Annotated in this window: 54 protein-coding genes and 4 tRNA genes (1 of these 58 only partly in view); 15 read left to right on the plus strand and 43 right to left on the minus strand. The window is 56.6% G+C overall.

Annotation, left to right across the window (positions count from 1 at the left end; genetic code table 11):
- Positions 1-213 (plus strand): hypothetical protein (locus ABR39_RS26065; RefSeq protein WP_131701696.1); only part of this gene is annotated, 213 nt, incomplete at its 5' end.
- A 70-nt stretch (positions 214-283) separates the two neighbouring features.
- Here ABR39_RS26065 and hemG read toward each other — a convergent pair.
- From hemG to pepQ, 4 genes are read right to left on the minus strand one after another with little or no spacing between them, the layout of a single operon-like run.
- The gene (gene hemG, locus ABR39_RS01120) at positions 284-829 is read right to left on the minus strand and encodes a menaquinone-dependent protoporphyrinogen IX dehydrogenase (RefSeq protein ID WP_047345430.1); all 546 of its coding nucleotides are present in this window, start codon (positions 827-829) and stop codon (positions 284-286) included.
- A 10-nt stretch (positions 830-839) separates the two neighbouring features.
- Positions 840-2,291 (minus strand): Trk system potassium transporter TrkH, encoded by a 1,452-nt coding sequence (gene trkH, locus ABR39_RS01125; RefSeq protein ID WP_023309600.1) that lies wholly within the window; start codon positions 2,289-2,291, stop codon positions 840-842.
- A gap of 39 nt (positions 2,292-2,330) precedes the next feature.
- The gene (locus ABR39_RS01130; RefSeq protein ID WP_047345431.1) at positions 2,331-2,945 is read right to left on the minus strand and encodes an IMPACT family protein; all 615 of its coding nucleotides are present in this window, start codon (positions 2,943-2,945) and stop codon (positions 2,331-2,333) included.
- Positions 2,945-4,276 (minus strand): Xaa-Pro dipeptidase, encoded by a 1,332-nt coding sequence (pepQ, locus tag ABR39_RS01135; RefSeq protein WP_047345432.1) that lies wholly within the window; start codon positions 4,274-4,276, stop codon positions 2,945-2,947. The genes ABR39_RS01130 and pepQ overlap by 1 nt, the downstream gene beginning before the upstream one ends.
- A 190-nt stretch (positions 4,277-4,466) precedes the next feature.
- Here pepQ and fadB point away from each other — a divergent pair, with 190 nt between their 5' ends.
- Entirely contained in the window at positions 4,467-6,656 is a 2,190-nt protein-coding gene (gene fadB / locus ABR39_RS01140) for a fatty acid oxidation complex subunit alpha FadB (protein ID WP_047345433.1), read from the plus strand.
- 9 nt (positions 6,657-6,665) lie between these two features.
- Complete coding sequence (gene fadA / locus ABR39_RS01145; RefSeq protein ID WP_047345434.1) at positions 6,666-7,829, plus strand: acetyl-CoA C-acyltransferase FadA; 1,164 nt, start codon at positions 6,666-6,668, stop codon at positions 7,827-7,829.
- A gap of 161 nt (positions 7,830-7,990) precedes the next feature.
- Here fadA and fre read toward each other — a convergent pair whose 3' ends face one another.
- Positions 7,991-8,692: an NAD(P)H-flavin reductase gene (gene fre / locus ABR39_RS01150; protein WP_032675626.1), complete on the minus strand. Its 702-nt coding sequence runs from the start codon at positions 8,690-8,692 to the stop codon at positions 7,991-7,993.
- A gap of 30 nt (positions 8,693-8,722) precedes the next feature.
- Positions 8,723-10,228, minus strand: a complete 1,506-nt coding sequence (gene ubiD / locus ABR39_RS01155; protein ID WP_047345435.1) for a 4-hydroxy-3-polyprenylbenzoate decarboxylase — start codon at positions 10,226-10,228, stop codon at positions 8,723-8,725.
- A gap of 170 nt (positions 10,229-10,398) precedes the next feature.
- On the opposite strand from ubiD, the gene rfaH reads away from it, so the two are divergent.
- Entirely contained in the window at positions 10,399-10,890 is a 492-nt protein-coding gene (rfaH, locus tag ABR39_RS01160; protein ID WP_047345436.1) for a transcription/translation regulatory transformer protein RfaH, read from the plus strand.
- Here rfaH and tatD read toward each other — a convergent pair.
- From tatD to udp, 9 genes are all read right to left on the minus strand, one after another.
- Complete coding sequence (tatD, locus tag ABR39_RS01165) at positions 10,887-11,669, minus strand: 3'-5' ssDNA/RNA exonuclease TatD (protein WP_047345437.1); 783 nt, start codon at positions 11,667-11,669, stop codon at positions 10,887-10,889. The genes rfaH and tatD overlap by 4 nt on opposite strands.
- Positions 11,670-11,710: 41 nt before the next feature.
- Positions 11,711-12,481, minus strand: coding sequence for a Sec-independent protein translocase subunit TatC (gene tatC / locus ABR39_RS01170; RefSeq protein ID WP_047345438.1), 771 nt, complete (start codon positions 12,479-12,481; stop codon positions 11,711-11,713).
- A 2-nt stretch (positions 12,482-12,483) separates the two neighbouring features.
- Entirely contained in the window at positions 12,484-13,026 is a 543-nt protein-coding gene (gene tatB / locus ABR39_RS01175; RefSeq protein WP_047345439.1) for a Sec-independent protein translocase protein TatB, read from the minus strand.
- Positions 13,027-13,029: 3 nt separating this feature from the next.
- Complete coding sequence (gene tatA, locus ABR39_RS01180; protein ID WP_047345440.1) at positions 13,030-13,284, minus strand: Sec-independent protein translocase subunit TatA; 255 nt, start codon at positions 13,282-13,284, stop codon at positions 13,030-13,032.
- Between the two features lie 74 nt (positions 13,285-13,358).
- Entirely contained in the window at positions 13,359-14,999 is a 1,641-nt protein-coding gene (gene ubiB / locus ABR39_RS01185; protein ID WP_047345441.1) for a ubiquinone biosynthesis regulatory protein kinase UbiB, read from the minus strand.
- A complete protein-coding gene (gene ubiJ / locus ABR39_RS01190) occupies positions 14,996-15,601 on the minus strand; it encodes a ubiquinone biosynthesis protein UbiJ (protein ID WP_047345442.1) in 606 nt (201 codons plus the stop codon). Before ubiJ ends, ubiB begins: the two co-directional genes overlap by 4 nt.
- A gap of 13 nt (positions 15,602-15,614) precedes the next feature.
- Complete coding sequence (ubiE, locus tag ABR39_RS01195; protein WP_008501525.1) at positions 15,615-16,370, minus strand: bifunctional demethylmenaquinone methyltransferase/2-methoxy-6-polyprenyl-1,4-benzoquinol methylase UbiE; 756 nt, start codon at positions 16,368-16,370, stop codon at positions 15,615-15,617.
- A 66-nt stretch (positions 16,371-16,436) separates the two neighbouring features.
- Positions 16,437-17,894 carry a DNA recombination protein RmuC gene (rmuC, locus tag ABR39_RS01200; RefSeq protein WP_047345443.1) on the minus strand — a complete coding sequence of 486 codons (1,458 nt, stop codon included), beginning with the start codon at positions 17,892-17,894 and terminating at the stop codon, positions 16,437-16,439.
- Between the two features lie 140 nt (positions 17,895-18,034).
- Positions 18,035-18,796, minus strand: coding sequence for a uridine phosphorylase (gene udp / locus ABR39_RS01205; protein WP_003860792.1), 762 nt, complete (start codon positions 18,794-18,796; stop codon positions 18,035-18,037).
- A 256-nt stretch (positions 18,797-19,052) separates the two neighbouring features.
- On the opposite strand from udp, the gene ABR39_RS01210 reads away from it, so the two are divergent.
- Complete coding sequence (locus tag ABR39_RS01210) at positions 19,053-19,859, plus strand: dienelactone hydrolase family protein (protein ID WP_047345444.1); 807 nt, start codon at positions 19,053-19,055, stop codon at positions 19,857-19,859.
- Between the two features lie 82 nt (positions 19,860-19,941).
- Here the strand turns inward: ABR39_RS01210 and metE are convergent, their stop codons facing one another.
- Positions 19,942-22,203: a 5-methyltetrahydropteroyltriglutamate--homocysteine S-methyltransferase gene (gene metE / locus ABR39_RS01215; RefSeq protein WP_047345445.1), complete on the minus strand. Its 2,262-nt coding sequence runs from the start codon at positions 22,201-22,203 to the stop codon at positions 19,942-19,944.
- Between the two features lie 115 nt (positions 22,204-22,318).
- Between metE and metR the strand changes: the two genes are divergently transcribed.
- The gene (gene metR / locus ABR39_RS24020; RefSeq protein WP_048339012.1) at positions 22,319-23,272 is read left to right on the plus strand and encodes an HTH-type transcriptional regulator MetR; all 954 of its coding nucleotides are present in this window, start codon (positions 22,319-22,321) and stop codon (positions 23,270-23,272) included.
- Here the strand turns inward: metR and ABR39_RS01230 are convergent.
- From ABR39_RS01230 to pldB, 3 genes are all read right to left on the minus strand, one after another.
- Positions 23,160-24,059 (minus strand): carboxylate/amino acid/amine transporter, encoded by a 900-nt coding sequence (locus ABR39_RS01230; protein ID WP_047345448.1) that lies wholly within the window; start codon positions 24,057-24,059, stop codon positions 23,160-23,162. The genes metR and ABR39_RS01230 overlap by 113 nt on opposite strands.
- Positions 24,060-24,141: 82 nt before the next feature.
- Positions 24,142-24,942, minus strand: a complete 801-nt coding sequence (gene yigL, locus ABR39_RS01235) for a sugar/pyridoxal phosphate phosphatase YigL (protein WP_047345449.1) — start codon at positions 24,940-24,942, stop codon at positions 24,142-24,144.
- A 25-nt stretch (positions 24,943-24,967) separates the two neighbouring features.
- Entirely contained in the window at positions 24,968-25,960 is a 993-nt protein-coding gene (gene pldB / locus ABR39_RS01240) for a lysophospholipase L2 (protein ID WP_047345450.1), read from the minus strand.
- Between the two features lie 109 nt (positions 25,961-26,069).
- Here pldB and rhtB point away from each other — a divergent pair, with 109 nt between their 5' ends.
- Positions 26,070-26,690 carry a homoserine/homoserine lactone efflux protein gene (gene rhtB / locus ABR39_RS01245; RefSeq protein ID WP_047345451.1) on the plus strand — a complete coding sequence of 207 codons (621 nt, stop codon included), beginning with the start codon at positions 26,070-26,072 and terminating at the stop codon, positions 26,688-26,690.
- Here the strand turns inward: rhtB and rhtC are convergent.
- The 3 genes from rhtC to pldA all read right to left on the minus strand — a co-directional run bounded on the left by rhtC (position 26,687) and on the right by pldA (position 30,158).
- Entirely contained in the window at positions 26,687-27,307 is a 621-nt protein-coding gene (rhtC, locus tag ABR39_RS01250; protein WP_006179256.1) for a threonine export protein RhtC, read from the minus strand. The two genes, rhtB and rhtC, sit on opposite strands and share 4 nt — an antisense overlap.
- 61 nt (positions 27,308-27,368) lie before the next feature.
- Positions 27,369-29,198, minus strand: a complete 1,830-nt coding sequence (recQ, locus tag ABR39_RS01255; protein WP_047345452.1) for an ATP-dependent DNA helicase RecQ — start codon at positions 29,196-29,198, stop codon at positions 27,369-27,371.
- A gap of 90 nt (positions 29,199-29,288) precedes the next feature.
- A complete protein-coding gene (gene pldA, locus ABR39_RS01260; RefSeq protein ID WP_047345453.1) occupies positions 29,289-30,158 on the minus strand; it encodes a phospholipase A in 870 nt (289 codons plus the stop codon).
- A gap of 163 nt (positions 30,159-30,321) precedes the next feature.
- Here pldA and yigI point away from each other — a divergent pair, with 163 nt between their 5' ends.
- Together yigI and rarD are read left to right on the plus strand one after the other, a co-directional pair.
- Positions 30,322-30,789 (plus strand): acyl-CoA thioesterase YigI, encoded by a 468-nt coding sequence (gene yigI / locus ABR39_RS01265; protein WP_008501538.1) that lies wholly within the window; start codon positions 30,322-30,324, stop codon positions 30,787-30,789.
- Positions 30,790-30,840: 51 nt separating this feature from the next.
- Positions 30,841-31,737 carry an EamA family transporter RarD gene (gene rarD / locus ABR39_RS01270; protein ID WP_047345454.1) on the plus strand — a complete coding sequence of 299 codons (897 nt, stop codon included), beginning with the start codon at positions 30,841-30,843 and terminating at the stop codon, positions 31,735-31,737.
- Positions 31,738-31,780: 43 nt separating this feature from the next.
- Here rarD and corA read toward each other — a convergent pair whose 3' ends face one another.
- From corA to lptM, 8 genes are all read right to left on the minus strand, one after another.
- Positions 31,781-32,731: a magnesium/cobalt transporter CorA gene (gene corA, locus ABR39_RS01275; protein WP_008501540.1), complete on the minus strand. Its 951-nt coding sequence runs from the start codon at positions 32,729-32,731 to the stop codon at positions 31,781-31,783.
- 151 nt (positions 32,732-32,882) lie between these two features.
- Positions 32,883-32,939: a YsgD/CorL family protein gene (gene ysgD / locus ABR39_RS26150; RefSeq protein ID WP_212743980.1), complete on the minus strand. Its 57-nt coding sequence runs from the start codon at positions 32,937-32,939 to the stop codon at positions 32,883-32,885.
- A gap of 149 nt (positions 32,940-33,088) precedes the next feature.
- Complete coding sequence (gene uvrD, locus ABR39_RS01280; RefSeq protein WP_047345455.1) at positions 33,089-35,251, minus strand: DNA helicase II; 2,163 nt, start codon at positions 35,249-35,251, stop codon at positions 33,089-33,091.
- Positions 35,252-35,327: 76 nt separating this feature from the next.
- A complete protein-coding gene (yigB, locus tag ABR39_RS01285) occupies positions 35,328-36,044 on the minus strand; it encodes a 5-amino-6-(5-phospho-D-ribitylamino)uracil phosphatase YigB (protein ID WP_047345456.1) in 717 nt (238 codons plus the stop codon).
- Positions 36,044-36,946, minus strand: coding sequence for a tyrosine recombinase XerC (gene xerC / locus ABR39_RS01290; protein WP_047345457.1), 903 nt, complete (start codon positions 36,944-36,946; stop codon positions 36,044-36,046). Before xerC ends, yigB begins: the two co-directional genes overlap by 1 nt.
- On the minus strand, positions 36,943-37,650 hold the full coding sequence (locus tag ABR39_RS01295) for a DUF484 domain-containing protein (protein ID WP_047345458.1): 708 nt from the start codon (positions 37,648-37,650) through the stop codon (positions 36,943-36,945). The genes xerC and ABR39_RS01295 overlap by 4 nt, the downstream gene beginning before the upstream one ends.
- Complete coding sequence (gene dapF / locus ABR39_RS01300) at positions 37,647-38,471, minus strand: diaminopimelate epimerase (RefSeq protein WP_008501545.1); 825 nt, start codon at positions 38,469-38,471, stop codon at positions 37,647-37,649. The genes ABR39_RS01295 and dapF overlap by 4 nt, the downstream gene beginning before the upstream one ends.
- 35 nt (positions 38,472-38,506) lie before the next feature.
- Positions 38,507-38,710, minus strand: a complete 204-nt coding sequence (gene lptM, locus ABR39_RS24025; protein ID WP_013099260.1) for an LPS translocon maturation chaperone LptM — start codon at positions 38,708-38,710, stop codon at positions 38,507-38,509.
- 135 nt (positions 38,711-38,845) lie between these two features.
- Between lptM and cyaY the strand changes: the two genes are divergently transcribed.
- Complete coding sequence (gene cyaY / locus ABR39_RS01305) at positions 38,846-39,166, plus strand: iron donor protein CyaY (protein ID WP_047345459.1); 321 nt, start codon at positions 38,846-38,848, stop codon at positions 39,164-39,166.
- Between the two features lie 91 nt (positions 39,167-39,257).
- Here the strand turns inward: cyaY and cyaA are convergent, their stop codons facing one another.
- Positions 39,258-41,801, minus strand: a complete 2,544-nt coding sequence (cyaA, locus tag ABR39_RS01310; RefSeq protein ID WP_047345460.1) for a class I adenylate cyclase — start codon at positions 41,799-41,801, stop codon at positions 39,258-39,260.
- A gap of 349 nt (positions 41,802-42,150) precedes the next feature.
- On the opposite strand from cyaA, the gene hemC reads away from it, so the two are divergent.
- From hemC to ABR39_RS01335, 5 genes are all read left to right on the plus strand, one after another.
- Entirely contained in the window at positions 42,151-43,092 is a 942-nt protein-coding gene (gene hemC, locus ABR39_RS01315; protein ID WP_047345461.1) for a hydroxymethylbilane synthase, read from the plus strand.
- A complete protein-coding gene (gene hemD, locus ABR39_RS01320; protein ID WP_047345462.1) occupies positions 43,089-43,829 on the plus strand; it encodes a uroporphyrinogen-III synthase in 741 nt (246 codons plus the stop codon). The genes hemC and hemD overlap by 4 nt, the downstream gene beginning before the upstream one ends.
- A 20-nt stretch (positions 43,830-43,849) precedes the next feature.
- The gene (gene hemX / locus ABR39_RS01325) at positions 43,850-45,052 is read left to right on the plus strand and encodes a uroporphyrinogen-III C-methyltransferase (RefSeq protein WP_047345463.1); all 1,203 of its coding nucleotides are present in this window, start codon (positions 43,850-43,852) and stop codon (positions 45,050-45,052) included.
- 2 nt (positions 45,053-45,054) lie between these two features.
- Positions 45,055-46,254 (plus strand): protoheme IX biogenesis protein HemY, encoded by a 1,200-nt coding sequence (hemY, locus tag ABR39_RS01330; protein ID WP_047345464.1) that lies wholly within the window; start codon positions 45,055-45,057, stop codon positions 46,252-46,254.
- A 172-nt stretch (positions 46,255-46,426) separates the two neighbouring features.
- Positions 46,427-47,638 (plus strand): MFS transporter, encoded by a 1,212-nt coding sequence (locus ABR39_RS01335; RefSeq protein WP_047345465.1) that lies wholly within the window; start codon positions 46,427-46,429, stop codon positions 47,636-47,638.
- 507 nt (positions 47,639-48,145) lie between these two features.
- Here the strand turns inward: ABR39_RS01335 and ABR39_RS01340 are convergent.
- The 12 genes from ABR39_RS01340 to wecC all read right to left on the minus strand — a co-directional run.
- Positions 48,146-48,222: transfer RNA gene (locus ABR39_RS01340), tRNA-Pro, on the minus strand.
- Positions 48,223-48,268: 46 nt separating this feature from the next.
- Positions 48,269-48,354: transfer RNA gene (locus ABR39_RS01345), tRNA-Leu, on the minus strand.
- A 22-nt stretch (positions 48,355-48,376) separates the two neighbouring features.
- Positions 48,377-48,452, minus strand: a tRNA-His gene (locus ABR39_RS01350).
- A 64-nt stretch (positions 48,453-48,516) separates the two neighbouring features.
- Positions 48,517-48,593 (minus strand) — tRNA-Arg (locus ABR39_RS01355).
- 102 nt (positions 48,594-48,695) lie between these two features.
- Positions 48,696-50,081 (minus strand): bifunctional threonine/serine APC transporter ThrP, encoded by a 1,386-nt coding sequence (gene thrP, locus ABR39_RS01360; protein WP_047345466.1) that lies wholly within the window; start codon positions 50,079-50,081, stop codon positions 48,696-48,698.
- A gap of 197 nt (positions 50,082-50,278) precedes the next feature.
- Positions 50,279-51,019, minus strand: coding sequence for a lipopolysaccharide N-acetylmannosaminouronosyltransferase (wecG, locus tag ABR39_RS01365; RefSeq protein WP_047345467.1), 741 nt, complete (start codon positions 51,017-51,019; stop codon positions 50,279-50,281).
- 12 nt (positions 51,020-51,031) lie between these two features.
- Positions 51,032-52,384, minus strand: coding sequence for an ECA oligosaccharide polymerase (gene wzyE / locus ABR39_RS01370; protein ID WP_047345468.1), 1,353 nt, complete (start codon positions 52,382-52,384; stop codon positions 51,032-51,034).
- Positions 52,381-53,460: a TDP-N-acetylfucosamine:lipid II N-acetylfucosaminyltransferase gene (locus tag ABR39_RS01375; protein WP_047345469.1), complete on the minus strand. Its 1,080-nt coding sequence runs from the start codon at positions 53,458-53,460 to the stop codon at positions 52,381-52,383. Before ABR39_RS01375 ends, wzyE begins: the two co-directional genes overlap by 4 nt.
- On the minus strand, positions 53,457-54,707 hold the full coding sequence (gene wzxE, locus ABR39_RS01380) for a lipid III flippase WzxE (RefSeq protein ID WP_047345470.1): 1,251 nt from the start codon (positions 54,705-54,707) through the stop codon (positions 53,457-53,459). Before wzxE ends, ABR39_RS01375 begins: the two co-directional genes overlap by 4 nt.
- A gap of 1 nt (position 54,708) precedes the next feature.
- Positions 54,709-55,839, minus strand: coding sequence for a dTDP-4-amino-4,6-dideoxygalactose transaminase (gene rffA, locus ABR39_RS01385; RefSeq protein ID WP_047345471.1), 1,131 nt, complete (start codon positions 55,837-55,839; stop codon positions 54,709-54,711).
- A 4-nt stretch (positions 55,840-55,843) separates the two neighbouring features.
- Positions 55,844-56,521, minus strand: a complete 678-nt coding sequence (gene rffC, locus ABR39_RS01390; RefSeq protein ID WP_047345472.1) for a dTDP-4-amino-4,6-dideoxy-D-galactose acyltransferase — start codon at positions 56,519-56,521, stop codon at positions 55,844-55,846.
- A protein-coding gene (gene wecC, locus ABR39_RS01395; protein ID WP_047345473.1) for a UDP-N-acetyl-D-mannosamine dehydrogenase crosses the window boundary here: on the minus strand, positions 56,518-57,453 show its 3' portion. It continues 327 nt past the right edge of the window; only the last 936 of its 1,263 coding nucleotides appear in the window; its start codon lies off the right edge, out of view — the gene reads right to left on this strand; it ends in the stop codon at positions 56,518-56,520. The genes rffC and wecC overlap by 4 nt, the downstream gene beginning before the upstream one ends.

Below are 57,453 nucleotides of genomic sequence, written 5' to 3' on the forward strand. Positions count from 1 at the left end.
TTGTCCGAAGACATTAAGAATCCATGTCACTTTGAGTGCCCACACAGATTGTCTGATAAATTGTTAAAGAGCAGTGCCGCTTCGCTTTTCGCTGCGGCGCGGGGTGTGCATATTACGCTTTCCCGCTTCAGAGTCAAGCGTTTATTTTCGCTTTTCTCTGCTGACCCGGCGGCGTGTGTGCCGTTGTTCCGTGTCAGTGGAGGCGCATTATAGGGAGTTATTCCGGTGTGACAAGCATAAAATACAAAAAACTTTTCGTTCGCTCACTTTTCAAACTTAACGCTTATTTAAGTCGCGAATTGCCCGTTAAATGCGCGATTTCCCGGGCAAAGCTGGCCACCTGAGACCAGTCGGTATAAACCACTTCTTTACGCGTATCGGTTTCGCCCCCCGTCATTTTCATAATCAAGCGGATCATGAAGCGGTCATACCAGCGATAGCGAGGGTAGCGCAGCGCGCCGGCAAAAACGGCGCACAGGTCTGGCTGCCACGGCGAGCTGAGTAAAAACTTGCGCGTGTAGCTGTTGGTCTGCGGCGTACGCTTCTCTGCTTTACGCGCGACCAGATTGACCGAGTAAAACGCACCGGGCAATTTGCTGAGCACCGCCGTGTGCTTTTTCACAAAGCGGTCCAGCGCCGGATGGAAATGCCCGTAACGAATTGACGCGCCAATCACCACGCGGTCGTAATCCTGCCAGGCAATCTGCTCTGCGCGATTCAGGTTTACCACATCCGAGTAAATACCCAGCTCTTTTAATTCCGATGCCAGATACGCGGCAATTTCACGCGTCTGCCCGTCTCGGGTAGAGAAAAGAATCAGTGTTTTCATCAACGGCTCCTTACTCGCGCCAGAATGTAGGGGTGAACAGCACCAGCAGCGTAAAGACCTCAAGACGACCAAACAGCATATTGGCGATGAGGATCCATTTCGCGACCGGGTTCATGCTGGCAAAGTTATCCGCCACAACCCCCAGGCCAGGCCCGAGGTTATTCAATGTTGCTACGACGGACGCAAAGGCGGAGAAATCATCCACCCCCGTCGCGATGATCGCCAGCATACTGACGATAAAGACCAACGCATACGCCGAGAAGAACCCCCACACCGCTTCGAGGATACGTTCCGGCAACGCGCGGTTACCCAGTTTGATGCTGTAGACCGCGTTCGGGTGGACCAGACGTTTTAGCTCACGGTTGCCCTGCTTGAACAGCAGCAGAATACGAATCACCTTCAGGCCACCGCCCGTGGAGCCCGCACAGCCGCCGATAAACGCGGAACACAGCAGGAGCACCGGCAGGAACAACGGCCAGCGTGCAATGCTGTCCGTGGTAAACCCGGCGGTCGTCGCCATCGATACCACCTGGAAGAACGCCTGGTTTAGGGTCGTCAGCGCCGAGTTATAAACGTCGTGGAACCACAGCACGAGAGTACAGATGATGACCAGAGTAAGCTGGACACCAATAAACATGCGGAACTCCGGATCGCGCCAGTACACCTTCAGGCTGCGTCCGCTCAGTAAAGAGAAGTGCAGGCCATAGTTACAGCCGGAGATCAGCAGGAAAATCGCAATGATGGTATTGATCGTTGGGCTGTCGAAGTAGCCCACGCTGGCATCGTGGGTGGAGAACCCGCCGATGGCAATCGTCGCAAAGCTGTGCCCGATAGCATCAAAAGCAGGCATCCCGGCAAACCATAGCGCCAGAGCACAGGCGACCGTCAGCAAGACATAAATCAGCCACAGGGTTTTCGCCGTCTCGGCAATGCGAGGCCGCATTTTGTTGTCTTTCAGCGGCCCGGGCATTTCGGCGCGATAGAGCTGCATCCCACCCACGCCCAGAATAGGCAGGATGGCCACGGCCAGGACGATGATCCCCATACCACCGAACCACTGCAGCATCTGGCGATAAAAGAGAATCGCGTGCGGTAGCGAATCCAGGCCCACCAGCGTCGTCGCCCCGGTGGTCGTTAAACCCGAGAACGATTCAAAAAAGGCATCCGTGATGCTCAGGTTAGGCTGTTCAGAGAAGATAAAGGGCAGCGAACCGACGCTTCCCAGCACCGTCCAGAACAGGACCACAATCAGAAAGCCCTCGCGAGATTTCAGCTCACCTTTCTGCCGACGGTTCGGCCACCACAGCAGCGAGCCAATCGCCAGCGCGACAAAGAAGGTCTGGGTAAATGCCCGCCCCGCGCCATCCCGGTAGATAAGCGCCACCAGTCCAGGGAGAATCATCGTCCCGGAAAAGAGTATGACCAGCAGTCCAACGATTCGGGTTATGGCACGAAAATGCATCTCTGCCGCTTCCTTTGGTATTCAAAAGTGAGGTGGGGATTATTCTTCAATCGGCAGCAATTGCAACGAACCACGACTAAAATCAGCCAGTTTTGCTGAAAAAGCAGCCAGTTCCGCCTGAGGAAGCGCCACGCGTAATTGCACCATTGCCTGATATTCACTGTGTGCGATGACGCCGTTAAACTGCTTCAGCAACGTTTCGATGCCGGATAACTGGGCGTAATCACACAGTAAAGTATATTCGGTGAGCGGCGTTTTGCGGGTCGTTATGAGTATATTCAACGCCTGCTGAACCCCTCCGCCATACGCTTTAACCAGCCCACCCGTACCTAATAAAATGCCGCCGTAGTAGCGCACCACCACGGCGGTAATTTCACCCACACCGCTGCCCATCAGCTGGGAGAGCATGGGTTTACCGGCCGTTCCTGCCGGTTCACCGTCGTCGGAAAACCCCAATTGCTGCGAATCGTCCGGCGGCCCAGCCACCCACGCCACGCAGTGGTGGCGTGCGTCAGGATGCTCAGCCCGGACGGACTCGACAAACGCCTTTGCCGCCTCTACGCCATCGGTATGCGCCAGCAGCGTAATAAAGCGGCTTTTCTTGATTTCCTCAACAAAGGTGACCGGTTCAGCCGGTATCAGCCAGCTTTCCATCAGGCCAGCTTCTGGTCTCGCGTCATGTTCTCGATACCGTTTTCGTGCACCACAACGTTATCTTCGATGCGAATCCCGCCAAACGGCTTAAGCGCGTCAATTTTTTCCCAGTTGAAGTGCTTGCTGAACTGACCTTCACGCCACGGCGCCAGCAGGGATTCGATAAAGTAGATCCCCGGTTCAATCGTTAGCACCATACGCGGCTCAAGAATACGGGTGCAGCGCAGGTAAGGATATTTAGACGGTGCCGCCAGATGCGTACCGGTATCATCCTGCATAAAGCCCGCAACGTCGTGAACCTGCAGGCCCAGCGGGTGACCAATACCGTGCGGCATGAATGGCCCGGTCAGATCGTTCTCGACCATCGCCTCTTCGCTCATGTCTTTCACAATCTGATGCTTACGCAGCAGCTTCGCGATGCGCTGATGGAACTGGATGTGGTAATCCACATAGCTGGTGCCCGCTTTCATGGTGCCAATAAGCGCCAGCTGTTCATCGTTCACGTCTTTAATAAGCTGCGCGAAATCGGTATCCGCATTCGCCGCCCAGGTACGGGTAAGGTCTGCCGCGTAACCGTTGTACTCGGCACCTGCGTCAAGCAGGAAGCTGCGCATCTCAGACGGTACATGGTGATCGAGTTTGGTGTAATGCAGGACGGAAGCATGCTCGTTTAGCGCAACAATATTGCTGTACGGCACGTCGGTATCGCGATGGCCTGTCGCGGTCAGGTAAGCCAGGTTGATGTCGAACTCGCTCATACCCGACTGGAACGCTTCGTGCGCGGCGCGGTGGCCATTCACCGCCGTTTTTTGCGCTTCACGCATGCAGTAAAGTTCGTAGTCGGTTTTATACGCGCGGTAATAGTGCAGGTAATCCAGCACCCCTTTCGGGTTCAGTTTGTCTGCCGGAATATCGAGGCCCAGCGCACGCTCCGGAACAGGGCCAATATAGGCGATGTTGCCGCGCGCGGCTGGCAGCTGGCTGCCAATGCCGTCGGCTTTTGGCAACGCAATGACATCCACTTCTTCCGTCCAGAAAGAGGTCGGCAGCGGCTCAACGTTGTGCCAGTAATCAACCGGCAGGTAGAACCACAGTTTCGGCTTATTCACGCCATCGACCAGCAGCCAGCAATTTGGAACCTGAGTCACCGGCACCCAGGCTTTAAACTGCGGGTTCACCTTAAACGGGTAAGCGTGATCGTCGAGAAAGGTATTCATCAGCTCGCCAGAGTGGATCAACAGCGCATCCAGCTTAAAGCGGGCCAGTACATCGCGGGTACGTTCCTGTAGGGTAACGATATGATTTTTATAAAGCGAAGCCAGTGAGTCCATCATTCTTCCTTTCGTTTTTTTGACCTCAAGTCATCGCATCTTAGCACACCTCACTCCGGCTGCGTGATTTCCACCGACCGTGATCAATGCAGCAATTTCTTAATGAGTAATTTGCATTTTATTAACATAAATCCCACACTCCGACTCATCTGGTATGACCAGATCCACTTGATGGATTCAGGAGACTGACATGCTTTACAAAGGCGACACCCTGTACCTCAACTGGCTGGAAGATGGCATTGCCGAACTGGTGTTCGATGCCCCCGGCTCAGTGAACAAGCTTGATACCGCGACGGTGGCCAGTCTTGGCCAGGCGCTGGATGTACTTGAAAAACAACCTGAATTAAAAGGGTTGCTGCTGCGCTCGAACAAAGCGGCCTTTATTGTCGGTGCCGATATCACCGAATTCCTCTCGCTCTTCCTGGTGCCTGAAGAACAGCTGAGCCAGTGGCTGCACTTTGCGAACAGCGTCTTTAACCGTCTGGAAGATCTACCTGTCCCGACCATTTCCGCCGTTAACGGCTACGCGCTGGGCGGTGGCTGCGAATGCGTGTTAGCCACGGATTACCGTCTGGCGACGCCGGATCTGCGCATTGGCCTGCCGGAGACGAAGCTGGGTATCATGCCGGGCTTTGGCGGCTCCGTGCGTATGCCGCGCATGCTGGGTGCCGACAGCGCACTTGAGATCATTGCCGCAGGTAAAGACGTCGGTGCAGAACAGGCGCAGAAAATCGGCCTGGTCGACGGCGTCGTTAAACCAGAAAAGCTTATTGAAGGCGCTGTCGCCATTTTACGTCAGGCGATTAACGGCGATCTCGACTGGAAAGCCAAACGCCAGCCGAAGCTAGAACCGTTAAAACTCAGCAAGATTGAAGCCACCATGAGCTTCACCATCGCCAAAGGCATGGTGATGCAGACGGCAGGTAAACACTATCCGGCGCCAATCACCGCGGTGAAAACCATTGAAGCGGCGGCTCGCCTTGGTCGCGACGAAGCGCTGAAGCTTGAAAACCAGAGCTTTGTCCCGCTGGCGCACACCAATGAAGCCCGCGCGCTGGTCGGTATCTTCCTCAACGATCAGTTCGTGAAAGGAAAAGCCAAACAGCTGACCAAAAACGTTGAGACGCCAAAACACGCGGCGGTACTCGGCGCCGGCATTATGGGTGGCGGCATCGCTTACCAGTCGGCCTGGAAAGGCGTGCCGGTAGTGATGAAAGACATCAGCGAGAAATCACTGACGCTGGGTATGACCGAAGCGGCCAAGCTGCTGAATAAACAGCTGGAACGCGGCAAAATTGACGGACTTAAGCTCTCCGGTGTGATCTCAACGATCCAGCCAACGCTGGAATACACCGGTTTCGACCGCGTGGACGTGGTGGTTGAAGCCGTGGTTGAAAACCCGAAAGTCAAAAAAGCGGTGCTGGCAGAAACGGAAGACAAGGTTCGTCCGGGCACCGTACTGGCGTCTAACACCTCCACCATTCCAATCAGCGAACTGGCGAGCGTGCTAAAGCGTCCGGAAAACTTCTGCGGGATGCACTTCTTCAACCCGGTACACCGTATGCCGCTTGTCGAGGTGATCCGCGGGGAAAAAACCTCTGACGAAACCATTGCTAAAGTGGTGGCGTGGGCAAGCAAGATGGGTAAAACGCCGATCGTGGTTAACGACTGCCCGGGCTTCTTCGTCAACCGCGTCCTGTTCCCTTACTTCGCCGGTTTCAGCCAGCTGCTGCGCGACGGCGCGGACTTCCGCAAAATCGACAAAGTGATGGAAAAACAGTTCGGCTGGCCAATGGGCCCGGCGTATCTGCTGGATGTGGTCGGCATTGATACCGCCCACCACGCTCAGGCTGTTATGGCGGCGGGCTTCCCGCAGCGCATGCAGAAAGATTATCGCGACGCGATTGACGCCCTGTTCGACGCCAGCCGCTTCGGTCAGAAAAACGGTCTGGGCTTCTGGCGCTATAAAGAAGACAGCAAAGGCAAACCGAAGAAAGAAGAAGATGCCGTGGTGGATGGCCTGCTGGCCGACGTCAGTCAGCCGAAGCGCGACTTCACCGACGATGAAATCATTGCCCGCATGATGATCCCGATGATCAACGAAGTGGTGCGTTGCCTCGAAGAAGGCATCATCGCCAGCCCGGCAGAAGCCGACATGGCGCTGGTGTACGGCCTGGGCTTCCCTCCGTTCCACGGCGGCGCGTTCCGCTGGCTGGACACCCTCGGCAGCGCCCGCTATCTCGATATGGCTCAGCAGTATCAGCACCTCGGCCCGCTTTATGAGGTGCCGGAAGGGCTGCGCAACAAAGCGCGCCATAACGAACCCTACTACCCAGCAGTTGAGCCAGCCCGTCCGGTTGGCGAGCTGAAAACGGCTTAAGGAGTCACAATGGAAAAGGTTGTCATTGTTGATGCGATTCGCACCCCGATGGGCCGTTCAAAAGGCGGTGCATTCCGTAACGTGCGTGCGGAAGATCTCTCCGCGCATCTGATGCGTAGCCTGCTGGTGCGTAACCCGGCGCTGGATCCTGCTGCGCTCGACGATATTTACTGGGGCTGCGTGCAGCAGACTCTGGAGCAGGGCTTCAACATCGCCCGTAACGCGTCACTGCTGGCAGAAATCCCGCATTCGGTTCCGGCCGTCACCGTTAACCGCCTGTGTGGTTCATCCATGCAGGCGCTGCACGATGCGGCGCGCATGATCATGACCGGCGATGCGCAGGCCTGTCTGGTGGGCGGCGTTGAGCACATGGGCCACGTGCCGATGAGCCACGGGGTCGATTTCCACCCGGGTATGAGCCGTAACGTGGCGAAAGCGGCAGGGATGATGGGCCTGACCGCTGAGATGCTCTCCCGCCTCCATGGCATCAGCCGTGAAATGCAGGATACCTTCGCTGCCCGCTCTCACGCTCGTGCATGGGCCGCGACGCAGTCCGGCGCCTTTAAAAACGAGATCATCCCTACCGGCGGTCACGATGCTGACGGCGTTCTGAAGCAGTTCAGCTACGACGAAGTGATCCGCCCGGAAACCACCGTAGAAGCACTTTCTACCCTGCGCCCTGCGTTTGATCCGGTCACCGGAACAGTCACGGCAGGTACCTCGTCGGCGCTGTCCGACGGTGCCGCCGCGATGCTGGTGATGAGCGAAAGCCGCGCTCGCGAGCTGGGGTTAACGCCTCGCGCCCGCGTGCGTTCGATGGCGGTCGTGGGCTGCGACCCTTCGATCATGGGCTACGGCCCGGTTCCGGCTTCGAAGCTGGCGCTGAAAAAAGCGGGATTAACCGCCAGCGACATCGACCTGTTTGAGATGAACGAAGCGTTCGCCGCGCAGATCCTGCCGTGCATTAAAGATCTGGGGCTGATGGAACAGATCGACGAGAAGATTAACCTCAACGGCGGCGCGATCGCCCTCGGTCACCCGCTGGGCTGCTCCGGGGCGCGTATCAGCACCACGCTGATTAACCTGATGGAACGCAAAGATGCCCAGTTTGGTCTGGCAACGATGTGTATCGGGCTGGGTCAGGGTATCGCGACGGTGTTTGAGAGAGTGTAAGGCTATAACGTAGGCCCGATAAGCATCGCGCCATCGGGCTTTTGCCGGGAGGCGCTGCGCTTTCCCGGCCTACGAGAGGTATCTCACCGCCACTGGCTTCACGGGCGTTGAGAAAGAGTTTAGTTGCCGTTCTTCCCGCCTGTCAGGGGCGGGTTTTTTATTTAAATGAAGGCAAACGCATCGCCGAACAGACGGTCTTCACGCGCGTCACGTTCGTTACAGAACAGGTCGCGGGCAATTTTCGCCATCTCAAAACGGCCAGCGATATAGATGTCGTGCCCTGCCAGCGTGCCATGATCCTGCAGTACCGCCGTCAGCACCGTCCCGCTACGCCCACGCCAGCCCTCTTCCGGCTGCTCAACCACCGGCTCAATGCGCAGGTTAGGATGGGTTACGCTCAGCGCTTCCAGCTCAGAGAGGTCGTACAGATGCTTCTCTTCGCGGCCACCCCAGTAAATGGTGATATCACGGTCTGGATTACGCGCCAGGGCGGTCAACAGAATAGAGCGCACATACGAGAAGCCTGTGCCGCCAGCGATCAGGATCAGTGGACGGTCTTCGTCATCGCGTAGCCACGCTTCACCGTGTGGAATATCCACCACGATTTCGCGTTCCTTCAGGATCCGATCCATCACCGCCATCGCATACAGGTTAAGCTCTGACGCACCAATATGAAGCTCAATAAATTCCTGCTCCGCTGGCGTTGAGGCCATAGAGAAAGGACGCTTATCACGCTCATCCATCACAACCATTAAGTACTGACCAGCGCGGAAAGAGAATGGCGCTTCTGGCACTAAACGGACGCGATATACGGTGTCGGTGATGGCATCTACCGAGGTCACTTTACAGCTTAAGGTTGTCATTCGCTCTCTCTGTCGGGAAGTCTATAGGGCTTAACGGTCAGATTCAGGCTTACCGTTACTCATTATGGCCAGTTCGTCCCAGATCGCGTCAATTCGCGCGGTCACGGCAGGATCTTTTTTGATCGGGCGACCCCATTCACGGTCGGTTTCGCCGGGCCATTTATTTGTGGCATCCAGTCCCATTTTTGAGCCAAGGCCGGAAACCGGCGAGGCAAAATCCAGGTAATCTATCGGCGTGTTTTCGACTAACACCGTATCACGCGCCGGGTCCATTCGCGTGGTAATGGCCCAAATGACGTCATTCCAGTCGCGGGCGTTAACGTCATCATCGCAGACAATAACAAATTTGGTATACATAAACTGGCGCAGGAAAGACCATACGCCCATCATTACGCGTTTAGCGTGGCCAGGATACTGTTTCTTCATCGTGACCACCGCCATGCGATACGAGCATCCTTCAGGCGGCAGATAGAAATCTACGATTTCCGGGAACTGTTTTTGCAGGATCGGCACAAACACTTCATTCAGCGCCACGCCCAGTACCGCGGGTTCGTCCGGTGGACGTCCGGTGTACGTGGAGTGATAAATCGCATCTTCACGCTGCGTAATGTGCGTCACGGTAAACACCGGGAAGTTATCCACTTCGTTGTAATAGCCGGTGTGGTCACCGTAGGGACCTTCCGGTGCCAGTTCACCCTGCTCAATGTAACCTTCCAGCACAATTTCGGCACTGGCCGGAACTTCGAGATCGTTAGAGATACACTTCACGACTTCCGTTTTGGTCCCGCGCAGCAGGCCTGCAAACGCATATTCAGAGAGCGTATCCGGTACGGGCGTTACCGCCCCGAGAATGGTGGCCGGATCGGCACCTAGCGCAACTGAAACCGGGAAACGTTCACCGGGATGCGCAGCGCACCACTCCTGGAAATCCAGCGCGCCGCCGCGATGCGACAGCCAGCGCATGATGAGCTTATTCTTGCCAATCAACTGCTGGCGGTAAATCCCCAGATTCTGGCGCTCTTTGTGGGGGCCGCGCGTCACGGTGAGCCCCCAGGTGATCAGCGGAGCGGCATCTTCAGGCCAGCACTGCATGATAGGGATTTTAGTCAAATCAACCGCATCGCCTTCCAGCACTTTCTGCTGGCACGGCGCGCCGCGCAGGCGTTTGGTAGGCATGTTCAGCACCTGCTTAAACTGCGGCAGTTTGTCGAACAGATCGCGGAAGCCTTTCGGTGGCTCCGGCTCTTTCAGAAACGCCAGCAGTTTACCTACTTCGCGCAGCGCCGTGACGTCCTCCTGCCCCATCCCCAGTGCGACACGACGCGGTGTACCAAACAGGTTGCACAGCACCGGCATTGAGTAACCTTTCGGATTTTCAAACAGTAATGCGGGGCCACCGGCACGCAGGGTGCGGTCAGCTATTTCTGTCATCTCCAGATAAGGATCAACAGGAAGTGTAATGCGTTTGAGTTCACCCTGCTTTTCCAGCAGCGTCAGGAAGTCGCGGAGATCGTGGTATTTCATGCAGTTAATCATGGCCTCTCTGTAAGCGCTTCATTATACGGCGTAAGACTGCTTGATGCTGTAATTTTGTTAAACAAGCGTGAACTTATGCGTTCTGTTGCGTTTTCCCCCATTATAATCAACTTAGCGATCCCGCCAGGGTTTTGATATGCTTGCGCCCCGAACTAAGGGAAAGAGTGATTATGCAGGCCTGGTATTTACTGTATTGCAAACGCGGGCAACTTCAGCGCGCGCAGGAACATCTTGAACGTCAGTCTGTGAATTGCCTGACGCCCGTGATCACGCTTGAAAAGATGCAGCGCGGGAAGCGCACAACCGTGAGTGAGCCGTTATTCCCGAACTACCTGTTCGTGGAGTTCGACCCGGAGGTGATCCACACCACCACCATCAGCGCCACGCGCGGCGTCAGCCACTTTGTTCGTTTTGGTGCCCATCCGGCAACGGTTCCGTCGACGGTTATTCATCAGCTGTCTGTTTATCAACAGCCTGAAGGGATCACCGACCCGGAAACGCCTTACTCGGGCGATTGCGTTGTCATTACGGAAGGCGCTTTCGAAGGCCTGCAGGCAATTTTTGCCGAGCCGGACGGTGAAGCGCGCTCCATGCTGTTGCTCAACCTGCTGAACAAGCAGGTGCTTCAGAGCGTTAAAAACACCGACTTCCGCAAAGTTTAAAAACCTATCCCGAACAGATTACGCACATTGTCATCCGTCTGCGCGGAAAGCCAGTGCGGATCCTCTCCGCGCCACTTCGCTACGCTCTCAACAATGTGCCCCAGCCAGGCGGGCTCATTTCGCCGCGATGCCGGTTTGGGTTTCATATCGCGCGGCAGCAGATAAGGCGCATCGGTTTCAAAAAGCAGCCGGTCAGCCGGGATCTCGGGTAACAGTTCCCGAAGCTCAAGCCCGCGGCGCTCATCGCAAACCCAGCCGGTAATGCCCAGATAAAGCCCTCGCTTCAGGCAATCCAGCGCCTCCTGGCGGGAACCGGTGAAGCAGTGCAGCACCGCGCCGGGCAGTTTATTCAGCCACGGATCCAGCAGCGCCAGGAAACGCTCATGCGCGTCGCGGCAATGCATAAATACGGGCATTTCAAGCTCTGCCGCCAGTGCAAGCTGGGCAGTGAACGCCCTTTCCTGCTCTTCAGGCGTAGAAAAGTTACGGTTGAAATCGAGACCGCATTCACCGACAGCCACAACGTCTGGCATCTTCGCCAGCCTGTGCAGGGTTTCGCTACTGTCCGGGGTCCACTGGCTGCTGTCATGAGGATGCACGCCAGCGGTAGACCAACAGCGATCGTAGCGTTGCGCCAGCTGCTGCGCCTGCTCGCTTTCATGCAGGTTGGTCCCCGTCAGCAGCAGTCCTTTCACCCCAGCCGCAAACGCACGCGCAACCACCTCATCGCGATCTTTCGCAAACTGCGGGCTGGTCAGGTTGAGTCCGATATCAAACATGCTAATCCCCATGTAACAACCGCCCTGACGGGCGGCTGGTTTTACTCTTCAGTAGTCTTGTCGGACGTATCGTCTTCATCATCCGTTCGACGCCCTTTACCCACGTAGAAGCGCGAGAAGAATACGCCGACCTCAAACAGGCAGTACATCGGTATGGCCAGCAGCGTCTGCGAGAACACATCTGGCGGCGTCAGCAGCATACCGACCACAAATGCGCCTACCAGGATATATGGACGCTTCTTACGCAGGTCATCCGGCGTGGTTACTCCTACCCAGCAAAGCAGCACGATGGCCACCGGCACTTCGAATGCCACGCCGAACGCCATAAACAGCGCCATGACAAAGCTGAGGTAGCTGGCGATATCCGTCGATACCTGAACCCCTTCCGGCGCGGTGTGCGTGAGGAAGCCGAAGGCCAGCGGGAAGACAACAAAATAGGCAAACGCCATGCCGATATAGAACAGCAGGGAGCTAGAGACCAGCAGCGGGATCACCAGCTTGCGTTCATGCTTGTACAAGGCCGGCGCCACAAATGCCCAGACCTGATACAGAATGACCGGCGCAGAGGCAATCAGCGATACCCAAAAAGTAAGCTTGATGGGGGTAAAGAACGGAGAGGCCACGTCCGTCGCAATCATCGTCGCGCCCAGCGGCATCTGCTTGATCAACGGTGCAGAGACAACCTGGTAGATGTCATTGGCGAAATAGACCAGGCATAGAAAAATAACGAGAACCGCAATAATGCAGTTTAACAGGCGCTTACGCAGCTCAATGAGGTGCGTAATGAGCGGTTGAGTATCATCTACAGCCATGTTTACGCTTTATCACTCGACGAGGGGGATGATTCGGAAACAGGTGCGGCGGGCTTCGCCTCTGCCACTTTTATCGCGGGGTCTTCCGGCTGCGCCTGTTTTTTCACTTCAGTTTCCTGCGGCGTCTGTTCCGGCGCAGCAGCCTGATGTTCAGCGCTGGCTGGCGTTACGCCCTCACGCTGCTCCTCGCTGCCCTTCACCACCGGGTTATGGATGGTGTTCGCTTCATCGCTCGCTTTTTCAGGATCGTTAACGCTGTAGGAGCGCTTCATGGATTCCGCCGCTTCACGCAGTTCATCCATTGAGGCTTTCAGTTCCGGCGTCAGGTTATCCATGCTCGCCTTCTCAACCTTTTTCAGGCTTTCCTGAAATTCCTGCAGCTTAAGCTCCTGCGCCAGCTCATTCTGAACGGTAGAGGCCAGCGATCTCAGCGCACGCACCCAGCCCGCAACGGTTTTCACTGCCACCGGCAGACGCTGGGGCCCCAACACGATCAGGCCAATCACAAAGACCAGCAGCAGCTCACTAAAACCAATGTCGAACACGACTTACACCTGCTCTTTATCGTGGCTTTTGGCGTCTTCCTTTTTGGCTTCTTCTTGCTTGTCGGAGATGGATTTAGCAGTAAAGTCAGCGTCCTGGCTGGTTTTATCCTGCTTGCTCTCATCATCGCTCATCGCTTTCTTGAAGCCTTTGATAGACGCGCCCAGATCGGAACCAATAGAACCGAGCTTTTTGGTGCCAAACAGCAGCACGACGATGACGGCAATGATCAACAATTGCCAGATACTGATACCACCCATACATGTTCCTCAGGGATAGATGAATAATTAGTCAGGTCGCATTATACGTATGCGACCCGTCGAAGGCGATGAACTCAGCGCGTTTTTCGCCAGCCGGCCAGCCAGACAACAGCCCCGCCAGCCATCAGCCAGGCGGGCATCATCTGCCAGTCCGGGCGGTTGATCAGCAGCAGCGTACCGCTCAGCAGCAGCGTTGCGCCAATCCCAAAGAGATAGCGTGACTGTCCCTGACGAACGCGGCTGGACTGAAGTTCGCGGGCGATCTTATCGATACTGTGCTGAAGGTTCTTGCTCTGACGCAAACTGTCATAAACCAGTTCAGGAATTTCAGGCATTTTCTCTATCCAGAACGGGCCTTTCTCCTTCAGCGAGCGCACCAGCGCCGGAATGCCAACCTGATCCTTAATCCAGGATTCAAGGAAAGGTTTCGCGGTCTTCCACAAGTCTAACTGAGGATAGAGCTGTCGGCCTACACCCTCAACGTAAAGTAATGTTTTCTGAAGTAAAACTAGCTGCGGCTGAACTTCCATATTAAAGCGACGAGCCGTGTTGAACAGGTTTAACAGCACGTGCCCGAAGGAGATTTCCGCCAGCGGCTTTTCAAAAATCGGTTCGCAAACGGTTCGGATCGCAAACTCGAACTCTTCGACGTTGGTGTCCGGTGGAACCCAGCCGGAATCAACGTGCAGTTCGGCCACCTTACGGTAGTCGCGATTGAAGAAAGCGATAAAATTCTCTGCCAGATAGCGTTTATCTTCTTTATTCAGCGACCCCACAATCCCGCAGTCGATACCGATATACTTCGGATCTTCAGGGTGCTCGTAGCTCACGAAGATGTTGCCCGGGTGCATGTCCGCATGGAAAAAGCTGTCGCGGAATACCTGAGTAAAGAACACCTGTACGCCACGTTCGGCCAACAGCTTCATGTTCGTTCCCTGTTTTTCCAGGGCCACCACATCAGAGACGGGAATACCGTAGATGCGCTCCATTACCATCATGTTCTGGCTGCAGTAGTCAGAATAGACTTCAGGTACATAAAGCATCGGGCTGTTTTCAAAGTTGCGACGCAGCTGAATGGCGTTTGCCGACTCGCGCAGGAGGTTAAGCTCGTCAATCAGCGTTTTTTCATATTCCCGCACCACTTCCATCGGACGCAGACGGCGCCCGTCCGGCAGCAGACGCGGCACCCAGCGCGCCAGACGATAAATCAGCTTCATGTCTGCTTTGATGACGGGCAGGATGTCCGGACGAATGACTTTAATAACGACTTCTTTGCCGTTTTCTTTCAGACGCGCGGTGTGCACCTGCGCGATTGAGGCCGACGCCAGTGGCTGAATGTCGAAATCGTCAAACCAGGTCTCGACGGGAATATTACCCATCGCCTCTTCAATTTGCTTTTTCGCGCGCGCGCCGTCAAACGGTGCGACGCGATCCTGCAGCATCGCGAGCTCATCAGCAATCAGAGGCGGGAAGAGATCGCGACGGGTCGAGAGCATCTGTCCGAACTTAATCCACACCGGACCCAGTTCCTGCAGCGCCAGGCGCAAACGTTCACCCAGCGGCTGACCCTTATGGCGATTGGGCATCCAGAACAGCATCCGCCGCCAGATACGAAGCGGCAGCGTGATACGCATTTTGGGGATAAGCTCGTCGAGCCCGTAGCTCAAAAAGGTGCGAATAATGAAATAGAGGCGCCGAATTTCACCAGGCGTCATTTGCCCTCCAGTTTTTCCAGCCGTTTGGTTAACGCATCAACCGCACGTTCAACAGCAGCGGTCTCTTCCGCAAACCACGCAACTTCCAGTGACCCGGGCGCCATTCGCCACTCCTCCGTCAGCACTTCCGCCGCATAGCGTTGCTGACGTTGAAAGCTTTTGCGCGCAAAAGACGCGCCATCATGAAGGACTTTACCGATGCCCTCGGCGGCAATGTCGCCGATGAAAGGTGCGAGCAGTTCTGCCGGGTCAAACTCCGCCAGATCGGTGAGCGCAACGAAGTTCTGCACGACCTGAATATCGCCTTCCACTTCCAGCTCACCGCTGCGGATAAGCGCTGTTAATTGCTGGCGATCGCGCAGTTTTGGCAGCACGCTCATGTGAGTGATGACCGAGCAGTCGGCTTCACCTTCCCACTCCCCCAGAACGTCAAGCTGGCGTTCGCTGAAGACCAGCACAAGCGGCGTCGAGAACTCTTTTAAAACAATACGTAATACCTTCCCGCTCAGCCGCTGACGTGCAGCTTTCAGCGCCGGAGCGCGATACAGAAAAGCGTTCAGTACATTCTCGATGCCTGCGGAGACTAAGGGTTTAAAGGGCACGGGACACCTCCACTCAGAATTTGTAACCGCGATGCAGCGCGACGACACCCGCCGTCAGGTTGAAATATTCAACGTTCTCAAATTCCGCGTCCTGCATCATGGCTTTTAATGTGTCCTGATCCGGGTGCATACGGATAGACTCCGCCAGATAGCGATAGCTTTCCGCGTCGTTGGCCACCAGCTCGCCGATGCGCGGCAGCACGTGGAAGGAATAGGCGTCGTAAGCTTTGCTCAGCGGCTCAATAATGGGCTTGGAGAACTCGAGCACCAGCAGGCGTCCACCCGGCTTCAGCACGCGATACATGGAACGCAGCGCTTTTTCTTTATCGGTAACGTTACGCAGACCGAAGGAGATAGTGATGCAGTCGAAGGTGTTGTCCGGGAACGGCAGCGCTTCGGCGTTTGCCTGCACATATTCCACATTTCCCACCACGCCGATGTTACGCAGCTTTTCGCGTCCCATTTTCAGCATGGAGTCATTGATATCTGCGAGAACAACGCGACCGGTTTCGCCCACCAGACGGGAGAATTTCGCGGTTAAATCGCCCGTACCGCCGGCTAAGTCCAGCACAGTTTGTCCACGACGCACGCCGCTACAGTCAATGGTGAAGCGCTTCCACAAGCGATGAATACCGAACGACATCAGGTCATTCATCACATCGTACTTCGCCGCCACGGAATGAAATACGTGGGCCACCATGTCAGCTTTCTGCGCTTTGGCGACAGTCTGAAAGCCAAAGTGCGTTGTGTCTTGTGAATCGTCAACCATCTCAGAGCCTGCTTATCAGTAAAATGTTCGTGAAGTGTAACAGATTGGGCGCAATTGCCCTACGTTTCAACCACCGCGAAAGAAACGCGCGGGAGGCTCTTCGGGGGATAAATCCGCCGCTAAGGTGTTGTCTTCACTGTTTGTCTTTTGTTCGTCCGCACCTTCACGCAGGCGAAACTCTTCATCCTGGGCGATGGCCTGTTCGACCAATTCCGGATTAATCTCGCGTTTAACCTCTACCCCAAGGCTGCGGAATGCTTCGGCCTGCACCAGAAGATTGCCACGGCCGGAGGCGAGTTTTTTCATCGCCTGACGGTAGTTATCCTGCGCACGATCCAGGCTCTGCCCGACGGAAGACATGTCGTCCACGAAGAGGCGCATTTTGTCGTACAGCTTGCTGGCGCGATCGGCAATCTGCTGCGCGTTGCGGCTCTGGTGCTCATAGCGCCACAGGTTGGCAATGGTGCGCAGGGCCACCAGCAGCGTGGTGGGGCTGACCAGCATAATGTTGTTTTTGAGCGCTTCGGTGATAAGCTCAGGCTGTCTGTCGAGCGCCAGCAGAAACGCGGGCTCAACCGGGATAAACATCAGAACATAGTCCAGCGAGCGCAGGCCTGGCAGCTGCTGATAATCTTTTCTACCGAGCAGGCGAATGTGGTTACGCACGGAGGCAATGTGCTCCTGAAGCGCTGACTCGCGCGTGTAGTCATCTTCGGCATTAAAGTAGCGCTCATACGCCACCAGCGTCATTTTGGCGTCAATCACCACATCTTTACCCTGCGGCAGCCGTACTATCACATCCGGCTGCATACGCGAGCGGGCATCGTTTTCGATACTCACCTGCGTTTCGTATTCATACCCTTCCCGCAGGCCAGAGGCTTCCAGTACGCGGGTCAGCACCACTTCTCCCCAGTTGCCCTGCGTTTTGTTATCCCCTTTAAGCGCCCGGGTCAGGTTGACCGCTTCCTGCGCCATTTGCGCATTGAGCTGCTGAAGATTGCGAATCTCATGCGCCAGCGTGTGGCGCTCGCGGGCTTCCTGACCAAAGCTGTCCTGCACCTGGCGGCGAAAACCGTCCAGCTGTTCGCGCAGCGGCGTCAGCAGGCTGTTCAGGCTCTGGCGGTTCTGTTCGTCAACGCGGCGGTTGCTGTGCTCAAAAATACGGTTGGCGAGGTTCTCAAACTGTTCGCTGAGGCGCTGCTCGCTGTTGATCATCTGGCGGATTTTGTCTTCCGCATGCAGTTGCGTGGATTCAAGGCGGGTGGTCACTTCGCGGAGATCGGCCTCCAGTGACGTGTTGATATCACGCAGATTACGCAGCTCGTTGTTGAGCAGCTCACACTCATCACGCCAGTGTTCGCTCAGCGCAAGCTGCTGCTTTGCCGCACTTAATTCAGCGACCATCTCTTCGCGCTCGGCCAGCTGGTCGGCCTTCTGCTGTGCATGCTGGTAGCTGGAAATGAGCCAGCCTATTCCCATGCCCGCCAGCGCAATCACCGCATAAATCAGGACTGAGATATCCACAATGCCCCCTGCATCAACGTATTACCCGCACAAAATAAGATTGTGCTGTATAAACGTCCAGTTTGAAAGGGTTTTCCTGCGAGGCACTACGCAAAAAATAAAGGCCGAACGTGTCGGCCTATGATTTCGAAAGGAGAGGACTAGATCAGGCGACGCGCGGCTTCAACCACGATTTTCACCGCATGACTTTCGGTCTGCTTCATGGTTTCGGCGTTCGGGATTTCCTGCTGAGTACGGTTGACGATAACGCCCGCCACCATACCGGCACGCAGACCCTGGCTTGCGCACATGGTCAGCAGCGTTGCGGATTCCATTTCGTAGTTCATCACGCCCATGGACTGCCACTCTTCCATTGAGCCTTTGAAACGGCTAACGACGCGGCCGGAGAAGGTGTCGTAACGCTCCTGGCCCGGGTAGAAGGTATCGGAAGAGGCGGTTACGCCCACGTGGGTAGTCGCGCCCACGGATTTCGCGGCTTCAACCAGCGCAGTAGTACATTCAAAGTCTGCTACTGCCGGGAATTCCATCGGCGCAAAGTGCAGGCTTGCTCCGTCCAGACGTACGGACGCGGTCGTGACCAGCACGTCGCCCACATTGATGTGCGGCTGAATAGCGCCGGTGGTACCGATACGCAGGAAAGTACGAATGCCCAGCTGCGCCAGCTCTTCAACAGCAATTGAAGTAGACGGTCCACCGATACCGGTAGAACACACGATCACGGCTTTACCATCCAGCTCTGCACGCCAGGTGGTGAATTCGCGATGGGCTGCCAGCTTGACCGGCTTATCCATCAGCGCGGCGATCTTTTCCACACGCTCAGGGTCGCCAGGGACGATTGCGAGCGTAGCCCCTTGTAAATCGTTTTTGGTGAGGCCGAGATGAAAAACATCAGACTTAGACATAGGTGACTCCTCTGTGGGTCGGTTAGTCAGAAGAAGTAAAACGGTACTTTACAGAAGCAGTAAGCATAATTTCGTGACGCAACTCACCATGAATGAAAATGATTGCATTAAATTTCCATAAAAAAGTGATTTACATCACATTAACAATGTTATATCGCCAGGTGCTGCACAAAAGATAGACCGTTTAAGGCACTGTGAGTTGTTAACCTGGTGTCTATATTTACCTTTGCGCTAACTCATTGGTACGGAGAATGCCATGACTGAAAAAACCGGTTTTGCACCTGCTGCGGCCCCCCACGCTTCAACCATCGTTTCGACGCCAGAGGCGGAAATTACTGCGGGCGAGACCTCCATCTCCTCGCAGGGGGAGAACATGCCTGCTTATCACGCGCGGCCGAAATCGGCAGACGGCCCGCTGCCGATCGTGATTGTGATTCAGGAAATTTTTGGGGTTCACGAACACATTCGCGACCTTTGCCGCCGGCTGGCGCTGGAAGGGTATCTGGCCGTTGCCCCAGAGCTCTACTTCCGTCAGGGCGATCCGAACGACTACAGCGATATTCCCACACTGCTCAGCAACCTGGTCAGCAAGGTCCCTGACGCACAGGTGCTGGCCGATCTCGACCACGTTGCCAGCTGGGCGGCGCGCAACGGGGGCGATCCACACCGTCTGCTGGTCACCGGTTTCTGCTGGGGCGGTCGCATTAGCTGGCTGTATGCCGCACATAACCCACAGCTCAAAGCCGCCGTCGCCTGGTACGGCAAACTGGTGGGTGAAAAGACGCTGAATTCACCGAAACATCCCGTGGATATCGCCACTGAGTTAAATGCCCCGGTGTTAGGGCTGTACGGCGGTCAGGACACCGGTATTTCGCTGGATTCGGTAGAGACCATGCGCCATGCGCTCCGTGCGGCTAATGCGAAGGCGGAGATTGTGGTGTACCCGGATGCCGGTCATGCGTTTAACGCCGATTATCGTCCGAGCTATCACGCAGAATCAGCCAAAGATGGCTGGCAGCGGATGCTGGCGTGGTTTAGCCAGTACGGCGGCAAGAAAGCGTAAAAAAAGCCCGGTGGCGGTTACGCCTTACCGGGCCTTCAGGTAGGCCGGGTAAGCGTTAGCTCTACCCGGCAACCCAGCACCACTACGCCTGACGCAAGTTCTGCGCCGCCTTCACCATGTTGGCGAGCGCTGCGCGGGTTTCCGGCCAGCCGCGGGTTTTCAGTCCGCAGTCCGGGTTTACCCACAGGCGCTCTGCCGGAATGCGCTGAGCCGCTTTTTTCAGCAGGGCTTCAATCCACTCCACGCTCGGCACGTTCGGGGAGTGAATGTCGTACACGCCCGGCCCAATCTCATTCGGATAGTCGAACTCTTCAAACGACTCCAGCAGCTCCATGTCTGAACGCGAGGTCTCGATGGTGATCACGTCAGCGTCCAGCGCGGCAATCGAATCCATGATGTCGTTAAATTCGCAGTAACACATGTGGGTGTGGATCTGGGTGTCGTCCTTCGCGACCGCGGCGTTGATGCGGAACGCTTCCACGCCCCACTGTAAGTACGCATCCCAGTCGCTGCGACGCAGCGGCAAGCCTTCGCGCAGCGCCGGTTCGTCAATCTGGATGATGCCAATGCCTGCGGCTTCGAGATCGGCCACTTCGTCACGCAGCGCCAGAGCAATTTGCTTCGCGATGGTTTCACGGGTCACGTCTTCACGCGGGAAGGACCAGCAAAGAATCGTTACCGGACCGGTGAGCATGCCTTTCACCGGTTTGTCCGTCAGGGATTGCGCGTATTTCGCCCACTCCACGGTGATCGCTTCCGGGCGGCTGACGTCACCGATAACCACCGGTGGCTTCACGCAGCGGGAGCCGTAGCTCTGCACCCAGCCGTTCTGGGTAAATACGAAACCGTCCAGATGTTCACCGAAGTATTCCACCATGTCGTTACGCTCGGCCTCACCGTGCACCAGCACGTCCAGACCCAGACGTTCCTGCTCGATAATCGCCTGCTTGATGTGTTCAGCGATACCGGTGCGGTAGTGATTCGCATCCAGATTGCCCTTTTTGAAGTCCAGACGCAGGCCGCGGATCTCGGTGGTCTGCGGGAAGGAGCCAATTGTAGTGGTCGGCCACGCGGGCAGGTTGAAGCGGGCGCGCTGCGCTTCGGCGCGCACCTCATACGGGCTCTGACGCTGGCTGTCCTGGGCGGTGATGGCCGCCAGGCGTTTTTCCACCGCCGGGTTATGCACGCGAGCCGAGTGACGGCGCGCCTGAATCGGTGCGCTCCATTCGGCAATAGCCGCCGTGTCGCCGCTGTTGAGCGCGTCGCGCAGCAGGGCCAGCTCTTCACATTTTTGCAGCGCGAAGGCAAACCAGCTTTTTACTTCGGCATCCAGACGCGTTTCCACGCTCAGATCGATCGGGCTGTGCAGCAGCGAACAGGAAGATGCTACCCAAAGCTCACGTTTACCGACGACGTCCTTAATCTGGGCGTATTTCTCGGTGAGATCGGCGCGCCAGACGTTACGGCCGTTGATCAGGCCAGCGGAGAGCAGCCAGTCCGCTGGCAGGCGCTTGTGCAGCTCCGCGACATCGTCTTTACCGTGTACGAGGTCAACGTGCAGGCCCTGAACCGGCAGCGCGGTAATGGTCTTCAGGTTCGGCGTCACGCCTTCGAAATAGGTGGTCAGCAGGAGTTTTACCTGACCGGTAAGCGCGTCATACGCCGGTTTGAAGGCATCGAGCCACTCCTGCGGCAGTTCGAGCACCAGCGCGGGTTCGTCGATTTGCACCCATTGAATGCCGCGTTTGCCCAGCTCAATCAGCACCTGTTTGTAGACCGGCAGAATATCCTTCAGCAGGCTGAGCCGGTCAAACTGCTCGCCCTTCACTTTACCCAGCCACAGGTACGTTACCGGCCCAAGCAGCACCGGTTTCACCTGGTGGCCCAGCGCCAGCGCTTCGTCCACTTCATCCAGAAGCTGCGTCCAGGTCAGCCTGAACTGCTGGCCTTTTACGAACTCCGGCACCATATAGTGATAGTTGGTGTTAAACCACTTGGTCATTTCCGCCGCTGCCGCTGGCTCACCCGTCGGCGCACGGCCACGGCCGATGCGGAACAGGGTATCGATATCTACCGATCCATCTTTGTTCTGATGACGAGCCGGCACGTTGCCAAGCAGCAGGCTGGTCGTCAGAACATGGTCGTACCAGGCGAAATCGCCCACCGGCAGCAGGTCAATGCCCGCCTGTTTTTGCTGATCCCAGTGACGGGCGCGCAGCTCGCGTCCCACCGCCAGCAGTTCTTCACGGGTGGCGTTACCCGCCCAGTAGCTTTCTTGCGCTTTTTTCAGCTCGCGACGCAGGCCAACGCGAGGGAAACCGAGAGTGTGATTGCGGATTGTCATGGTATGCCCCTTGTGAAATTCGTTATTTAGACGTCCAGATGTTTACACATCTATAATTGGCAGGTACTGTATATTCCTCAAGCGCAAAATGTTCATGGCGAAGTGAAGGACTTTCATGATCGAGATAAAACACCTGAAAACGCTACAAGCGTTGCGGAACTGCGGCTCGCTCGCGGCGGCGGCAGCCACGCTGCACCAGACCCAGTCCGCCCTTTCTCACCAGTTCAGCGATCTGGAACAGCGCCTTGGATTTCGTCTTTTTGTGCGTAAGAGCCAGCCGCTGCGCTTTACGCCTCAGGGCGAGATCCTGCTGCAGCTGGCGAATCAGGTGCTGCCGCAGATCGCCAGCGCGCTGCAGGCGTGTAACGAACCGCAGCAGACCAAGCTGCGTATCGCCATTGAATGCCACAGCTGTATTCAGTGGCTGACCCCCGCGCTTGAGAACTTCCGCCAGAAGTGGCCGCAGGTAGAGATGGACTTTAAATCCGGCGTGACGTTCGACCCGCAGCCCTCGCTCCAGCAGGGCGAGCTGGATCTGGTCATGACCTCCGACATACTGCCGCGCAGCGGCCTGCACTATTCGCCGATGTTTGATTATGAAGTGCGCCTGGTGCTGGCGCCGGACCATCCGCTGGCAGCTAAAACGCGCATCACGCCGGAAGATCTGGCGACAGAAACGCTGTTGATTTACCCGGTTCAGCGCAGTCGTCTGGATATCTGGCGTCACTTCCTGCAGCCGGCAGGCATTAGCCCGCAGCTGAAAAGCGTGGATAACACCCTGCTGTTGATTCAGATGGTGGCAGCCAGAATGGGTATCGCAGCGCTGCCGCACTGGGTGGTGGAGAGTTTTGAACGCCAGGGACTGGTGGTCACCAAAACCCTGGGGGAAGGACTGTGGAGCAGGCTGTACGCCGCCGTGCGCGATGGCGAGCAGCGTCAGCCGATTACGGAGGCGTTTATTCGCTCAGCGCGGAACCACGCGTGCGACCACCTTCCGTTTGTGCGGAGCGCGGAGCGACCCAGCGTCGATGGACCCACAGCGAAGCCAGGATCACCGTTCCCCCAATAATGAAGCTCGGCCAGTGCGGCTGTTGCTGCCAGATGGCGAGGTTGACCAGTAGCCCTGCCGGGACATGCACGTTGTTCATGATCCCCAGCGTACCGGCGTCTACCTGCGTAGCGCCGTAGTTCCACATGAAATACCCCAGCCCTGAAGCCACAACGCCCAGCCAGATCAGAACGCCCCACTGCACGGCGGTGGTCGGCAGCTTTTGCGGGTTACCGAGCATAAACCACGCCGCCACCGCGACAATCGCGGCCCCCATATAGAACCAGGCAAACGCGTTATGCTGCGGCATCGGACGGGTTTCCATCAGGCGCTTGTAGCCCACCATGCCGATGGCGAAACTGATGTTGGCGAGCTGGACGAACATTAGCCCGGTCCAGAAATGATCGCTGACTTTGTCATAGCGAATAATCGCCGCGCCAATCACCGCCAGTGCCGCGCTCAGCAGGTATCCCCAGCGCAGGCGGCGCTTGCTGAGCAAATCGTAGATCAGCGTGATATAGAGCGGCGTAAGCACGGTGAACAGCAGGAATTCAGAGACGGACAGGTAGACGTAAGCCCGGAAGCTAAACAGATACATGATGCCGAGCTGCATCGCCCCCACCAGCATATAGAGCACGATCGTTTTCAACGATTGCCCGCGCGAACGCAGAAACGGCAGGAACACCAGCGCTGCCAGCCCCACGCGCATCAGTACCGAGAAGTAGCTGTCGACCGAACCGGCAAGGTATTCGCCAATCAGGCTAAAGGAGAAGGCCCACAGGATAGTGGTGATAATGAGTAGCGCCACAATGCTTGTCTCTCAGAAAGAAGGACAGGCATTGTAGCGAACTCTTTAGTTGACAACTGAGCAATAAACAACCAAATGAAGATTATTCAAGGAACAGCTTGCGCAGATATTTCGGTACCGCGTTGTCGCCGTTGGTGCCGATCACTTCCAGCTCCGGGTGCAGGTCTTTCAAACGCTGGTGCGCGTTTTCCATAATGCAGCCCTTGCCTGCCATCGAAAGCATTTCAGCGTCATTCATGCCGTCACCAAAGGCGATGCAGTCTTTCAGCTCGAAGCCCAGACGTTTCGCAACCGCTTCCAGCGCGTGGCCTTTGGTTACGCCCCCGGCCATCACTTCCAGACAGGTCAGCGTTGAGAAGCTCACGTTGACGCGATCGCCCCAGCGCGCGTTGATCGCCTGCTCCAGCGGCAGCAATTCCTCATGGTTTACGCAGGTGAAGAACACCTTGCTGATCCCTTCCGGCTCCAGCAGGCCCGGCTCGTACAGCGAGTACTGGAATACGGCTTCCTTGAAGAAACGCATCTCTTCCGGGCGGTGGCGGTTCATAAACCACTCGTCGTCGCGGTAAACGTTGGTGACGATATTCGGGTTGTTATGCACTACCCCGAACAGATCGGCGGCAATATCGCGATCCAGGTTGTGGGTAAAGATCAGGTTGCCGTCGGTATCATGCACGCGCGCACCGTTAGAGGTGATCATGTACGATTTGATCTCAAGATTATCGCGGATCTGCCCTACGTCTACGTGGTGGCGGCCGGTGGCAAACACAAAGTTCACGCCCCGGGCGGTCAGCAGCTTTAAGGTCTCTTTCGCGTAAGGCGACAGGGTGTGGTCGGGAGAAAGCAGCGTGCCATCTAAATCAGATGCAACAACCTGGTACATAGGGAAATTTAACCTCAATAGAAAATCAGTTATGCCGGTCGAAAAACTCGACGATGGCGTTAAGCGCGACTGAGCGCATAGCGTCCTTTTCAAAAAGGATCTCATGGTACGCGCCGTTGATGACCAACGGTTTTCCCCCTTCACAAGGGTGGCCGGCGGCAGCGCGGAGTTCGCAAAAGCGGTCATGCATGCGGTTATCCACCACACGCTCTTCTTCAGCCTGAATCAGGAGCGTTGGCGTGTCGTCATTCGCAACGCCCGCCAGAACCTGCTCACCGGCAAGGATCCCTTCCCGCACCCAGTGATATGTCGGGCCACCCACGCGCAGGCGCGGTTCATCGGCATAAAAACGCAGGTTACGACGATAGCGCTGTCGGCTGTGGGTCAGCACGTTCATCGCAAACGGCAATGCCCGCCAGCGCCCGGTGCCAATGGCGTAGCCTTCACGAATGCGCTGATGGCCCTCAGCCCAGTCGAGAATATGGCGCACCATCCAGTCCGGAAAGCGCATGACGATGCCGTACATCGGCGCGGTAAGCGCAATGGCGTCGCACTGGTGCTCGTGACGCTGTAAAAACAGCGTTGAAATTGCACCGCCCATCGAGTGCGCCAGAATATAGCGCTTCCGCCATGGGCCAGGCTCGACCTCCTGCTGCCAGAACGCGGCGAGATCGTCGACGTAATCGCTGAAGCTATCCACATGGCCGCGATGCGTATCCGATAACAGGCGGCCCGAAAGCCCCTGACCACGATGGTCGATAATCAACACATCGAAGCCCAGGTGGAACAGGTCATAGGCCAGTTCGGCGTATTTGATGTAGCTCTCGATACGCCCGGGACAGACCACGATGACCCGGTCATTTTTCTTATCGTGAAAACGCACAAAGCGTACCGGTATATCACCGACGCCCGTAAACTCATCTTCCTCACGCTGGCGCCAGAAATCGGTCAGCGGCCCCATGGAGAAAGCAGCAAATGCGTTTTCTCGTGTTTCCCAGTCCTTTTTCTGCTGAAACATCGGGTTTCCACTCACGTAAGCCAAGGAATATCGTTTTTTCGTAACCGGTCACAAAATGACTCAACAATAGCGTATTGTGGCATAAAAACAGACGATTCGGGAGTTTCAAATGACCTTCGAGTGGTGGTTCGCTTACCTGCTGACATCCATCATCCTTAGCCTTTCACCGGGCTCGGGCGCCATTAACACCATGACCACCTCCATCAACCACGGCTATCGCGGTGCGGCGGCGTCGATTGCCGGTTTGCAGGCCGGGCTGGGCATTCACATCGTCCTGGTCGGGATTGGTCTGGGCACCCTGTTCTCCCGCTCGGTACTGGCTTTTGAGGTGCTGAAATGGGCCGGTGCAGCGTATCTGATTTGGCTGGGTATTCAGCAGTGGCGCGCGGCGGGCTCCATCAACCTGAATACGCTCGCTCAGACGCAAAACCGCGGCCATCTGTTTAAGCGCGCGGTTTTCGTCAACCTCACCAACCCGAAAAGCATCGTCTTCCTCGCCGCGCTGTTCCCGCAGTTTATCGTGCCACATCAGCCCCAGGTGATGCAGTACGTGGTGCTGGGTGCAACCACCATTATCGTCGATATCATCGTAATGATTGGTTACGCAACGCTGGCGCAGCGGATTGCGGCGTGGATTAGAGGGCCTAAGCAGATGAAGGCCCTGAATAAAGTCTTTGGTTCGCTGTTTATGCTGGTTGGCGCGCTGCTTGCGTCAGCGCGTCACGCTTAGCGAGAAATAATGAGATGAATCCCGAAGCCGGCGAACAGCGCGCCGGCGAAACCGTCGATCCACTTCGCGATGCGCTGATAGCCGCGGCGCATTGCCGGTAAGGCAAACAGGCTTGCCACCACGGTGAACCACGCAAAGGTCTCAACGACGATCAGCAGGAAGATACCCCAGCGCGCGCCCGCACCGACGTTATCCCCGACAAACAGCGAGAACACCGAGCCGAAATAGATAATCGCTTTCGGGTTCGCCAGGTTGGTCAGCAGCCCTTTCACAAAGCTGCGGCCGCCTGTTGCCAGCTCAACCTTTGGCTCTTCCGGTTTTTTCTCTTCTTTTTTCAGCGCGCCGCGCAGCATCTGGTAGCCCATCCAGCACAGGTACAGGCCACCGCCAACCATAATGATGTTATGTAGCCAGGCCATCTTCGCCAGAATCAGGTTCAGGCCAAGCAGCGCGACCGCGGCCCAGACCATGACGCCCATGGTAATACCGAGCACGCCCATCATCGCCTCTTTGCGGGAGCGGCTGACGGCCGTCTGTGACACGAAGAAAAAGTCCGGACCCGGGCTCATCAGCGCAACGATGTGCACTAACGCCACGGTGAGAAATAGCATCAACATAATTCGCTCGCAGGGAAATAATTCAGTGAGTCATCATCCTGACACTTTTTCGTCCGGCTGACTACTCCTCATCATCACCGTCGGCATGTGAACGGATAAGCGCCATAAACTCCTTCCCGAAGCGCTCCAGCTTGCGCGTACCGACGCCGTTGACGCTGAGCATTTCGCTGGCGCTGAGCGGCATCTGCTCGGCCATCTCGATGAGCGTCGCGTCGTTGAACACCACGTAAGGCGGGATGTTCTCTTCATCGGCAATGGCTTTACGCAGCTTGCGCAGTTTGGCAAACAGCTTGCGGTCGTAGTTGCCGCCGTACGATTTTTGCATCACCCGCGGCTTCAGGGCGATAACGCGCGGCACGGCGAGCTTCAGTTCAACGTCACCGCGCAGGACCGGACGCGCCGCTTCGGTCAGCTGTAGCGCGGAGTGCTGAGCAATGTTCTGTGTGGCAAAGCCGAGGTGAATCAGCTGACGAATAATGCTGACCCAGTGCTCATGGCTCTGGTCCTTGCCAATACCGTAGACGGGCAGTTTGTCGTGGCCCATATCGCGGATACGCTGGTTATTGGCACCGCGCAGCACTTCCACCACGTAGCCCATCCCGAAGCGCTGGTTCACACGGTAAATGGTCGAGAGCGCCTTACGCGCGTCCATCAGGCCATCGTACTGTTTCGGCGGATCCAGGCAGATATCGCAGTTGCCGCACGGCTCCTGTCGCCCTTCACCAAAGTAGTTGAGCAGCACCAGACGACGGCAGGTTTGCGCTTCGGCAAACGCGCCCATCGCGTTGAGCTTGTGGCGTTCGATATCCTGCAGCTGTCCCTGCGGTTTTTCCTCCAGGCAGCGGCGCAGCCATGCCATATCGGCCGGATCGTAAAACAGCATCGCTTCCGCTGGCAGGCCGTCACGCCCGGCGCGGCCGGTTTCCTGATAGTAGGATTCGATATTGCGCGGAATGTCGAAGTGCACCACAAAGCGCACGTTGGGCTTGTTGATCCCCATGCCGAACGCCACCGTCGCCACCACAATTTGCAGGTCATCGCGCTGGAATTTCTCCTGCACGTCGGCACGGATGTGGTTCTCTAACCCGGCATGGTAGGCCGCCGCGCTAAAGCCGCGGTTTTGCAGACGTGCGGCGGTGTCTTCCACCTTCGCGCGGCTGTTGCAGTAAATGATGCCGGACTTGCCGCGCTGCTCCTGCACGTAGCGTAAGAGCTGATCCAGCGGCTTGAATTTTTCCATCAGCATGTAGCGGATGTTGGGGCGGTCGAAGCTGCTGACCTGAATATAGGGATCGTTCAGCCCCAGCAGGCGAACAATATCCAGACGGGTGGTGTCATCTGCCGTGGCGGTAAGCGCCATAAACGGCAGCTCGGGGAAGCGCTGACGCAGCTGGCCGAGTGCAGCGTATTCCGGGCGGAAATCATGACCCCACTGAGAGATACAGTGCGCTTCATCCACTGCCAGCAGAACCGGGTTCCAGTGCGCGAGATGGTCGAGGAAGTTATCCAGCATCAGGCGTTCCGGCGCGATATACAGCAGGCGAATTTGCCCGGTGCGGCACCCGGCCATCACCTCTTGCTGCTGCTCGCGGGTTTGGGTCGAGTTAAGACAGGCCGCCGCCACGCCGTTGGCGAGCAGCTGATCAACCTGGTCTTTCATCAGTGAAATCAGGGGCGATACCACGACCGTCAGGCCGTTAAGCACCAGCGCGGGCACCTGATAGCAGAGGGATTTACCGCCGCCGGTCGGCATGACCACCAGGCAATCGCGACCTTCCAGCACCGTTTCAATGATGGTTTCCTGGCCAGGGCGGAACTGCTGGTAGCCAAAGGTTTCATGCAAAACCTGTTTAGCCAGCGACTCCTGATTCAATACTTCCGCCTGCGCCACATTAACCCCATATGCGAAAAATAAAACAGGCGCTATTTTCAGCGCCTGAGAGAGAAACTTCAACGTTTAACGCAAAAACATTCGAGCTGCCTAGAGAATATCGTTCAGCATCACGCCCACGCCTACGCGGGTCTGGTTGAAGTTGTAGTCAATAAGCGACTCGCCGTAACCGCTGTATACCTGCGTGTAGATACGAACGTGCTTCGTCACAGGATAGCTTAAGCCCACTTCCGCGCCGCCGTAGCCGGTATTCCAGTTGTACTGGCCCTTCGCGCTCAGCACCGCATCACCCAGCTGATAGCCGACTTTGAGCTGGTAGTATCCCATGTATTTGGTGATGTCCGGGTTGTCATCAGTGCTGCCGACCACATACCACGGCTTCACCTCCACCATCCAGTTACCGTTCTGCGCCATCAGGCGCGTATAGGCGCGGTTCCAGCTACGTGAAGTCGGGTCGGAACGGCCGTTGGAATCATGGTTAAAGCCCACTTCGACATCACGCAACGTCCATCCGGCAAATTCATAATCCGTTGCAAAACCGAGGAACAGCTGCGGCTCGTAGTTCGTTTCACGGAACGGCGAGGACTCCCCACTGTTAGAGAGCTGCCACCAGGATTTCTGCGTGTAAGACGCACCGAGCACCGAGTTCGGCCCCAGAATGCCGCGCCAGAACGGGAAGGCGAGGCTGAGCTGGAACTTCACCTCATCTTTACGCGCATTATCAGACCAGTTATAGGAGCTTATCGCCTCTTTGTTGAGATCGCTGGTCTGGGTGTAAATCACGTAGTTGGTGTCGTACGGATAGAGCGTGAACGGATTGTCATGCTCCTGAAGAAGGTTCGCGATAATGCTGCCGTGAACGGCAGGTTTATCATGCACCTCTTTGATCGTCGCTTCCTGCGCATATGCTGTGAGGGGCAGCGCAACCGCCGCCAGTAACCAGGCCAGATACGTCCGCATCGGTGGTGTTCTCCTGCAAAAGAGTAAAAGTACTTGAATAGTTATGTGGCGAACATTCTACATACTTCTGCGACAACTGCTGCATCCTCGTTTCTGAAAGTGGAATTCCTTATTGCTGAGGCATAAAATCAACATTTTATTAACAATAAGGATGTGATGCCTCATGTCAGCCATGCTTACCGCCGAAGAAGTGTTAAAACTCGTGGGCGAGATTTTTGTTTACCATATGCCGTTTAACCGCGCGCTGGGACTGGAGCTGGAGCGTTACGAGAAAGACTTTGCCCAGCTGAGTTTCAACAACCAGCCGATGATGGTGGGTAACTGGGCACAAAGTATTTTGCACGGCGGCGTGATTGCCTCTGCGCTGGACGTCGCGGCTGGCCTGGTCTGCGTGGGCAGTACGCTGACCCGCCATGACACCATTAATGAAGACGAACTCCGCCAGCGGCTGGCGCGCATGGGCACCATTGATTTACGCGTCGACTATCTTCGTCCTGGACGCGGAAATCGCTTCACCTGTACCAGCAGCCTGCTGCGCGCGGGCAACAAAGTGGCCGTGGCGCGCGTTGAGTTACACAACGAAGAACAGGTTTATATCGCCAGCGCAACCGCCACTTATATGGTGGGTTGAGGCAGCAAAATCGGGTAAAATTAATTCACTTTTTTGTAACGGATTTTCCCGATGGATGCTAAACAGACGCGGCAGGGCGTTTTACTCGCCCTTGCCGCTTATTTTATTTGGGGTATCGCCCCGGCGTATTTCAAGCTTATCGCCTACGTTCCGGCCGATGAGATCCTTACCCACCGCGTCATCTGGTCGTTCTTCTTTATGATTGCGCTGATGAGCCTCAGCCGTCAGTGGTCCGGCGTCAAAACGCTGCTGCAAACCCCGAAGAAGATTTTCCTGCTGGCGCTCTCTGCCGTGCTGATCGGCGGTAACTGGCTGCTGTTTATCTGGGCTGTGAATAACCATCACATGCTCGAAGCGAGCCTGGGGTACTTCATTAACCCGCTGGTGAACATCGTGCTGGGGATGATTTTCCTCGGCGAGCGCTTCCGTCGGATGCAGTGGGTGGCCGTCATTCTGGCCTTCTGCGGCGTGCTGGTGCAGCTGTGGACCTTCGGCTCGCTGCCAATTATTGCCCTCGGCCTGGCGTTCAGCTTTGCCTTCTACGGCCTGGTGCGTAAGAAGATTGCGGTAGAAGCCCAAACCGGGATGCTGTTTGAAACCCTGTGGCTGCTGCCGGTGGCGGCGATTTATCTCTTCGGCATTGCCGACAGCGCCACCAGCCATATGGGCAGCAACCCGTGGTCGCTGAATCTGATGCTGATGGCCGCGGGCGTGGTGACCACCATTCCACTGCTGTGCTTCACCGGGGCGGCGACGCGCCTGCGTCTCTCCACGCTGGGCTTCTTCCAGTACATTGGCCCGACGCTGATGTTCCTGCTGGCGGTGGTGTTTTACGGCGAAGTGCCGGGCGCGGATAAGATGGTGACGTTTGCCTTTATCTGGGTGGCGCTGGCGATTTTCGTTGCCGATGCCATTTATACCCAGCGCAGGGCCCGCAAAGGAATGTAGGTGTTTTGTAGGGCGGGTAAGCGCAGCGCCACCCGCCCGATTTTTACAGCCAGTTCCTGCGCTTGAAATAGAGATACGGCGCCAGCCCGGCGAGGATCATAAAGATAATCGCCCCCGGGTAACCAAAGCTCCACTTCAGCTCCGGCATAAACTCAAAGTTCATCCCGTAGCTGGAGGCCACCAGCGTCGGCGGCAGGAACACCACAGAAACCACCGAGAAGATCTTGATGATGCGGTTCTGCTCGATGTTGATAAAGCCCATCGCCGCCTGCATCAGGAAGTTGACCTTCTGGAACAGGGATTCGTTATGCGGCAGCAGGGATTCGATATCGCGCAGGATCTCCCGCGCCTGCTCCAGCTGGCCGCCCGGCAGACGCGCCTTGCGCACCAGGAAGTTCAGCGCGCGCTGGGTATCCATCAGACACAAACGCACCTTCCAGCCGATATCTTCCAGCTCCGCCAGAGTAGAGAGCGCTTCGTCGTACTCATCGCCCTGATGCCCTTCCATGATCACGCGACTCAGCTTTTCCAGATCGCTGTAGATGTTTTCAATTTCGTCCGCCAGCTGTTCAATTTTGGTCTCGAACAGGTCGAGCAGCAGCTCGTAGGCGTTACCGTCCACCATCGCCTGGCTGCGGGCGCGCATGCGGTAGAGACGAAACGCAGGCAGTTCGCGCTCGCGCAGGGTAAACAGGCGGCCGTCGCGAATGGTAAACGCCACGGTGGAGTTGCCCGCGTGGTCTTCGGCATCTTCAAAGAAGAAGAAGGAGTGGATGTGAAGGCCGTCTTCGTCTTCAAAAAAACGTGCGGATGCTTCGATGTCTTCCAGTTCCGGGCGTGTCGCCAGGCTTTGTCCCAGCTCAGATTGTACGCGCAGGCGTTCATCGTCGTCCGGCTCGACCAGATCCACCCATACGGCATCAATGAGGGGCTGTGACTCTTCGGCTTCAAGCCGAGTCAGTCGGTTATTTTCGAGTTGAAATGCGCTCAACATGACCGGGACTCCCAATGCAAAAAATATCGGACAGTTCGGTGGGCACACAGAAACAAATTGGGTTTCAGACCATTAAACAGCCTGACTCAGCGCGACGGGAATAGTGCAGGTCGCTGACAACCACTAAGGCCATCAGCAAGGGGAGATAGCCTTAGGAGTTGTTCCTGGATGACAGGGAATTGAGCCAGTATCTACTGGGTGTGTCCAAGGCGAATGTCCTCTTAGCGTAATCGTGCGCGCATGTTACGCCAGCTATAACTGTGGCGTCAACACGCAACGGAACGCTGAAGGGCATTAATTGACCTTCAATGTATAAGGCTAGCAGATTATTACAAAATAATGATATTTTTCTGAATGTTAGACTGTTTCCAGCTTCGCATAGGCCGCCACCAGCCATTTGATCCCCTGCCCCTGGAACGCCACCTGCAGGCGGCTGTGCTCGCCGCTGCCTTCCAGATTCACAATGGTACCTTCGCCAAACTTCGAATGGCGCACGCGCTGGCCCAGCTTGTAGCCGGTGTCGGTTTCCGCAATCGGCGAGCCCATACGCTGATGGCTGACCGGACGGCTGATGCTCGCGCGCAGACGTACCTCTTCCACGCACTCTTCCGGCAGTTCACCGATAAAGCGCGACGGACGGTGATAGACCTCTTTACCGTACAGACGGCGGGTTTCGGCGTAGGTCAGCGTCAGTTTTTGCATCGCTCGCGTCACGCCCACATAGGCCAGGCGACGCTCCTCTTCCAGACGTCCGCCTTCATCAAGCGACATCTGGCTCGGGAACATCCCCTCTTCCATACCCACGATAAACACCTGCGGGAACTCAAGACCTTTGGCAGAGTGCAGGGTCATGAGCTGAACCGCATCCTGCCAGGTATCCGCCTGCCCTTCGCCCGCTTCCAGCGCGGCGTGAGAGAGGAACGCCTGCAGCGGCATCAGGTCTTCGTCTTCTTCGTTGTAGCTGAACTGGCGCGTTGCCGTGACCAGTTCCTCTAAGTTCTCAATACGGGTCTGGCCTTTCTCACCTTTTTCCTGCTCGTACATGGTGCGCAGGCCGGAGTCTTTAATCACCCGGTCGGTCTGCACGTGCAGCGGCATGTCGGCCGTTTCCTGCGCCAGCGCGTCAATCAGTTCGAGGAAGCGCTGCAGCGCGCTGGCGGCGCGGCCGGCAAGCGCTTTTTCCTGCAGCAGCTCGCGGCACGCCTGCCACAGCGTCAGCTGACGATCGCGAGAGGCCTGACGCACCACGTCCAGCGTGCGGTCACCAATGCCGCGTGTCGGCGTGTTGACCACGCGCTCAAACGCCGCGTCGTCGTTACGGTTGGCAATCAGGCGCAGATACGAGAGCGCATCTTTGATTTCCTGACGTTCGAAGAAGCGCATGCCGCCATAAATGCGGTACGGCATGCTCACCTGCAGCAGCGCCTCTTCCAGCACGCGCGACTGGGCGTTGCTGCGATAGAGAATGGCACACTGCTCCAGTGCGCCGCCATTGTCCTGCCAGGTTTTGATGCGGTTCACCACGAAGCGGGCTTCGTCGAGTTCATTGAAGGCGCAGTAAATCGAAATCGGTTCGCCGTCGACGCCGTCGGTCCACAGCTTTTTCCCCAGACGCCCGTTGTTGTTTTCAATCAGGGCGTTGGCCGCGCTCAGGATATTGCTGGTTGAGCGGTAGTTCTGCTCCAGACGGATGGTCTGTGCGCCAGGAAAATCGTTGAGGAAGCGCTGGATGTTCTCCACCTGCGCCCCGCGCCAGCCGTAGATAGACTGGTCATCGTCGCCCACGATCATCACCTTGCCGGTATCGCCGGCCAGCAGGCGGATCCACGCGTACTGGATGTTGTTGGTATCCTGGAATTCGTCCACCAGGATATTGGTAAAGCGTTCGCGGTAGTGCTGCAGGATGTGCGGCTTATTCAGCCACAGCTCGTGGGCGCGCAGCAGCAGCTCGGCGAAATCCACCAGACCGGCGCGATCGCACGCTTCCTGATAGGCCTTATAAACGTTCTGCCAGGTCTGCTCGACCGGGTTGCCGAAGCTTTGAATATGGTGCGGGCGAAGCCCCTCGTCTTTCTGACCGTTGATGTACCACATCGCCTGACGCGGCGGCCACTGCTTCTCGTCGAGGTTCATCGCCTTGATCAGGCGCTTCAGCAAACGGAGCTGATCTTCGCTGTCGAGGATCTGGAAATCCTGCGGCAGGTTGGCGTCCATATGGTGCGCGCGCAGCAGGCGGTGCGCCAGGCCATGGAAGGTGCCAACCCACATGCCGCCCTGGCTGGTGCCCATCAGCTGGGCGATACGGTGGCGCATCTCCGCCGCCGCCTTGTTGGTAAACGTGACCGCCATGATGGAGTACGGCGAGCAGTTTTCCACGCTCTGCAGCCAGGCGATACGGTGAACCAGCACGCGCGTCTTACCACTGCCCGCCCCTGCCAGCACCAGCATGTTGGTGCGCGAGGCGGCAACCGCGTCACGCTGTTTGTCATTAAGGCTGTCGAGCAGGTAAGAAACGTCCATTGGCACCGTCACGTCATGGCGGGCAGGCAAATAGCATTCGCCAAAACCCTGTTAATTTATACAGAACAATTGATGATTATATCAGCGTCGTGAGGGATGCCAACCGCGAAATTTCCACGTGTGGCAGAAGACGGCTATCGGAGGCGATCATCAGGTCGGCATTTTCCGGCTTGATCCAGCAGGCCTGCATGCCGCAGCGAATGGCACCCGCCACGTCTGTGGTGAGATCATCCCCCACGTGCAGAATTTCACCCAGCGGCAGGTTCAGTTTTTCCGCTGCCAGATGGTACATATCGCTAAACGGCTTGGAGCGCCCGTGGGGACCGGCACGCAGCACAAATTCAAAGTAATCGCCGAGCCCAAACAGCTCAGGCTGGGCATTGCCATTGGTGATGGCCACCAGCGGCCACTTTTCGGCAAGCTTCGCCAGCGTGTCGTGGGTCTCCTGCGGCACGTCGATACGGCTGCGCCATTTGGCGAAGTTTTCCATTGCCGCTTCGGCCCCAATGGCCGCATCCTGCGCGCTCAGACCCACGTTGAGCATCGCCTGCTCAACCGCGCGACGACGCCATTCGGTCACATCGTGGTAAATGTCCGGCTCGGTCTCCCGCAGGGACTGACGCAGCGTCTGGAAATCCTTGTTCTGCATCGTCTTAAGCGCCGGATGGTAGTTCTGGACAAACGCCAGCGACTCCTGCTCGGTACGCAGGATCACTTCGCGGTTGTCATATAGGGTGTCATCAAGGTCAAACGTCAGGGCTGAAATCTGACCGAGTGGGCGGTAAAAACGCATTATTTCCCCCGTTTGGCGCGTGGATGCGCCGCGTCATACACCGAGGCAAGGTGTTGGAAGTCTAAGTGGGTATAGATTTGAGTGGTCGACAGATTCGCGTGGCCTAGCAGTTCCTGCACGCCGCGCAGATCGCCGCTCGACTCAAGCATGTGTGTCGCAAAGGAGTGACGCAGCTTGTGCGGGTGAACGTGGCTGTTCAGCCCCTGCTTAATGCCCCACTCCGCAAATCGCTTCTGCACGTTACGCGCCGAGATCCGCTTGCCGAGTTTCGACAGGAACAGCGCGCCCTCTTCTGCGCCAAACAGCCCGCGCAGGTCAAGCCAGTGCTCAATCCAGGATACCGCATTGCGGCCAATCGGCAGGCGGCGCTCTTTGCTGCCCTTGCCCATGACCCACACTTCGCCGGTGTCCAGGTCGAGGTGTTTTAAATCAAGATTAACCAGCTCTGAAAGACGCAGCCCGGCACCGTACATCACCTCCAGCATCGCGCGGTCACGCACGGCCAGCGGATCGTTTAGATCGATATCCAGCAGGCGATTTACGTCGTCAACGTCGATATTTTTAGGCAGATGGCGCGGCGCTTTTGGCGTGGCGATCCCTTTTGCCGGGTTGGCTTTTAAGCCTCCCTGACTCACCAGCCAGTCGAAGAAGCTGCGCAGCGCAGAGAGCCTGAGCGCCAGGCTTGCCGGGCCTAATCCTTTTCTGCGGCTACGCACGACAAACCCGCGAACCGTCGCAGCGTCACAGTGTTGCCAGCTTTTCAGGCCGATTTCGTCGGCAATCTGCATGATGGCATCAAGCTGACGCTGGTAGTTGAGCAGGGTAATGGGGCTAAGCTGACGCTCCACGCCCAGATAGCGCAGAAAGCGCGAGACGTCAGTGGCGAGCAGTGCGTCCGTCATACGCGCTCAATCCAGCGCTCCAGCAGCTCAGGCAGCATCAGGGCAATCTCCTGCAGCAGGTGCGTGGCTTGCCCTTGCTCATAGTGATGTGCGTCTCGGCTGGTAAATAACATCACGCCCAGATCGCCATCGCGCCCCATCAGCGACATCGCTACCGAGCCTATCGCTTTGGCTTCGGGTAACACCACCAGCAGTTCAGGTCCGTTCAATGGCCCCAGGTAGTGATGCTCATGGCCCAGACGCTGTATGCGCAACGGTTCAAACGCCTGACGGCTAATTGCCAGATGGGTAAACCCCGACGGTGCGCCAATGCGCCAGCGGTCAGGGAAAAGACGGATCGTTGCGCCCGCCAGGCCAAGCTCGCGCGCCCAGCGATGGAAGCGGCTGAGGAATTCTTCGAGACTGTGCGCCGACGCCAGACGCGCCTGCAGATGCAGCAGACGATAGAACAGGCTTTCGTTAGTGCTAGCCTGTTCCATCAGCAGCGTCATGTTCTCTTCAAGCTGATTAATGTGGTTGCGCGAGCGCGCCATGTGCCATTCGACCAGCGACACGGTTCCGCGAACCGGATGCGGCACGCGCATCTCTTCGACGACGCGTGCATTACGAATAAAAAACTCAGGATTGCGCAGCAGATAATCAACAACAGCTCTGTCGTCCAGCTCCGTCACTGTTTCCTGCAGTTCTTCCCCTGGTTGTTTCATAGATGGATAAACCCGTCATAGACATGTGCCGCCGGGCCAGTCATATACAGTGGATGACCCGGTCCTTTCCAGGCGATATCAAGCCGACCGCCCGGTAACTCCACGCGAACCTCTTCAGCCAGTAACCCCTGAGAGATGCCCACGGCCACTGCCGCACAGGCACCGCTTCCGCAGGCCTGCGTCTCGCCCGCGCCGCGCTCGTAAACCCGCAGACGGATGTGCTCGCGTTTCACCACCTGCATAAAACCGATGTTCGCGCGCTCCGGGAAACGTTCGTGGCTTTCCAGCACCGGGCCGAGCGTTTCGACGGCGGCAGTTTCCACATCATCAACCTGAATCACGCAGTGCGGGTTACCCATGGAGACGACGCCGCACAATACTGTCTGCTCGGCCGCACGCATAATATAGGTCTTTTCCGCTTTGTTTGCGCGAAACGGCACGACGGAGGGCTCGAAGTTCGGCTCGCCCATGTTCACGCGCACCAGCTCATCGTCGGTGACGCTAAGCACCATGCGGCCATTGGCCGTGCTGACGCGAATATCACGCTTGTTGGTCAGCCCTTTCAGGCGAACAAAGCGGGCGAAACAGCGCGCGCCGTTGCCGCACTGATTCACCTCGCTGCCGTCCGCGTTAAAAATACGGTAGTGGAAATCGAGGTCGGGATCGTACGGTGGCTCAACCACCAGCAGCTGATCGAACCCCACGCCCAGATGCCGATCCGCCAGGCGACGGATCAGTTCCGGGGAGAAAAACACATTCTGCGTTACCGCGTCGACGACCATAAAATCGTTGCCAAGGCCATGCATTTTAGAGAACTGCATCATTTGCTCCATTGCGCGGGTACAGAACGTTGTCGTCAGAGATTTACCTGAGTCGGACCACCGTTGTTGCCACGATCGTTAGTATCTGGTGTAGATGACTCAATGCCGCTGTTCACAGGTTTCGTCGGCGGCGGCGCGGTTTTATCCGCTGGCGGGAAGTACAGGGGTCCCTTCAGTCCGCAGCCAGTCAGGCTAAACAGCGTGATGAGAACGGCAAGCGTTCGGAAAGCGTTTTTCATTATAAAGTTGCCCGTAAGTTCAAATCTGTTTCTATCATCGCAGGAGAAGACACAAAAGCAAGAGTTTGCCGCTTTCCTGCAACGGGATTTATTTAGGGTTATACTGCCGGCATCACGAAAAACAGGAACAAAACCATGAACGACAGTGAATTCCATCGCCTTGCCGACAACCTGTGGATGACCATCGAAGAGCGTCTTGACGACTGGGACGGCGACAGCGATATCGATTGTGAAATCAACGGCGGTATTCTGACCCTGAGCTTCGAAAATGGCAGCAAAATTATTATTAACCGCCAGGAGCCGCTTCACCAGGTATGGCTGGCGGCCAAACAGGGCGGCTATCATTTCGATCTGAAAGACGGGGAATGGGTTTGCGACCGCAGCGGCGTCACGTTCTGGGATCTGCTGGAACAGGCGGCGACCGCGCAGGCGGGTGAGGAAGTGAGTTTCAGGTAGTTTTGTTGCCCGGTGGCGACTACGCCTTACCGGGCCTATAACGGCTCGGACCGTAGGCCGGGTAAGCGTCAGCGCCACCCGGCGAAAAGGCTCAGGAGAAATACTGCTGCAGCAGTGGCGCGGTGTCCTGATTTGCAGGCGCGACAGGCGTGACGGCCTGGGTCCGGAACGGAATCACCTGCGTACGACCGTCGACGTTCACAATCTGGTAGAACTGCGGCAGGTTAAAGTTGATAAAGCTTGAGCCGTAGGTGAAACGGTCATGGGAAGAGGAGTAGAAGCGGCTGACGTCGCGCACCAGCTCCTCTTTACTGCCTTCACAATGGTGATACACCTCGGCGCGGTTGGTCTCATCCAGAATGTAGATGTTGAAACCGGCATCGTCGCCCGACTCTTCGAAGAAGAACTGAATAATCCCTTCACTGGCAAAGCCGTCCACCACCTGCGGCAGCTTAACGTGGTTGGTTTCCACCTGCACCGACAGGCCATGCAGCTTGTTGTGCGAAATCGCGCCGTAGAACTCGATGGCGTTTTCCAGCTTCTGTACCGACACGTTGAGACGTTCGAAGAACAGGCCCCAGGTCTGGCCGGAGACGCGCAGCGCTTTAAAGCGTCCGGTTTCCTGGCGGGTACTGGAGAGACGCAATTCGATACACTCTGAAACCAGCTGCTGCACGCGGGTACGAATTAAACCGCGCAGGTGCTGGCTATAGCAGAACACTTCAACGCTGTCCGGCGGCGCGGCATCCTGATGCATCTTGCCGAGAATGGTTTTCAGCGCTTCGATCATCGCCTGCTCGCCGTTGAAGTGCAGGGTTCGCACTTCGTTCCACGAGTTGCGGTAAAGCAGATCCACACTGCCCACCAGGCAGTTTTGCTGCTCGCCAAAGCTAAAGACGTCCAGCTTGCGGAAGTCAAAATGGACCACCTGATTGCGGAAGGCCGCCGTCGGGTCGTACTCCAGATTGACGATGATCGCCAGATGGCGAATCTCACACGGGCTGTAGAGCGCCTTCGGCGTTGGCGCAGGCAAACGCAGCGGGAAGTGGTGTGAAACATCCGCCACCATCTCCTGCAGCTTAGCGAGATCAACCACCTCGTTGCCTTTGATAAACAGGCGGGTACGCGAAGTCAGCAGGCCGTTGAACCAGGCCCAGGCCACCAGCTTGTTCAGATAGCGGTTATATTCCAGCGGCTGATGGCTGATAATTGAATCCATGCTTGGCGCACGGTTGTAAAGATACCACCCGGTGCGGTTCGCGCGACCCGGCGGGACATAGATAAAGGTCAGATTCGGTTCAGACAGGTCAGGCGAAATCTGCGGGTTAACCAGAGTAACTTTACCCGGCAGCGCTTCAAACGCGGCGTACAGCTTACGGGTCAACACCCCGATATCCTGCGGGCTGGCGGAAACGCTGAGGTTGTTACGGCGCGCAAAGCGGATCAGATTACGGTAGCTTTGCATCATCGCATCGAGCAGTTCGTTGTGCGCTTCACGCACCTGATCGATTTTCCAGTTGGCCCGGTTGTCGAGCATGGACAGACGCGCTTCGTCCCATCCCCACTCTTTCACTAACTGACTAACCACTTCACGACGCCAGCCCACGCAGGCACGCTCGCGGCTCAATTTCTCACAAACTTTGAGATAGAAACATCGACGCACCAGGTCAAGACGCGTGGTGTCGTCAATGGCTTTCAGGTATTCGGTCACGCGCTCCAGCATCATGCAGTAGGCGTCCAGCCCGAAGGAGACGATCTCCCCGTCGTGCAGACGCTGCTTGATATCTTTCGCCAGCAGGCGCGGTGTAGGGTATTCCCAGGAATAGGCTTCCAGCAGCAGCGTTTTCAGCACCGCTTTGTACGGTGAGTCGATACTCTTATAGAGCTGCCAGAGGCTTGCGCCAAAGTACTCTTCCGCTGACAGAGAGCTCAGGCCTCCGAGGTCCAGCCATTCGTTTGGCGTCAGTACGCCCTGCGAATAGAGCGACATGACGTAATCGTCATAATGCTCTTCTTCATCGCATGGGACCATATTCCACAGAATACGCTTCCCGGCCAGGCGAACGGCCGTACGGTAAAATTCATCCAGCAACAGGATGTGCTGGGTCGAGCCGCAGTCCTCACCACCCAGACTGCCGCTTTCGTTATGGCGGAAACGGTTTTCATCAATCAGGAAGAAGCTCACTTCCACGCCGAGCGAAGCCGCCCAGCTTTCCAGCAGGCTGCATTTACGCTGCAGCAGCTGACGTTCTTCGTTATCGAGCCAGGATTGATGGCAGACCCAGATATCCAGGTCCGAAGAACAGCTTTGCCCTACCGATGAGGTACTCCCCATAGAGTAAACGCCGGTAATCGGCAGTTCACCTTTCGGGGACTCCTGTGGCGGCATGCCGCGATAGAGCTCAAGCTCGTTCAGATAGTGCTGTTGGGTTTCATCAGGCGTGAAAAGGCAAATGCCCTGGGGAACGTTACCGTCAAGGTAGCCAGGCATTAGCGGATGGTGATAGTGCAATAATGTCGGCAGCAGACTGTATACCTGCTGGAAAGCAGGGCCCATGGCAGCAAGCGCGCGATCCACACGCAGTTGATTTATGGCATCCAGTCTCTGTTTCAGAGTCTCAATATAGAGGTACAAGACGTATCGCCTGATGTTTCCGGGTGGCGCAAGCTATTCAAAACACGAATAACAGCGGGCCCGCAGTATTTCAAAAAGATAACCGTTACCCTTTTTCGCCCTTATCATTATGGTGGTACCGACGAAAAAATGGTCTAAAACGTGATCAATTTAACACCTTGCCGGTTGACCGTAAAGAAAGATGCGCTACATACAAGTGTAGCACCGTTCTGTACGTGTAAATTCCTGAATACGGCTATGGCCGACGAATACGCCGCCTTGTCCCTCTCACGCTTCATCAACCGTAAAACTGCCATCCCAGAGTCAACAATGTTAGGATGGTTAGCGATTGATAATGACGGTAACAAGCATGTTAGACAATGTTTTGAGAATTGCCACACGCCAAAGCCCTCTCGCGCTCTGGCAGGCACATTATGTTAAGCAGCGCCTCGAAGCCTGCCACAGTGGATTGCGCGTCGAGCTGGTGCCGATGGTCACGCGCGGTGACGTGATCCTGGATACGCCGCTGGCGAAAGTGGGCGGTAAAGGCCTGTTTGTCAAAGAACTGGAACTGGCATTGCTTGAGAACCGCGCCGATATCGCCGTACATTCGATGAAAGACGTGCCCGTCGAGTTCCCGGAAGGGCTGGGGCTGGTGTCCATCTGCGAGCGCGAAGATCCGCGTGACGCATTTGTCTCTAACCACTACGATTCGCTCGATGCGCTGCCTGAGGGTAGCGTGGTTGGCACGTCCAGTTTACGCCGTCAGTGTCAGCTGGCGGAGCGTCGTCCTGACCTGATCATTCGCTCGCTGCGCGGTAACGTCGGCACGCGTCTGGGCAAGCTGGATAACGGCGATTACGATGCCATTATTCTCGCCGTTGCCGGGCTAAAGCGTCTGGGGCTTGAGGAGCGCATTCGCGTGGCGTTACCGCCAGAGCTGTCGCTGCCGGCCGTTGGCCAGGGTGCCGTTGGCATTGAGTGCCGTCTGGACGATACGCGTACCCGCGAACTGCTTGCTCCGCTGAACCATGACGACACCGCTATCCGCGTAAAAGCCGAGCGTGCGATGAATACCCGCCTCGAAGGGGGATGCCAGGTTCCGATTGGCAGCTATGCTGAATTGACGAATGGCGAACTGTGGCTGCGCGCGCTGGTGGGTGCCCCGGACGGTTCGCAGATGGTGCGCGGCGAGCGTCGCGGTAAAGCGCAAGATGCCGAACAGCTTGGCGTTTCGCTGGCAGAAGAGTTACTGGATAACGGCGCCCGCGAAATCCTGGCTGACGTTTATAATGGAGAACCCCCTGCATGAGTATTCTCGTCACCCGCCCTTCTCCCGCAGGAGAGCAATTAGTGAGCCGTCTGCGCGCACTGGGGCAGGTGGCCTGGAGTTTTCCGCTTATTGAATTCTCCCCGGGTCGGGAGCTCTCTGCGCTTGCCGACCAGATGAATACCCTTCAGGAAGGCGACCTGCTGTTTGCACTGTCGCAACATGCCGTGGAATTTGCCCACGCGCAGCTGCAGCAGCAGGGGCTGTCCTGGCCAACCGCTCCGCGCTATTTCGCGATTGGCCGTACAACGGCGCTGGCGCTGCATACCGTAAGCGGCGCGGATGTTCGTTACCCGTTAGATCGGGAAATCAGTGAAGTCTTGCTACAATTACCTGAATTACAAACCATTGCCGGAAAACGTGCGCTGATTTTACGCGGTAACGGCGGGCGCGAACTGTTGGGTGAAACGCTGCGCGAGCGCGGGGCTAACGTCACGTTTTGCGAGTGCTACCAGCGTTGTGTAAAACATTACGACGGTGCAGAAGAGGCGATGCGCTGGCATACGCGCGGCATTACGACACTGGTCGTAACCAGCGGTGAAATGCTCCAGCAGCTCTGGTCACTTGTGCCGCAATGGTATCGTGAAAACTGGTTACTCCACTGTCGGCTTCTGGTCGTCAGTGAGCGTCTGGCGAACCAGGCCCGGGAGCTGGGCTGGCATGATATTCGGATCGCTGATAACGCTGACAACGATGCGCTGCTGCGCGCATTACAATAACTCTCAAATGGGAAGCCATAATGACGGAACACGATAAATCCTCCGCCGTGGTTGAAGAGACCAGGGAGACTGTGGAGACAACGCCACAGCCAGAGACGACTGAGAAAACCGCTGAGAAGAAAAACGGCAGCAACAAAACGAGCCTCACGCTGAGCGCGATTGCCATCGCCATTGCGCTGGCAGCAGGTGTTGGCCTGTACGGTTTGGTGAAGCAACAGGGTGCTAACCAGACGTCCACCAGCGATGCGCTGGTAAATCAGCTCACTGCCCTGCAAAAAGCGCAGGAGACGCAAAAAACCGAGCTGGAAACCGTGATTAAACAGCAGGCCGCCGCGCTTGCCGATGCGAACAGTAAACAGGAAGAGCTGACCAAACAGCTGGGCGAAGTGCAGCAGAAAGTCGCCACGATTTCCGGTACCGATGCCAAAACCTGGCTGCTCTCGCAGGCTGACTTCCTGGTGAAGCTCGCCGGACGTAAGCTCTGGAGCGATCAGGACGTCACCACTGCCGCCGCACTGCTGAAAAGCGCTGACGCAAGCCTGGCAGACATGAACGACCCAAGCCTTATTACCGCACGTCGTGCGATCACTGAAGATATCGCCAGCCTCTCCGCCGTCTCACAGGTGGACTACGACGGCATTATCCTTAAAGTGAACCAGCTTTCGAATCAGATTGATAACCTGCAGCTGGCGGATAACAACGACGACGACTCCCCGATGGACTCCGACGGCACCGAGCTTTCCACCTCCCTGAGCGAATGGCGCGTGAACCTGCAAAAAAGCTGGCAGAACTTTATGGACAGCTTTATCACCATCCGCCGCCGCGACGAAACCGCCGTACCGCTGCTGGCGCCGAACCAGGATATCTATCTGCGCGAAAACATTCGTTCCCGTCTGCTGGTAGCGGCACAGGCCGTGCCGCGTCATCAGGAAGAGACCTACAAACAGGCGCTGGATAACGTCTCAACGTGGGTACGCGCCTATTACAACACCGATGATGCGACGACAACCGCCTTCCTCGAAGACATTGATAAACTGAGCCAGCAGAACATCACTATGAACGTGCCGGATAAGCTGGCCAGCCAGCCGATTCTGGAGAAACTGATGCAGACGCGCGTACGTAATCTTCTGGCGCAGCCGGGCGTGCCGGCAGAGCAGACGGGCGGAGCGGCAGCCGCTCCTGCATCCGCACCCGCGCCTGAAAGCGCCCCGCAGGGAGAGTAACGATGCTAAAAGTTCTCTTACTCTTCATCCTGCTGATCGCCGGGATCGTGCTGGGGCCGATGCTTGCCGGTCATCAGGGCTACGTCCTGATCCAGACCGATAACTACAACATTGAAACCAGCGTAACGGGTCTGGCGATCATTCTGATCCTCGGCGTGGTGGTGCTGTTTGCTCTCGAGTGGATCCTGCGCCGTATTTTCCGCACCGGTGCGCATACGCGCGGCTGGTTCGTTGGCCGCAAGCGTCGCCGCGCCCGCAAACAGACCGAACAGGCGCTGCTTAAGCTCGCAGAAGGTGACTATCAGCAGGTTGAAAAGCTGATGTCGAAAAACGCCGATCATGCCGAACAGCCGGTGGTGAACTATCTGCTGGCTGCCGAAGCGGCGCAGCAGCGCGGTGACGAAGCCCGCGCCAATCAGCACCTGGAGCGGGCGGCAGAGCTGGCGCATGGTGACCCGATTCCGGTGGAAATTACGCGCGTTCGTCTGCAGCTGGCGCGCAATGAGGACCACGCGGCTCGCCACGGTATTGACCGCCTGCTGGAAGTCGCGCCACGCCATCCGGAAGTGCTGCGTCTTGCCGAGCAGGCCTATATTCGTACCGGCGCGTGGGGCTCGCTGCTGGACATCATTCCGTCGATGGCGAAGGCCGAGGTCGGTGATGATGAACATCGTGATGAGCTTCAGCGCCTGGCATGGATTGGCCTGATGGATCAGGCGCGCGCCGACCTGGGCAGCGACGGACTAAAAACGTGGTGGAAGAATCAGAGCCGTAAAACGCGCCAGCAGATCCCTCTGCAGGTGGCGATGGCGGAACATCTCATTGAATGTGACGATCACGACACCGCACAGGAGATCCTTCTCGACGGCCTGAAGCGCCAGTACGACGATCGTCTGGTGATGGTGATCCCGCGCCTGAAAACCAACAACCCTGAGCAAGTCGAGAAAGTGCTGCGTCAGCAGATTAAAACCGTCGGTGATCGCCCGCTGCTGTGGAGCACGCTCGGTCAGTCCCTGATGAAGCACGGTGAATGGCAAGAGGCAAGCCTCGCCTTCCGCGCGGCGCTGAAACAGCGTCCTGATGCCTTTGACTACGCGTGGCTTGCCGATACGCTGGACAAGCAGCATAAGCCGGAAGAGGCAGCCGCCATGCGCCGCGATGGGCTGTTGCTGACGCTGCAAAATAACGGTAACCCGCAATAAATAAAAAGGAGGCCAGACGGCCTCCTTTTTTTATCGCCTTTCTCCTGCTACATTCTTTACACCCACATCTGTAAACGAACCCGCCAATGTAACGATGTCTTTTCATTAACCTTTTTTCACACACGCGCACTTTCTGCAGCGTGGATTAAATCGTTTTTGAAAGGATATCTTCATGAACTCGCTTTTGTATGCGCTTATTGAAGCGCTGCGCTGCCACCGCTGGCTGCGCCTGCTTGCCTGTGCTTTTATCTTCTCTTCGCTGGGAAATGGTTTAACCCAGGTCGTGGTCTTTGGTTTACTGTTAGCGTGGTCGGCCCCGCCCGCCCTGCTAACCCTCGCTTTTCTTTTCGCTACGGTTCCGGGATTCATCGGCAGCACGATCGGCGAAAAGCTGTGCTCGCGCTATTCTCCAGTATTCCTGCTGATACTGACCGAGGGGCTGGGATTGCTCGCCCTGCTCTTCCCCCTGCTCGGGGCGGGTTATCACAGCATTGCCTCGCTACTCGCCGTGCAATCCACCGAAGCGCTGCTCAGCGGGATGAGCTGGCCCGCGCTGACAATGCTCTTTAAGCGCGGACTTAGCGAAGCAGAGCTGCCTGCTGCGACCTGTCTGGAAAATGTGATTTTTGCTTCTCAGGTGTTATTGGGTACCGGACTCGGCGTGGTGCTGTTCAAGCAGACCTCAGTGTTTACCTTGCTGGCTATTGATGCCGCCAGCTTTCTCGGGTCGCTGTTGCTGCTGTGGCTGGCTGGGCGCCGGTTTTCTGCGCCATTGCTACCGCTCACCGGTGAAGAGGCAGCCCCCGCGCCACTGCGCTGGCAGACATTGACCGTTCGGCAAAAGCGCAGCCTGCTCATTCTGCCGGCGCTGGCGGCAGTCGGCTCACCGGCTATGGCGCTACTTCCTGCCCTGGCGCAGCAGCTCCATCCTCAGGATGCGGCGGGTCTTGCCCTGCCTCTGCTTTGCGCAAGGAGCATGGGACAACTTTGCGGCCCCATGCTCCTGAAAAAAGAGAGCCTGACGCGCTTTGCCGCTCGCACCCCGCGAATCATCGTTTGTCTCGGTATCTTTCTGGCCGCTTATGGAATGCTGCCGTTGTTGTCCGGGTGGATGGCATTTGCGCTGGGGATGATCTTTATCGCGCATCTGGCCTCGAACGTTCTCTTCGCGGCCGGCACGTTTGGCGTACTGAGCAGTTTTCATATCACGCAAACCGCGTCGGCCAGCGGTAAAGCCTGGCGCTGGCAAACGCTCAGCGCCTCTCTTTTCACCGGCATTACAGCGATGGTGGCAGTTGGGCTTGGCTCAGTGCTGGCGCTCTATACGGTATCGTCAGCCGCCCTGCTGTTGGTCGCCCTGATCATGCGTGGGTATCGGGAATAAGACATAAAAAAACGCCTGCTATAAAAGCAGGCGTTAAAACAGGTCTGTAAGACAACATATTTGGTGCTTCACTCAACGTTGTGTCCATGGTGTCTGATGAGGCCGAAGCGACATCTGTCAGTGGACGATAAGCACCGTAAATGGCTCTGCGTCATTCCTGAGTTTATGAGGCACTAAGGCGAACATAAGAGATGGAATGAGCATCTACACGTATATTATTGCACGTAACGTGCCAACATGACATCCAGAAGTTTTACATGACGCAACATTTTAAGATAAAAGGAAATTATGCTGTTGGGTGCCGTCTTAATCGCTACAACATATCGGTCAATGCAGAAATTTGTCGCCAGGAGGAGACAGCAAAAGCCATGGATAATAAATATGTTTATTTTCAAATGATTACGTGTCGCTGAATCGCGACAATGAAACAGGACGCTGTCGGGGAATGACTACAAGGGTGAAAAAGTGGCAGAAAACAAAAAACCCCGCCGAAGCGGGGTTCAAAATTGGTCGGCGAGAGAGGATTCGAACCTCCGACCCACTGGTCCCAAACCAGTTGCGCTACCAAGCTGCGCTACTCGCCGATGTACTGCTTTTTTGAATTTTTAGTTCAATTCATTTAAAAAGTCGTGGTGCGAGGGGGGGGACTCGAACCCCCACATCCAAAGGACACTAACACCTGAAGCTAGCGCGTCTACCAATTCCGCCACCTTCGCAATTCACAACTCTTTCAAATAATGGGGTGGCTAATGGGATTCGAACCCACGACAACTGGAATCACAATCCAGGGCTCTACCAACTGAGCTATAGCCACCACTGTATTCTTTCACGCGGTACTGACTACTTCTCAGACCACCGCAGCTCCAGCACCGGGTTAATGGTGCGCCCGACAGGATTCGAACCTGAGACCTCTGCCTCCGGAGGGCAGCGCTCTATCCAGCTGAGCTACGGGCGCTTAGCGCCGTTGCGGGGCTGGATATTACGTACCTCCGTCCCCGCTGTCTAGTGCTTTTTTGAAAAAAATGCGCGTTTGGTTATGGTTTGCACATTTTGCCGCTTATTCCTCCACTTTCTGCGTGTTGGCACGGCGACCCAGGCCAAAAAGCTTATAAGCAGCCGTCACGGCCGCCAGGAAGATCACCCCGACAAACAGCGACATGCGGGTATCTTCATTAAAGTACATCCCGATTAATACGCAAATCAGGAACGCCATCGTCAAATAGTTCGCATAGGGGAACAGAATTGAGCGGAACGGATGGCTTTCAATCGCCTTTTTATGCGCATGACGGAAACGCAGCTGGCTGATGAGGATCACAAACCACGGCACCATGCCCGGTAGTACGCTGGCGCTATAGACATAAACGAACACGCGCTGCGGATTAGGGATGATGTAATTCAGGCAGGAGCCAACCAGCAGGATAGCAATGGAGACCGCCACACCAGCCACCGGCACACCTGCACGTGAGACTTTACTCATCGCCGAAGGCAGCTGGTTATTCTTTGAAAGTGCATAAAGCATACGCCCGCAGCTGTACATCCCGCTATTACAGCCTGACAGCGCTGCCGTCAGGACCACAAAGTTGATGATACCCGCCGCCGCCGTGATGCCAATTTTGGCGAAGGTTAATACAAACGGGCTACCCGTCGTGCCGATTTCGTTCCACGGGAAGATAGTCACGATGACGAAGATCGCGCCCACGTAGAAAATCAGGATACGCCACAGCACTTTGCCCACCGCGCTACGCAGCGTAACCTGCGGGTTTTTCGCTTCACCGGCGGTAATGCCGATCAGCTCTACGCCCTGATACGAGGCCACAACGATACACAGCGCCGTCAGGAAGCCCTTCCAGCCGCCGGCGAAGAAGCCGCCGTTTTCGGTCAGGTTGCCAAAGCCGATAGCGTGTCCACCGTTGCCAAAGCCGAAGAAAATCACGCCCAGGCCGACAACAATCATCACGATAATGGTGGTGACTTTGATCATTGCGAACCAGAACTCAATTTCACCGTAAAGACGCACGGCAGCCAGGTTTGCCAGCGCCACCAGCCCCACGGCAATCAGCGCGGGTATCCACTGGACCATGTCCGGGAACCAGAACTGAACGTAGACCCCTATCGCGGTGATCTCGGAGATGCCCACCGCCATCCACATAAACCAGTATGACCAGGCCGTCAGATAGCCGAAGAACGGGCTCATATAGCGATGCGCATAAACGGCGAAGGAGCCGGTTACCGGCTCCAGGAAGAGCATTTCGCCCATAGAGCGCATGATGAAGAAAACAAACAGCCCGGCAATAATGTACGCCAGTAATACGGAAGGGCCTGCCCATTTGAGCGTGCTTGCCGAGCCCATAAACAGGCCCACGCCGATAGTGCCGCCCAGCGCTATCAGTTCTATATGACGAGCTTCCAGCCCACGCTGTAGCTCCGGTTTTTTCTCTGCCATAGATCCTCGATTGTGTTTGCTGTTTCCCGGCTTAAGACCGGGTATTGTTTTTTAGGGGTACTAAAATACGGAGCGAATGGTTTCTTAAAATCTGCCAAATGGCAAACGATGCATTAAAAAAATGAATGCATTGCACAGATTATCAGCAGTTTTGCAGGCGAGTTGCAGCGCGAATAGCATATCGCGCTACATTTTGATTACATTTTCCCGGTGTAATGCCAGGCGAGGTAGCGTAGCAGTCGGATCTGTCGTTTAAGGCGCGTCGGTTGCGATAACAGGCGGTACAGCCACTCCAGCCCCAGATTTTGCCAAATCTTCGGCGCGCGCTTAACGTGGCCGGTAAAGACGTCGTACGTGCCGCCGACGCCCATGTAGAGTGCGTCCGGACAAACCTGACGGCAGTCACGCATCAGGATCTCCTGGCGCGGAGAACCCATCGCCACGGTGACAATTTTTGCCCCGCTATCGCGAACGCGCTCAAACAGAGCCTGCCGTTCTTCAGGTTTGAAGTAACCATCCTGGCTGCCGACAATATTAACATTCCATTGACGACGCAGTTTCTCCTCGGTCTGGGCCAGTATCTCCGGCTTCCCGCCAATCAGGAACACTGGCGTGCCCTGCGCGCCTGCGCGAGCCATGAGCTGCTCCCAGAGATCGGCACCCGCCACGCGGGAAACATTAGCGTCAGGATACTTTTTACGAATAGAGCGGACCACGCTGATCCCGTCCGCGTATTTGAATTCAGCCGCGCCGATCAGGCTTTTGACCTCGGCGTTATCTTCGACGGCCAGCATCTTTTCCGCATTGATGGCGACCAGCGTGCCGGATTTCATCTGGCCGTCGGCGAACAGAAAATCCAGCGCGTGCTGCATGTTGCGCCAGCCAATAAGCTGCAGACCACGTAGCGCATAGCGCGGTGCAGAAATGTTATCAGTCATTACTATCCTTACTCAGACTTGCGACAGCGTCGTGCTGCCTTGTCGCTCGCGCTTGTGCACAAGCCCTGCGCTGTCAAACAGCCAGTACAAAAGTTTGGCCAGTAGCAGGCAGAGGCCGAAAACCACCATGAAGAAGACCACGCGCGAAACGAACGAGTCCAGACCTTCGCGCGCCAGAACGATCATATTGAAAATGGCACCAAAGCAGAAGCTGTGCAAAATGGCTGCTTTATAGCGGTTGGTCTCTTCGTTGCCGCGCAGGTAAAGCCAATCGAACCACTTTATGATCAACCCCACGGCAACCGCTCCGGGCAGAATGAACCACGCCCCGCCCATCACCACCAGTGAACCGATAAGCGTAGGCGAGATTGCCAGACCGGAATGGTTGTTCAGCACTTCCCAGGTAAAGTAGTTCGCCGTATTCAGCACCACGCCAGGCCGGTCCGGCCATAGCCAGGAAGGGATAAAGACGTAGAAGTCGCGAACAATCGGCGCCAGTCCCTGGAAATCAATCTTGTCGTAGTTTTGCAGCAGCAGTGCCAGGTTTTCCCACGGCGAGAACGTATCGCGCGTGAGGTAAAGGAACGTGTAAAACGCCTCATCACCCGCCACGTTCATTCCATATCGCTTCAGCGCCAGCCAGAACATCCCCACAATGCCAAACACCCCTGCCGCAACCAGCATCCACAGCGAGATCCAGCCGCGGATGATGCCGATAAACAGGAAGATGGCGAAGGCGATGATGATGTTAGCGCGCGTCCCCCCCACAATCATGTAGGTCAGGATGCCAAACGCGACGGTACTGACCAGGAAGAACAGCCACGCTTTGCTGTCCTGGCGCAGGAAGAAGATCACCAGCATCGCCGGGATGAAGAAGTAGAAGAACCGCTTAAGCGCCACGCCAGACACTTCAGCAGAAAAAATCTGGCTGTAGGAGTGAAGCTTAAACAGCAGGAAGCCGTTATGCATGAAGAAGATGCCGACACTGACCAGGGCAATCGTCATCAGCATCACCCACGTCAGGTGGGTCTCCACCCGATTCATGGTAAAAAGCGCCCGGCGCGGCGCATCGGCGTGCGCTGAACGCAGACGCGTTTTATAGGTGACGTAGTACACCGCATAGAAGCAGGTCGCTGCCAGAAGCGCCTGGAGGAGAATTTCCGGCGGTGCGACGCTCACGTCAAAACGGAAGACCAGAATGCTGGTCAACGGGAAACCGAAAAAGAACGTCAGCAGAAACAATAGCGAGAAGAACACGTTAAAGTTGAAACGTACGCGGCGGAACTCAAACCAGGTGAGCGTGGCGATAAACAGGGCGCTCAGAAGCCAAACGACCAGTAAACCGCTGAATTGCAACTGGCTCATGCGTTGTCTCCTGCAGCGATACGCAGCGCACGGTGCCACGGCGTGAGGTAATTCGGGCTAAAGAAGTCGATGGAATTTTTATCCACGAGCGCCAGCTGCCGCTGTGCTTCCCGAACAACCTCTTCATTGAGCACATCGGTGGTGAACAGCACCGGAAGATGCTGTTCGGCCATATCCTGCCAGAACGGGTTGTCGCGGTTGAGCACGCAGGGGATCCCCGCCTGAATCAGCAGGCACAGTGTGCCAATGCCCTGCTGACGGGCAAAGATAAAATACCCAAGGTCGCATTTTCTCAGCAGCGTCAGATATTCATCAAATTCCAGCTTATCCCGCAGTATATGCAAATTTTCCGCGCTGAATAAGGCTAGCCCCTGCTGGCGAACCTCATCAATGTAAGCGTCGTTGTTGGCGGGATAGCCCATCGGCACCACCACGTTCACCGTGTCGCCAAACTGCTGGTGCACCGCCCTGAGCGCCGCGACATGTTCGTTACTGCGATCGCCGGAATTCCCCACCAGGATCGTCAGCTTGCCTTCACGCATCGTGTCATTCGCCATGGCGTTCAGCGCCGGGTTCATCCGGGTCGGGAAATAGAGTAGTTCGCCGCGCACGTTTGGGTGCTGCTTCGCAAAATAGTTGAGATCGCCACGGGTAGCAAAAACGCAGCCCACCCTTCCCTGTGCCATACGGCGCAGCGGATAGAAAAGACGGAATTTCCAGCCGCGGGAGACTTCATAGAGATCGGCACCCCAGATATGCCAGCTACACTGGGAAGGCTTGATCCCCCCGCTGAGGAGTGCCAGCCACAGGCCGGTATTAAACTGCCCGTGGAAGAAAAATCGCTGGTCACGATCCGCTTTGGCTTTGGCAATAACTGCCTTCGCCAGCGTAGCCTTATCCGGCCAGAAGCTCATCTTCAGCGCCGGAAATGCGGCGCTCAGGCCCTTATCCTGACCTGTAACCATAAACTCGCGCGCATCAGGATTACCCGATGCCAGCTCGTCGTTGAAGAACCGCAAAACGGTCTGGTTATGGTGTGGGATATCCGATCCCAGGATGTGAATCAGTGCAGTCATGCGCGTTTACGCCACAATAAAAATACGCCGCAACAGGCAGCGAAATAAACGATATAGGTTGCCATGTAGGCCTGAGCCGCCCCCAGCGCACCGTGCGCGGGTATCAGCCAGTGCGAAAACGAGGTCAGTAACGCAAACTGGCTAATTTCCGCCAGGATATACAGCCGCAGGGACGCTTTCGCGATCACCAGATAGCCGAAAACGTAAGCACCCACTTTCAGCACATCGCCCACCAGTTGCCAGGCAAAGAGATCGCGCATGGCTGTGAACTTCGCGGAAAACAGCAGCCAGATGGCGACATCGCGCAATAGCCAGACGGTAAAGCTGGCAGCCGCAACAGCCGGCAACACAAAGCGCAGGGATCGGAAAATCTCACGGGTAATATCCTGCCTGGACGTCAGACGCGATAATGTTGGCAGCAAATAAACGCTAAAGGAAGCCGTAATAAACTGGAGGTAGGCGTCGGAAATGCTGCTTACGCCCTGCCAGATCCCGACTTCATCCCAGCTATAATGCGCCGCCAGCAGGTTTCGCATCATCACGTAGGCCACGGGCAGCGTGACGGAGGTAATGAGCGCCATCAGGGTAAATTTACCCAGCTGGCTGGCAAGGACCTTATCCCATTGCGGTTTCAGGTAGCTCAGCGGTATGACGCCCCGACGCATCAGCATAAGCGCCGCGGGAATAACGACCAGCGCCGGCACCAGCGCCAGGCCGAGCAGCGCGCCTTCATAGCCACCGAGGCGATAGCAGAAGTAATAGGCAATCACGCCGATGACGCTGCCCAGGATTAACGCAAGGGCGTTCCCGGCCGCGTCGCGAAAACCTTTCATCAGCGCCAGCAGCAGGTTAGCCCAGGCAATCCCCATCTGAACCAGCGCAACCAGACGCACCAGCCCCTGATAATGGGTGTGCCCGAACAATCCCTGGCTGATGGGGGCCGCCGCCAGCAGAAAGACAATCGCCATCAGGGTCGAAAAACCCGTGACCATCGCCGAAGAGGTGCCCACCACCCTGCGAAGCTGGGCCGCGTCATCATGGTACTGAGAAACGTATTTGGTCACGCCGTTGAAGATACCGGCACCCGCCAACACGCCAAGGACGGTGACAAGCTGGCGGAAATTACCCGCCAGACCCACGCCGGAGGGGCCAAATGAGACGGCCAACAGCTTGACGACCAGCAGCCCGGCGCCAATTTTGACAAGTGTGGACGCGGCGGTCCACACCGATGCTTTTGCCAGAGACATATCAGCCGAAATAGCTCAGAAGGGTATTAATCACCGTACGCTGGTTAACTGGCGCGAGGTTGTAGAACAGTGGCAGGCGAAGCAAACGCTCACTCTCTTTGGTAGTGTAACGGTCTTCACCCGCGAACGTCCCAAACGCTTCGCCCGCCGGGCTGGAGTGCAGCGGAATATAGTGGAACACCGCCATAATTTCGGCTTCTTTCAGCCAGGCGATCAGCTGGCTGCGGTCGTCGTTATCGCGCAGCTTGATGTAGAACATGTGCGCATTATGGACGCAGTCTGCCGGGATGGTTGGCAGTTCAATACGCCCGGCTTTTGCCAGAGGCTCAAGCGCATCGTAATACGTTTGCCACAGGGAAAGACGCTGAAGGTTGATACGCTCCGCCGCTTCCAGCTGCGCCCACAGGTACGCCGCCTGCAGGTCCGCCATCAGATAGCTTGAGCCAATATCGCGCCATGTGTATTTATCTACCTGGCCGCGGAAGAACTGGCTGCGGTTGGTCCCTTTTTCGCGGATCACTTCCGCACGTTCAACCAGCGCGCGATCGTTAATCAGCGTCGCGCCGCCTTCTCCACCCGCGGTGTAGTTTTTGGTTTCGTGGAAGCTAAAGCAGCCGATGTGGCCGATCGTACCCAGCGCGCGTCCCTTGTAGGTGGACATCACACCCTGCGCGGCATCTTCAACCACAAACAGGTTATGTTTTTTGGCGATCGCCATGATGGCGTCCATTTCACAGGCCACGCCCGCGTAGTGAACCGGTACAATCGCGCGCGTTTTGTCGGTGATCGCCGCTTCAATCAGCGTCTCATCAATGTTCATGGTATCCGGGCGGATATCCACAAAGACAATTTTTGCCCCGCGCAGAACAAACGCGTTCGCCGTGGAGACGAAGGTATAGCTCGGCATAATCACTTCATCGCCGGGCTGGATATCCAGAAGCAGGGCCGCCATTTCCAGCGACGCCGTACAGGACGGAGTCAGCAGCACTTTGGCACTGTGAAAACGCTGTTCCATCCACTGCTGACAGCGACGGGTAAAACCGCCGTCACCGCAGAGCTTGCCGCTGCCCATGGCAGACTGCATATAGTCCAGTTCAGTTCCGACGACGGGTGGTGCGTTAAATGGAATCATCTTGTCACCTGTATAACCAGTAGGCGGTGGCGTCAATGTTGGCACCACTCGCAATATAACGTTTAAGCGCGGCGGTGTTGCCCACCTGGGTCGCCACCCGCAGCGTCACAAGCTTTTGCTGCTGCGCCCAGTGCAGAGCCGCCTGCATCAGTTTCTCGCCCATACCGCGCCCGGCTAATAAGCCAATACGCGCCTCGCGTTCGTTGAGCTTACGCAGCGAGACAAATCCCTGAATTTGACCGTCCGCAGCGCGAAAAACCAGGCAGACATGGTCGAACGTGCCTTTAACGGCATTCTCCACCCACTGGGCGTAGAAACGTCCACTATCGTCAGGTGCGTACCAGGGCGCGCGAAAGCGGCTCTGCGCAAACGCCTGAGCCGCCATCTGACGGAGCACGGGGATATCCTGTTCCGTTGCAATTTCCGCGCCGGACGCATCGTGCCGGGTAAGGGTAATGGAAAGGTCTACCTCGCCTTCAACCAGCTGAAAACCGTGGTGCTGGAGCGCGTCGAGCAGGTCAGCACGGTCCGCCGGGATCTTAGCCTGCACCCGTTGCCAGGCGGTCAGCTCAGATTCAGTCAGTACCGGCGCATCATCGCGCAGGAGCACGATGGCCGACGGCAGGCCGAAAAAGGCACTCTCCCACTGCAGGGATTCGAGTACCCCATTCAGGCTGTTCAACGCCAGACGCCTTTGGTATCCACAATATACTGCTGACGAACGGCATCCCCGGACGTCGCTTTAAATTCTTTATGATCCACCAGCAGCACCAGCACATCCGCCGTCGCCAGCGCATCGTCCAGCGCCGTCAGCGTGCAGTGCCCAGCCAGTTTTGCCGGCAGTTCATGAATGTTTGGCTCGACCACCAGCGTTTCGCCCTTGTGCCACTCGGCAATCATCTCAGCAATTTCCATTGCCGGGCTTTCGCGCAGGTCGTCAATGTTTGGTTTAAATGCCAGGCCAAAGCAGGCAATTTTCAGCTCGCTGGCGCGCTTGCCGCTCTCTGCCAGACAATCCGCTACCGTGGTTTTTACCTGATTGAGCACCCAGTGAGGTTTGCTGTCATTCACTTCACGCGCGGTGCGGATCAGACGAGCCTGTGCCGGATTCTGCGCCACGATAAACCACGGGTCGACGGCGATACAGTGTCCGCCCACGCCCGGGCCTGGCTGGAGAATGTTCACACGCGGATGGCGATTCGCCAGGGCGATGAGCTCCCAGACATTGATCCCCTGATCGGCGCAGATCAGCGACAGTTCATTCGCGAAGGCGATATTGACGTCGCGGAAGCTGTTTTCCGTCAGCTTGCACATCTCAGCGGTGCGGGAGTTTGTCACCACGCATTCGCCTTCGAGGAAAATCTTGTACAGCGCGCTGGCACGTTCGGAACAGACTGGCGTCATGCCGCCAATGACGCGGTCGTTTTTAATCAGCTCGACCATAACCTGGCCCGGCAGCACGCGCTCCGGACAGTAGGCGATATTGATATCAGCCTGCTCGCCCGCCTGCTGCGGGAAGCGTAAATCAGGGCGCGCGTCGGCCAGCCACTGTGCCATCTGTTCGGTGGCACCGACGGGAGAGGTCGACTCCAGGATCACCAGCGCCCCTTTCTT

The organism is Enterobacter genomosp. O (genome assembly GCF_001022965.1).
GTDB lineage: Bacteria > Pseudomonadota > Gammaproteobacteria > Enterobacterales > Enterobacteriaceae > Enterobacter > Enterobacter cloacae_L.

Bases quoted from the DNA above. Each gene is read 5' to 3' on its own strand.
- hemG (WP_047345430.1), bottom strand. From the start codon at position 829: ATGAAAACACTGATTCTTTTCTCTACCCGAGACGGGCAGACGCGTGAA.
- trkH (WP_023309600.1), bottom strand. From the start codon at position 2,291: ATGCATTTTCGTGCCATAACCCGAATCGTTGGACTGCTGGTCATACTC.
- ABR39_RS01130 (WP_047345431.1), bottom strand. From the start codon at position 2,945: ATGGAAAGCTGGCTGATACCGGCTGAACCGGTCACCTTTGTTGAGGAA.
- pepQ (WP_047345432.1), bottom strand. From the start codon at position 4,276: ATGGACTCACTGGCTTCGCTTTATAAAAATCATATCGTTACCCTACAG.
- fadB (WP_047345433.1), top strand. From the start codon at position 4,467: ATGCTTTACAAAGGCGACACCCTGTACCTCAACTGGCTGGAAGATGGC.
- fadA (WP_047345434.1), top strand. From the start codon at position 6,666: ATGGAAAAGGTTGTCATTGTTGATGCGATTCGCACCCCGATGGGCCGT.
- fre (WP_032675626.1), bottom strand. From the start codon at position 8,692: ATGACAACCTTAAGCTGTAAAGTGACCTCGGTAGATGCCATCACCGAC.
- ubiD (WP_047345435.1), bottom strand. From the start codon at position 10,228: ATGATTAACTGCATGAAATACCACGATCTCCGCGACTTCCTGACGCTG.
- rfaH (WP_047345436.1), top strand. From the start codon at position 10,399: ATGCAGGCCTGGTATTTACTGTATTGCAAACGCGGGCAACTTCAGCGC.
- tatD (WP_047345437.1), bottom strand. From the start codon at position 11,669: ATGTTTGATATCGGACTCAACCTGACCAGCCCGCAGTTTGCGAAAGAT.
- tatC (WP_047345438.1), bottom strand. From the start codon at position 12,481: ATGGCTGTAGATGATACTCAACCGCTCATTACGCACCTCATTGAGCTG.
- tatA (WP_047345440.1), bottom strand. From the start codon at position 13,284: ATGGGTGGTATCAGTATCTGGCAATTGTTGATCATTGCCGTCATCGTC.
- ubiB (WP_047345441.1), bottom strand. From the start codon at position 14,999: ATGACGCCTGGTGAAATTCGGCGCCTCTATTTCATTATTCGCACCTTT.
- ubiE (WP_008501525.1), bottom strand. From the start codon at position 16,370: ATGGTTGACGATTCACAAGACACAACGCACTTTGGCTTTCAGACTGTC.
- udp (WP_003860792.1), bottom strand. From the start codon at position 18,796: ATGTCTAAGTCTGATGTTTTTCATCTCGGCCTCACCAAAAACGATTTA.
- ABR39_RS01210 (WP_047345444.1), top strand. From the start codon at position 19,053: ATGACTGAAAAAACCGGTTTTGCACCTGCTGCGGCCCCCCACGCTTCA.
- metE (WP_047345445.1), bottom strand. From the start codon at position 22,203: ATGACAATCCGCAATCACACTCTCGGTTTCCCTCGCGTTGGCCTGCGT.
- metR (WP_048339012.1), top strand. From the start codon at position 22,319: ATGATCGAGATAAAACACCTGAAAACGCTACAAGCGTTGCGGAACTGC.
- yigL (WP_047345449.1), bottom strand. From the start codon at position 24,942: ATGTACCAGGTTGTTGCATCTGATTTAGATGGCACGCTGCTTTCTCCC.
- pldB (WP_047345450.1), bottom strand. From the start codon at position 25,960: ATGTTTCAGCAGAAAAAGGACTGGGAAACACGAGAAAACGCATTTGCT.
- rhtB (WP_047345451.1), top strand. From the start codon at position 26,070: ATGACCTTCGAGTGGTGGTTCGCTTACCTGCTGACATCCATCATCCTT.
- rhtC (WP_006179256.1), bottom strand. From the start codon at position 27,307: ATGTTGATGCTATTTCTCACCGTGGCGTTAGTGCACATCGTTGCGCTG.
- pldA (WP_047345453.1), bottom strand. From the start codon at position 30,158: ATGCGGACGTATCTGGCCTGGTTACTGGCGGCGGTTGCGCTGCCCCTC.
- yigI (WP_008501538.1), top strand. From the start codon at position 30,322: ATGTCAGCCATGCTTACCGCCGAAGAAGTGTTAAAACTCGTGGGCGAG.
- rarD (WP_047345454.1), top strand. From the start codon at position 30,841: ATGGATGCTAAACAGACGCGGCAGGGCGTTTTACTCGCCCTTGCCGCT.
- corA (WP_008501540.1), bottom strand. From the start codon at position 32,731: ATGTTGAGCGCATTTCAACTCGAAAATAACCGACTGACTCGGCTTGAA.
- uvrD (WP_047345455.1), bottom strand. From the start codon at position 35,251: ATGGACGTTTCTTACCTGCTCGACAGCCTTAATGACAAACAGCGTGAC.
- yigB (WP_047345456.1), bottom strand. From the start codon at position 36,044: ATGCGTTTTTACCGCCCACTCGGTCAGATTTCAGCCCTGACGTTTGAC.
- xerC (WP_047345457.1), bottom strand. From the start codon at position 36,946: ATGACGGACGCACTGCTCGCCACTGACGTCTCGCGCTTTCTGCGCTAT.
- ABR39_RS01295 (WP_047345458.1), bottom strand. From the start codon at position 37,650: ATGAAACAACCAGGGGAAGAACTGCAGGAAACAGTGACGGAGCTGGAC.
- dapF (WP_008501545.1), bottom strand. From the start codon at position 38,471: ATGCAGTTCTCTAAAATGCATGGCCTTGGCAACGATTTTATGGTCGTC.
- lptM (WP_013099260.1), bottom strand. From the start codon at position 38,710: ATGAAAAACGCTTTCCGAACGCTTGCCGTTCTCATCACGCTGTTTAGC.
- cyaY (WP_047345459.1), top strand. From the start codon at position 38,846: ATGAACGACAGTGAATTCCATCGCCTTGCCGACAACCTGTGGATGACC.
- hemC (WP_047345461.1), top strand. From the start codon at position 42,151: ATGTTAGACAATGTTTTGAGAATTGCCACACGCCAAAGCCCTCTCGCG.
- hemD (WP_047345462.1), top strand. From the start codon at position 43,089: ATGAGTATTCTCGTCACCCGCCCTTCTCCCGCAGGAGAGCAATTAGTG.
- hemX (WP_047345463.1), top strand. From the start codon at position 43,850: ATGACGGAACACGATAAATCCTCCGCCGTGGTTGAAGAGACCAGGGAG.
- hemY (WP_047345464.1), top strand. From the start codon at position 45,055: ATGCTAAAAGTTCTCTTACTCTTCATCCTGCTGATCGCCGGGATCGTG.
- ABR39_RS01335 (WP_047345465.1), top strand. From the start codon at position 46,427: ATGAACTCGCTTTTGTATGCGCTTATTGAAGCGCTGCGCTGCCACCGC.
- thrP (WP_047345466.1), bottom strand. From the start codon at position 50,081: ATGGCAGAGAAAAAACCGGAGCTACAGCGTGGGCTGGAAGCTCGTCAT.
- wecG (WP_047345467.1), bottom strand. From the start codon at position 51,019: ATGACTGATAACATTTCTGCACCGCGCTATGCGCTACGTGGTCTGCAG.
- wzyE (WP_047345468.1), bottom strand. From the start codon at position 52,384: ATGAGCCAGTTGCAATTCAGCGGTTTACTGGTCGTTTGGCTTCTGAGC.
- ABR39_RS01375 (WP_047345469.1), bottom strand. From the start codon at position 53,460: ATGACTGCACTGATTCACATCCTGGGATCGGATATCCCACACCATAAC.
- wzxE (WP_047345470.1), bottom strand. From the start codon at position 54,707: ATGTCTCTGGCAAAAGCATCGGTGTGGACCGCCGCGTCCACACTTGTC.
- rffA (WP_047345471.1), bottom strand. From the start codon at position 55,839: ATGATTCCATTTAACGCACCACCCGTCGTCGGAACTGAACTGGACTAT.